49 protein-coding genes, 1 other RNA gene and 1 pseudogene (1 of these 51 running past the window's edge) are annotated in these 56,597 nt (G+C 69.5%); 23 read left to right on the top strand and 28 right to left on the bottom strand.

Features of this window, described 5'->3' with window-relative positions; translation table 11 throughout:
- Positions 1 to 44 precede the first annotated feature (44 nt).
- Positions 45 to 560, bottom strand: a pseudogene (locus AB0C30_RS26975) (protein kinase); the annotation flags it as partial.
- Positions 561 to 650: 90 nt separating this feature from the next.
- Here AB0C30_RS26975 and AB0C30_RS26970 point away from each other — a divergent pair.
- Together AB0C30_RS26970 and fusA are read left to right on the top strand one after the other, a co-directional pair.
- Positions 651 to 776, top strand: coding sequence for a hypothetical protein (locus AB0C30_RS26970; RefSeq protein WP_357949273.1), 126 nt, complete (start codon positions 651 to 653; stop codon positions 774 to 776).
- Between the two features lie 95 nt (positions 777 to 871).
- On the top strand, positions 872 to 2,929 hold the full coding sequence (fusA, locus tag AB0C30_RS26965) for an elongation factor G (RefSeq protein ID WP_357949270.1): 2,058 nt from the start codon (positions 872 to 874) through the stop codon (positions 2,927 to 2,929).
- Between the two features lie 429 nt (positions 2,930 to 3,358).
- Here fusA and AB0C30_RS26960 read toward each other — a convergent pair whose 3' ends face one another.
- Positions 3,359 to 5,782 carry an FtsX-like permease family protein gene (locus AB0C30_RS26960; protein ID WP_357949267.1) on the bottom strand — a complete coding sequence of 808 codons (2,424 nt, stop codon included), beginning with the start codon at positions 5,780 to 5,782 and terminating at the stop codon, positions 3,359 to 3,361.
- 5 nt (positions 5,783 to 5,787) lie between these two features.
- Complete coding sequence (locus AB0C30_RS26955) at positions 5,788 to 6,522, bottom strand: ABC transporter ATP-binding protein (protein WP_357949265.1); 735 nt, start codon at positions 6,520 to 6,522, stop codon at positions 5,788 to 5,790.
- 98 nt (positions 6,523 to 6,620) lie between these two features.
- Here AB0C30_RS26955 and AB0C30_RS26950 point away from each other — a divergent pair, with 98 nt between their 5' ends.
- Positions 6,621 to 7,229 carry a response regulator transcription factor gene (locus AB0C30_RS26950; RefSeq protein WP_357949262.1) on the top strand — a complete coding sequence of 203 codons (609 nt, stop codon included), beginning with the start codon at positions 6,621 to 6,623 and terminating at the stop codon, positions 7,227 to 7,229.
- On the opposite strand, the gene AB0C30_RS26945 is transcribed toward AB0C30_RS26950, so the two are convergent.
- A complete protein-coding gene (locus AB0C30_RS26945) occupies positions 7,226 to 9,367 on the bottom strand; it encodes a histidine kinase (protein WP_357949259.1) in 2,142 nt (713 codons plus the stop codon). The two genes, AB0C30_RS26950 and AB0C30_RS26945, sit on opposite strands and share 4 nt — an antisense overlap.
- Positions 9,368 to 9,519: 152 nt before the next feature.
- Between AB0C30_RS26945 and AB0C30_RS26940 the strand changes: the two genes are divergently transcribed.
- The gene (locus tag AB0C30_RS26940) at positions 9,520 to 10,983 is read left to right on the top strand and encodes an alpha/beta hydrolase (RefSeq protein WP_357949257.1); all 1,464 of its coding nucleotides are present in this window, start codon (positions 9,520 to 9,522) and stop codon (positions 10,981 to 10,983) included.
- 46 nt (positions 10,984 to 11,029) lie between these two features.
- On the opposite strand, the gene AB0C30_RS26935 is transcribed toward AB0C30_RS26940, so the two are convergent.
- Positions 11,030 to 11,293 carry a cell division protein CrgA gene (locus AB0C30_RS26935; RefSeq protein ID WP_357949254.1) on the bottom strand — a complete coding sequence of 88 codons (264 nt, stop codon included), beginning with the start codon at positions 11,291 to 11,293 and terminating at the stop codon, positions 11,030 to 11,032.
- 224 nt (positions 11,294 to 11,517) lie between these two features.
- On the opposite strand from AB0C30_RS26935, the gene AB0C30_RS26930 reads away from it, so the two are divergent.
- Together AB0C30_RS26930 and AB0C30_RS26925 are read left to right on the top strand one after the other, a co-directional pair.
- A complete protein-coding gene (locus tag AB0C30_RS26930) occupies positions 11,518 to 12,171 on the top strand; it encodes a DUF6069 family protein (protein WP_357949252.1) in 654 nt (217 codons plus the stop codon).
- A 64-nt stretch (positions 12,172 to 12,235) separates the two neighbouring features.
- The gene (locus AB0C30_RS26925; RefSeq protein ID WP_357949250.1) at positions 12,236 to 14,932 is read left to right on the top strand and encodes a LuxR family transcriptional regulator; all 2,697 of its coding nucleotides are present in this window, start codon (positions 12,236 to 12,238) and stop codon (positions 14,930 to 14,932) included.
- Here AB0C30_RS26925 and AB0C30_RS26920 read toward each other — a convergent pair.
- Complete coding sequence (locus AB0C30_RS26920; protein WP_357949247.1) at positions 14,918 to 17,311, bottom strand: ABC transporter permease; 2,394 nt, start codon at positions 17,309 to 17,311, stop codon at positions 14,918 to 14,920. The genes AB0C30_RS26925 and AB0C30_RS26920 overlap by 15 nt on opposite strands.
- Positions 17,305 to 18,036, bottom strand: a complete 732-nt coding sequence (locus AB0C30_RS26915; RefSeq protein ID WP_357949499.1) for an ABC transporter ATP-binding protein — start codon at positions 18,034 to 18,036, stop codon at positions 17,305 to 17,307. The genes AB0C30_RS26920 and AB0C30_RS26915 overlap by 7 nt, the downstream gene beginning before the upstream one ends.
- Before the next feature lie 218 nt (positions 18,037 to 18,254).
- On the opposite strand from AB0C30_RS26915, the gene AB0C30_RS26910 reads away from it, so the two are divergent.
- A complete protein-coding gene (locus tag AB0C30_RS26910; RefSeq protein ID WP_357949245.1) occupies positions 18,255 to 18,773 on the top strand; it encodes a DUF4142 domain-containing protein in 519 nt (172 codons plus the stop codon).
- Between the two features lie 26 nt (positions 18,774 to 18,799).
- On the opposite strand, the gene AB0C30_RS26905 is transcribed toward AB0C30_RS26910, so the two are convergent.
- Positions 18,800 to 20,674: an MOSC and FAD-binding oxidoreductase domain-containing protein gene (locus tag AB0C30_RS26905; protein WP_357949243.1), complete on the bottom strand. Its 1,875-nt coding sequence runs from the start codon at positions 20,672 to 20,674 to the stop codon at positions 18,800 to 18,802.
- 144 nt (positions 20,675 to 20,818) lie between these two features.
- Here AB0C30_RS26905 and AB0C30_RS26900 point away from each other — a divergent pair, with 144 nt between their 5' ends.
- The gene (locus AB0C30_RS26900) at positions 20,819 to 21,070 is read left to right on the top strand and encodes a hypothetical protein (RefSeq protein ID WP_357949241.1); all 252 of its coding nucleotides are present in this window, start codon (positions 20,819 to 20,821) and stop codon (positions 21,068 to 21,070) included.
- A 10-nt stretch (positions 21,071 to 21,080) separates the two neighbouring features.
- Here AB0C30_RS26900 and AB0C30_RS26895 read toward each other — a convergent pair whose 3' ends face one another.
- A complete protein-coding gene (locus tag AB0C30_RS26895) occupies positions 21,081 to 21,659 on the bottom strand; it encodes a TetR/AcrR family transcriptional regulator (protein ID WP_357949238.1) in 579 nt (192 codons plus the stop codon).
- A gap of 67 nt (positions 21,660 to 21,726) precedes the next feature.
- Between AB0C30_RS26895 and AB0C30_RS26890 the strand changes: the two genes are divergently transcribed.
- Together AB0C30_RS26890 and AB0C30_RS26885 are read left to right on the top strand one after the other, a co-directional pair.
- Positions 21,727 to 22,707, top strand: coding sequence for an alpha/beta hydrolase (locus AB0C30_RS26890; RefSeq protein ID WP_357949235.1), 981 nt, complete (start codon positions 21,727 to 21,729; stop codon positions 22,705 to 22,707).
- Between the two features lie 495 nt (positions 22,708 to 23,202).
- Positions 23,203 to 23,337, top strand: coding sequence for a hypothetical protein (locus AB0C30_RS26885; protein ID WP_357949232.1), 135 nt, complete (start codon positions 23,203 to 23,205; stop codon positions 23,335 to 23,337).
- A 189-nt stretch (positions 23,338 to 23,526) separates the two neighbouring features.
- Here AB0C30_RS26885 and AB0C30_RS26880 read toward each other — a convergent pair whose 3' ends face one another.
- Positions 23,527 to 23,955, bottom strand: a complete 429-nt coding sequence (locus tag AB0C30_RS26880; RefSeq protein WP_357949229.1) for a type II toxin-antitoxin system VapC family toxin — start codon at positions 23,953 to 23,955, stop codon at positions 23,527 to 23,529.
- Positions 23,952 to 24,227 (bottom strand): hypothetical protein, encoded by a 276-nt coding sequence (locus AB0C30_RS26875; RefSeq protein ID WP_357949226.1) that lies wholly within the window; start codon positions 24,225 to 24,227, stop codon positions 23,952 to 23,954. The genes AB0C30_RS26880 and AB0C30_RS26875 overlap by 4 nt, the downstream gene beginning before the upstream one ends.
- 84 nt (positions 24,228 to 24,311) lie before the next feature.
- On the opposite strand from AB0C30_RS26875, the gene AB0C30_RS26870 reads away from it, so the two are divergent.
- Complete coding sequence (locus tag AB0C30_RS26870; protein WP_357949224.1) at positions 24,312 to 24,980, top strand: M55 family metallopeptidase; 669 nt, start codon at positions 24,312 to 24,314, stop codon at positions 24,978 to 24,980.
- A 23-nt stretch (positions 24,981 to 25,003) separates the two neighbouring features.
- On the opposite strand, the gene AB0C30_RS26865 is transcribed toward AB0C30_RS26870, so the two are convergent.
- Entirely contained in the window at positions 25,004 to 25,579 is a 576-nt protein-coding gene (locus AB0C30_RS26865) for a TetR family transcriptional regulator (RefSeq protein ID WP_357949221.1), read from the bottom strand.
- On the opposite strand from AB0C30_RS26865, the gene AB0C30_RS26860 reads away from it, so the two are divergent.
- Positions 25,578 to 26,666 (top strand): FAD-dependent monooxygenase, encoded by a 1,089-nt coding sequence (locus AB0C30_RS26860; protein WP_357949218.1) that lies wholly within the window; start codon positions 25,578 to 25,580, stop codon positions 26,664 to 26,666. The two genes, AB0C30_RS26865 and AB0C30_RS26860, sit on opposite strands and share 2 nt — an antisense overlap.
- Before the next feature lie 364 nt (positions 26,667 to 27,030).
- On the opposite strand, the gene ssrA is transcribed toward AB0C30_RS26860, so the two are convergent.
- The 5 genes from ssrA to ftsE all read right to left on the bottom strand — a co-directional run bounded on the left by ssrA (position 27,031) and on the right by ftsE (position 31,673).
- Positions 27,031 to 27,414, bottom strand: a transfer-messenger RNA (tmRNA) gene (gene ssrA, locus AB0C30_RS26855).
- A 281-nt stretch (positions 27,415 to 27,695) separates the two neighbouring features.
- On the bottom strand, positions 27,696 to 29,570 hold the full coding sequence (locus AB0C30_RS26850; protein WP_357949215.1) for a penicillin-binding transpeptidase domain-containing protein: 1,875 nt from the start codon (positions 29,568 to 29,570) through the stop codon (positions 27,696 to 27,698).
- Positions 29,567 to 30,034: an SsrA-binding protein SmpB gene (smpB, locus tag AB0C30_RS26845; protein WP_357949212.1), complete on the bottom strand. Its 468-nt coding sequence runs from the start codon at positions 30,032 to 30,034 to the stop codon at positions 29,567 to 29,569. The genes AB0C30_RS26850 and smpB overlap by 4 nt, the downstream gene beginning before the upstream one ends.
- Positions 30,035 to 30,057: 23 nt before the next feature.
- Positions 30,058 to 30,963 carry a permease-like cell division protein FtsX gene (gene ftsX, locus AB0C30_RS26840; protein ID WP_357949209.1) on the bottom strand — a complete coding sequence of 302 codons (906 nt, stop codon included), beginning with the start codon at positions 30,961 to 30,963 and terminating at the stop codon, positions 30,058 to 30,060.
- 20 nt (positions 30,964 to 30,983) lie between these two features.
- Positions 30,984 to 31,673, bottom strand: coding sequence for a cell division ATP-binding protein FtsE (gene ftsE / locus AB0C30_RS26835; RefSeq protein WP_049564761.1), 690 nt, complete (start codon positions 31,671 to 31,673; stop codon positions 30,984 to 30,986).
- 203 nt (positions 31,674 to 31,876) lie between these two features.
- Between ftsE and AB0C30_RS26830 the strand changes: the two genes are divergently transcribed.
- The gene (locus tag AB0C30_RS26830) at positions 31,877 to 32,068 is read left to right on the top strand and encodes a hypothetical protein (RefSeq protein WP_225295827.1); all 192 of its coding nucleotides are present in this window, start codon (positions 31,877 to 31,879) and stop codon (positions 32,066 to 32,068) included.
- Here AB0C30_RS26830 and prfB read toward each other — a convergent pair.
- Complete coding sequence (prfB, locus tag AB0C30_RS26825; protein ID WP_357949206.1) at positions 32,054 to 33,169, bottom strand: peptide chain release factor 2; 1,116 nt, start codon at positions 33,167 to 33,169, stop codon at positions 32,054 to 32,056. The genes AB0C30_RS26830 and prfB overlap by 15 nt on opposite strands.
- A 47-nt stretch (positions 33,170 to 33,216) precedes the next feature.
- Between prfB and AB0C30_RS26820 the strand changes: the two genes are divergently transcribed.
- Positions 33,217 to 34,245 carry a hypothetical protein gene (locus AB0C30_RS26820; protein ID WP_357949203.1) on the top strand — a complete coding sequence of 343 codons (1,029 nt, stop codon included), beginning with the start codon at positions 33,217 to 33,219 and terminating at the stop codon, positions 34,243 to 34,245.
- A gap of 238 nt (positions 34,246 to 34,483) precedes the next feature.
- On the opposite strand, the gene AB0C30_RS26815 is transcribed toward AB0C30_RS26820, so the two are convergent.
- Positions 34,484 to 35,287: a helix-turn-helix transcriptional regulator gene (locus AB0C30_RS26815; protein ID WP_357949201.1), complete on the bottom strand. Its 804-nt coding sequence runs from the start codon at positions 35,285 to 35,287 to the stop codon at positions 34,484 to 34,486.
- Between the two features lie 98 nt (positions 35,288 to 35,385).
- Here AB0C30_RS26815 and AB0C30_RS26810 point away from each other — a divergent pair, with 98 nt between their 5' ends.
- Positions 35,386 to 36,210, top strand: coding sequence for an NAD(P)H-binding protein (locus AB0C30_RS26810; protein ID WP_357949198.1), 825 nt, complete (start codon positions 35,386 to 35,388; stop codon positions 36,208 to 36,210).
- A gap of 287 nt (positions 36,211 to 36,497) precedes the next feature.
- Here AB0C30_RS26810 and AB0C30_RS26805 read toward each other — a convergent pair whose 3' ends face one another.
- The 4 genes from AB0C30_RS26805 to AB0C30_RS26790 form a co-directional block, all read right to left on the bottom strand.
- Positions 36,498 to 41,369, bottom strand: a complete 4,872-nt coding sequence (locus tag AB0C30_RS26805; protein WP_357949196.1) for an NAD-glutamate dehydrogenase — start codon at positions 41,367 to 41,369, stop codon at positions 36,498 to 36,500.
- 38 nt (positions 41,370 to 41,407) lie between these two features.
- Positions 41,408 to 42,211: a tryptophan 2,3-dioxygenase family protein gene (locus AB0C30_RS26800; RefSeq protein WP_357949193.1), complete on the bottom strand. Its 804-nt coding sequence runs from the start codon at positions 42,209 to 42,211 to the stop codon at positions 41,408 to 41,410.
- A gap of 84 nt (positions 42,212 to 42,295) precedes the next feature.
- The gene (locus AB0C30_RS26795) at positions 42,296 to 42,481 is read right to left on the bottom strand and encodes a zf-HC2 domain-containing protein (protein WP_357949191.1); all 186 of its coding nucleotides are present in this window, start codon (positions 42,479 to 42,481) and stop codon (positions 42,296 to 42,298) included.
- An 11-nt stretch (positions 42,482 to 42,492) separates the two neighbouring features.
- Complete coding sequence (locus AB0C30_RS26790; RefSeq protein ID WP_357949189.1) at positions 42,493 to 43,047, bottom strand: sigma-70 family RNA polymerase sigma factor; 555 nt, start codon at positions 43,045 to 43,047, stop codon at positions 42,493 to 42,495.
- Positions 43,048 to 43,156: 109 nt separating this feature from the next.
- Between AB0C30_RS26790 and AB0C30_RS26785 the strand changes: the two genes are divergently transcribed.
- Positions 43,157 to 43,798, top strand: a complete 642-nt coding sequence (locus AB0C30_RS26785; RefSeq protein WP_357949186.1) for a DUF4142 domain-containing protein — start codon at positions 43,157 to 43,159, stop codon at positions 43,796 to 43,798.
- Positions 43,799 to 43,938: 140 nt separating this feature from the next.
- On the opposite strand, the gene AB0C30_RS26780 is transcribed toward AB0C30_RS26785, so the two are convergent.
- Entirely contained in the window at positions 43,939 to 44,136 is a 198-nt protein-coding gene (locus AB0C30_RS26780; protein WP_357949183.1) for a hypothetical protein, read from the bottom strand.
- A gap of 15 nt (positions 44,137 to 44,151) precedes the next feature.
- On the opposite strand from AB0C30_RS26780, the gene AB0C30_RS26775 reads away from it, so the two are divergent.
- The 5 genes from AB0C30_RS26775 to AB0C30_RS26755 all read left to right on the top strand — a co-directional run bounded on the left by AB0C30_RS26775 (position 44,152) and on the right by AB0C30_RS26755 (position 49,932).
- Positions 44,152 to 45,282, top strand: coding sequence for a DUF1996 domain-containing protein (locus AB0C30_RS26775; protein ID WP_357949180.1), 1,131 nt, complete (start codon positions 44,152 to 44,154; stop codon positions 45,280 to 45,282).
- Positions 45,283 to 45,336: 54 nt separating this feature from the next.
- On the top strand, positions 45,337 to 46,116 hold the full coding sequence (locus AB0C30_RS26770; protein WP_357949178.1) for a hypothetical protein: 780 nt from the start codon (positions 45,337 to 45,339) through the stop codon (positions 46,114 to 46,116).
- Between the two features lie 55 nt (positions 46,117 to 46,171).
- Positions 46,172 to 47,650, top strand: a complete 1,479-nt coding sequence (locus AB0C30_RS26765) for a ferredoxin (RefSeq protein WP_357949175.1) — start codon at positions 46,172 to 46,174, stop codon at positions 47,648 to 47,650.
- Positions 47,651 to 47,823: 173 nt separating this feature from the next.
- The gene (locus AB0C30_RS26760; protein ID WP_357949173.1) at positions 47,824 to 49,260 is read left to right on the top strand and encodes an FAD-binding oxidoreductase; all 1,437 of its coding nucleotides are present in this window, start codon (positions 47,824 to 47,826) and stop codon (positions 49,258 to 49,260) included.
- Positions 49,261 to 49,302: 42 nt separating this feature from the next.
- Complete coding sequence (locus AB0C30_RS26755; protein ID WP_357949170.1) at positions 49,303 to 49,932, top strand: GNAT family protein; 630 nt, start codon at positions 49,303 to 49,305, stop codon at positions 49,930 to 49,932.
- Here the strand turns inward: AB0C30_RS26755 and AB0C30_RS26750 are convergent.
- From AB0C30_RS26750 to AB0C30_RS26740, 3 genes are all read right to left on the bottom strand, one after another.
- The gene (locus AB0C30_RS26750) at positions 49,929 to 51,563 is read right to left on the bottom strand and encodes a hydantoinase B/oxoprolinase family protein (RefSeq protein ID WP_357949167.1); all 1,635 of its coding nucleotides are present in this window, start codon (positions 51,561 to 51,563) and stop codon (positions 49,929 to 49,931) included. The genes AB0C30_RS26755 and AB0C30_RS26750 overlap by 4 nt on opposite strands.
- Positions 51,560 to 53,581 carry a hydantoinase/oxoprolinase family protein gene (locus tag AB0C30_RS26745; protein WP_357949164.1) on the bottom strand — a complete coding sequence of 674 codons (2,022 nt, stop codon included), beginning with the start codon at positions 53,579 to 53,581 and terminating at the stop codon, positions 51,560 to 51,562. Before AB0C30_RS26745 ends, AB0C30_RS26750 begins: the two co-directional genes overlap by 4 nt.
- 90 nt (positions 53,582 to 53,671) lie before the next feature.
- Entirely contained in the window at positions 53,672 to 54,625 is a 954-nt protein-coding gene (locus tag AB0C30_RS26740) for an AraC family transcriptional regulator (protein ID WP_357949161.1), read from the bottom strand.
- Positions 54,626 to 54,715: 90 nt separating this feature from the next.
- On the opposite strand from AB0C30_RS26740, the gene AB0C30_RS26735 reads away from it, so the two are divergent.
- Complete coding sequence (locus AB0C30_RS26735) at positions 54,716 to 55,633, top strand: NADP-dependent oxidoreductase (RefSeq protein ID WP_357949159.1); 918 nt, start codon at positions 54,716 to 54,718, stop codon at positions 55,631 to 55,633.
- Positions 55,633 to 56,193 carry an NAD(P)H-dependent oxidoreductase gene (locus AB0C30_RS26730; protein ID WP_357949156.1) on the top strand — a complete coding sequence of 187 codons (561 nt, stop codon included), beginning with the start codon at positions 55,633 to 55,635 and terminating at the stop codon, positions 56,191 to 56,193. The genes AB0C30_RS26735 and AB0C30_RS26730 overlap by 1 nt, the downstream gene beginning before the upstream one ends.
- A 25-nt stretch (positions 56,194 to 56,218) precedes the next feature.
- Here AB0C30_RS26730 and AB0C30_RS26725 read toward each other — a convergent pair whose 3' ends face one another.
- Positions 56,219 to 56,597: the final stretch of an acetoacetate--CoA ligase gene (locus AB0C30_RS26725; RefSeq protein ID WP_357949154.1), read on the bottom strand. 1,583 nt of this gene lie beyond the right edge of the window; only the last 379 of its 1,962 coding nucleotides appear in the window; its start codon lies off the right edge, out of view; its stop codon occupies positions 56,219 to 56,221.

Genomic DNA, 56,597 nt, shown 5'->3' with positions numbered 1-56,597 from the left:
AAGTCGATCACCACCGGCTCCTCCGGCGCGAGGATCACGTTGCCCGGTTTGAAGTCACGGTGCACGATTCCGGCCCGGTGGATCGAGGCCAGCGCGGTCAGCGTACTGACCGCCAGCCGCTCCAGCCCGCTGCCGGTACGCGGCCCGTCGTTCTTGACCAGCGCGTCGAGCGAGGGCCCTGGTACGTACTCGCTGATGATGTACGGCCGTTCGTCCACCATCCCCGTGCCGATGACCCGGGCCGTACAGAAGGCGGCGACGCTCGCCGCCACCTCCGCCTCGCGCAGGAACCGGCGCCGGATCTCGGGATCGGCCGCCAGCCGGGAGTGCAGCACCTTGATGGCCACCGGCGCCTGCCCCGGTGACTGCCCGAGATAGACCGTGCCCTGGCCACCCTCCCCCAGCACCGCCGAGATCCGATGGTCACCGATGCGTTCCGGCTCCTTGAAACCCAGCGCACGAGGAACCGTCACCGTCCACCCCGCTAAGATCGGATGATCCCCCAAAGCCGCGCCCAGGGTAACGTCCGCCCTCACACCGGCGTCGGAGAACACCGACATTTCCCGCTTTAAATCGGTTTTCCGCTTACCACCATTTCAGTACACTCGCCCGGAAACGTGGCGCGCATTGACGAGTGAGGGGAGCCGACCGTGCACAGCACCAGCAACAGCACCGCCTCGGTCATCCCCACGTCTCGCTACGAGGTGATCCTGGTGTCTTCGTCCGCCCGGCGTCGGCTGCGCGGCCGGCACTGGACGTCTCTGACGAACACCTGATCAGCCCTTTCCTTTCGGAATCGAACAAACATCGGGCGGTGTTCGTCCGGGAATCGCGCTGTCCTGTCTGAAGCGTCCCGAAGGGCCATGAGGCCGTGCGTACCGAACTGCACCGTCATCACACCGACTCGCTGAACGCCGTCCGCAACCTGGGCATCCTCGCCCACGTCGACGCCGGCAAGACCACCATCACCGAGCGGATCCTGTACCTCACCGGCGCCACCTACAAACGCGGCGAGGTACACGACGGCACGACCATCACCGACTTCGACTCCCAGGAGCGCGACCGTGGCATCACCATCTTCGCCGCGGCCGTGAGCTGCTCCTGGGACGGCCATCGGATCAATCTGATCGACACCCCGGGACACGTCGACTTCTCCGACGAGGTCGAGCGCTCGCTGCGGGTGCTCGACGGCGCGATCGCGGTGTTCGACGGCGTAGCGGGCGTCGAACCGCAGAGCGAGTCGGTGTGGCGGCAGGCCGACCGGTACGGGGTGCCGCGCATCGCCTTCGTCAACAAGCTGGACCGTGCCGGTGCCGACCTCGACACGGCGGTCGAGTCGATCCGCGAGCGGTTGCGCGTGGTCCCGCTGGTGCTCCACCTGCCGATCGGGCGGGAGGACGGCTTCACCGGAGTGGTCGATCTGCTGAGCATGCGGGCACTGGCCTGGCCCGGCAGTGGCGACCCGGTCGAGGAGGGCCCGATTCCGGACGGCCTGCGGGAAGAGGCGCACCGGCGCCGTCGGCTGCTCGAGGAGGCGGTGGCCGAGCTGCATCCATTCGCGTTGGAGGAGTTCTGCGCGGAGTCGGCGATCTCCGAACGGACTCTCGCCGCCGCGCTGCGCGACCTGACCCGTACCGGTGAGGGGGTGGTGGTGTTGTGCGGATCGGCGTACCGCAACCGCGGCATCGAACCGCTCCTCGACGCCGCCGTGGCCTACCTGCCCTCGCCGCTGGACGTGCCGGCGGTACGCGGCACGCATGACGGCACCGAGCAGGAGCGTGCCGCCGACCCGGCGGCGCCGTTCGCCGCGCTGGTGTTCAAGGTGCAGTCGACCGCCACCGGCCGGCTGACGTACCTGCGGGTGTACTCGGGAACGATGCGGAGAGGAGACGCCGTGCTGGACACCGGCGCGGGGCGCACCGAGCGGATCGGCCGGATCCTGCGGGTGCAGGCCGACCGGCACACCGAGGTGGACCGGGCGGCGGCTGGGGACATCGTCGCGGTGGTCGGGCTGAAGGCGGCCCGCACCGGCGCCACGCTGTGCGCGCCTGCGGCGCCGCTGCTCCTCGAACCGCCGACCGTGGCCGATCCGGTGGTCTCGGTGGCGGTCGAGGCCCGCAGGAGCACCGAGACCGACCGGTTGACGTCGGCGCTGGCCCGGCTGGTGGAGGAGGACCCTTCGCTGGTGGTACGCAGCGACGCCGAGACCGGTCAGACGGTGCTGTCGGGGCTGGGCGAGCTGCATCTGGAGGTCGCGGCGGAGAAGATCCGGCGCGCCCACGGGCTGGAGGTCGCCATCGGCCGGCCTCAGGTGGCTCACCGGGAGACGGTCGAGCGCGGAGTTTCCGGGTTCCTGTACCGGCACGTCAAGCAGGACGGCGGGGCGGGGCAGTTCGCGCACATCGTCCTCGATGTGGATCCGCTGGACGTCGCCGACGGCGTGGTGTTCCGCTCGACCGTCGTCGGCGGGCGGGTGCCGCGCGAGTACGTCCGGGCGGTGGAGGCCGGCTGCCGGGACGCCCTGGCAGACGGACCGCTCGGCGGCCACCCGGTGACCGGCCTGCGGATCACCCTGACCGACGGGGCCACCCATCCCAAGGACTCCTCGGAGATGGCGTTCCGTACGGCCGGCCGGCTCGGGCTGCGCGAGGCACTGCGCGCCAGCCTCCTGGTGCTGCTGGAGCCGGTGGTCGAGGTCACGGCCACGGTGCCGGACGACGCGGCCGGCGGGGTGCTCGGCGACCTGGCGGCCCGGCGCGGCCGGATCTCGGGCTCGACCGCGCGGGCGGGCACCGTGGTGATCACCGCGACCGTGCCGCTGGCCGAGGTGTTCGGGTACGCGACCCGGCTGCGTAGCCGGACGCAGGGCCGGGGCACCTTCACCACCCGAGCCGCCGGTTACGCCCCGGCCCCGAGGCCGTCCCGGTAGACGATGGCCCCGTCCGCATTCGGACGGGGCCATCAGGACCTACGTTCCCGGGCGGAAGCGGCGCGGCGGGGTGTGGATGTCGAAGCTCAGCCGTGCCTGGGCCAGGACCGAGTGCGGCACGGTGTCCGGCGTGATCAGTCCGAGGCGTTCGAAGACCGGAAATCTCGCGGATCCGGCGATGAGATGCCCGGGGGCGCATCGGCGGATGCCAGATGCTTTGACGTGCTCCTCGCCCTGGAGAGGCGGGGATTCCCGTGCTGCTTACGCAGCAGTCCATGCCGCATAAGCAGCACGAGCTGTGGAACAGGATGCTTGACGCTTCACTGACCCGCCTACCGGCAAGTCTCCACGTCCTGTCACCGCCCGTCCGGCGGCCTCGTTGTACCGATGAATCCAGGAAGTGATCTCACCGCCAGCTTGGTTGGAAGGCTAGTCGCGCGCGCCGATCAGCTCGACCGGCCGCCTCCCGAGGACGAGACGGCCGGGCAGCGCCGTGGCCAGAAGGGCGAGGCCGGCCGCGGCGGCGATCACCGCGAGGTAGGTGAGCAGCGGGACGTGTGGCAGCAAAGAACCGGTCATACCCATGCTGAACGCCGACAGGGTGACCAGCGCGATCGCCGTCCCGATGGTCACCGCGACGACGACCGCCGCCAGCGTCTCCAGCCGCAGCATCCGCAGCACCTGCCGCCGTGTGGTGCCGACCAGGCGTAGCAGGGCGAGTTCCCGTGACCTCGACGACGTGGACATGGCGATGGTGTTGACCACGGCGATCGCCGTGAACGCGATGATCAGCCCCATCGCCATGTAATTCACCTCACTGTTGGCCCCGCCCGCCTCGGCCGCCTGGGCCCGGTCCAGTACGCCGACCCCCGGCACGGCCCGTTCCAGGTCCGCCCGCGTCACCGATGGGGCCGCGACCAGCACGGTCCCGAGCGGGTCGTCCACGTGCCCGGCCACCAGCGCGTGGGAGAGCGTGAGTTCGCCGAATCCCAGCCCGCGCGAGTAGATCGCGACGACGCGCAGCTCGACGGGGGTGCCGTCACCCAGGGTCAGGTTGATCTTCGCGCCCGCCGAGACGCCGAGCCGCTCGGCCGCCGTCCGGCTGACCGCGACGGAGTCGTCGTCGAGGTCGTCGAGCGAACCGGAGACCACTCCCAGGTCCATGGTCCTGCCGAGCCCATCGGCGGTCACGGCTTGAGCGCCGTACTTGTCCAGGCCCACCCGTACGGAGGTACGCAGCACTTCGGTGACCGCCTCGACGCCCGGAAGCCGCCGGACGACCGCCGCCGTGCCGGAGGGTACGTGCGGGCCGAGGACGTGCTCCGCTCTGGTGCCCGCCGTCGCCTGCTCCTGGGCCGCGTACCCCATGGTCGTCTGTACGAACAGGATCGTGCAGGTCATCGCCACCATCAGGCTGAGCGGCGTGACGACCGAGCTCAGCCGCTTGGACGTGGCCCGCAGACCGGCGGCGGCCAGGTACCCGCTCGTCCTGGCCGCGCGCAGCGGCACCCCGAGCAGGGCGGTCGCCACCTGCGCGAGCACCGGGCCGAGCAGGGCCACGGTGACCGTCCACACCAGCGCGGTGAGCAGGGTGACCGGGCCGGAGGCCGCCTCGCTCGACAGGGCCGACAGCACCAGCGTCAGCGCGACGCCGCCTGCTCCGCACAACAAACCGGCGATCATTCTGCCCAAGGGGATGCGCGCCGTCGGCAACTCCGCCTCGCCGAGTGCCTCCACCGGGCGGATCCGTACGGCACGCCGAGCCGAGAGGTAAGCCGCCGCCCAGGCCGCCACCACGGCCGCGCCCAGCGCGGCGAGCAGCGGAAACGGACTGACCATTAGCCGCAGGTTGTCCGGCATCGCGCCCAGCGCGACGAACCTGGACCGCAACCAGAATCCCAGCCCGACCCCGGCCGCCGAGCCGAGTGTCCCGGCCACCACGCCGACCAGCAGCGCCTCGCCACCGAGCATCCCGCGCACCTGGCGGGGAGTGGCGGCGACGGCCCTGAGCAGGGCGATCTCCCGCTGGCGCTGCTGGATGGACAGCGCGAACGTGCCGACCACGACGAGGATCGCCACCAGCAGCGAGGTCCCGCCGAGCGCGCCGCCCAGGCTGATCAGCTTCACCCGCGACTGCTCGGCGTCCAGGAACTCCACGGCACCGCGCTCGTCCCCGGTGTAGGCGAGCGCGCCCTTGACCACCCCGGACACGTCCACCTGGGGAAAGACGCCGATCGCGGCCACCTGCCCCGGCCGTCCCGCCAGGCGCCGCGCCTCGACGGGTGCGAAGAACAGCGTGTCCTGGCTCGGCAGGTCCTGGGCGGTGACACCGGTGACCAGGTACGTCCTGTCCCCTGCCGCTGTCCGCACGGGCACGCGCGCGCCCACGGAGAGCCCTGACGCGGCCTCCACGACCACCTCTCCCGCCGCCCTGGGCTCACGTCCCGTGCGCAACGTGTACGGAGTGAGCGCCGCCGACTCCCAGCCGTGCCCCTGGAACCGGCGGCCCGCGACGTAGGCGGGGAAGGTCACCTCGGCGACCACCCGCGACACTCCGGGGATCCGGCGCAACCGGTCGGCCAGGGACGCGGGCACCCAGGCCCGCTCGGACAGCTGCTTGGCCTTGGTCTTGGTCTTCGTCTCGGAGGCGCGGACCGTCTGGCGGGCGAACCGGTCCCCGCTGACGATCACCGGGGCGCCCGCGTAACGTTCGGGCGCCACGCTGCCGCGCAGTCCCGTGTCCAGCAGCATGCCGCAGGCGCAGACCAGCGCGGCGGCGCAGAACAGTGCGACGAACGCCCCGGCGAAGGCGGCCTTGCGGTGCCGGAGCGTCTTCAGAGCCACAAAGATCATGGAGCTCAACGCACCCACGCTCCCAGCCTGGTCATCCGCTCGGCGACCTGCTCCGAGGTGGGCGCCGCGACGGAGCCCACGATCCTGCCGTCGGCCAGGAACAGCACCGCGTCGGCGTACGAGGCGGCCACCGGGTCGTGGGTGACCATCACCACCGTCTGTCCCGTCCCGTCCACGATCTCCCGCAGCAGCGTCAGCACGTCACGGGCGGTCATCGTGTCCAGCGCGCCGGTCGGCTCGTCACCGAACACGACCTCCGGCCGGGTGACCAGCGCCCTGGCGATGGCCACCCGCTGCTGCTGGCCGCCGGACAGCTGCGCGGGCCGGTGGCCCGTCCGTCCCGTCAGGCCCACCTTGGACACGACCTCGTCGAGCCATGCCCGGTCCACCCGTACGCCCGCCAGGCGCAGCGGCAGGGTGATGTTCTCGATCACAGTGAGCGCCGAGACCAGGTTGAACGCCTGGAACACGAAGCCGATCCGCTGCCTGCGCAGCTCGGTCAGCGCGGTCTCGTCCATCCCGGCCAGTTCGGTGCCGCCGAGCCGTACCGAGCCCGAGGACGGCACGTCCAACCCCGCCGCGCAGTGCAGGAACGTGCTCTTGCCCGAGCCCGAAGGGCCCATGACCGCGGTGAAACTCCCCCGGGGAATGCCTATCGACACCTCGCGCAGGGCCGCGACCGCGCCCTGCCCCTTGCCGTACACCTTGCTCACCGCGTCCAAGCGCAGCACGTCTGTCATGACTCTCAGCCTGCTGACCAGGTACGGCGTGGACCAGAGACGCGATCACGCCTGCACCATGACCTCATCATGATCCGGACACTGGTAGACATATCCCTGTGATTCGCGTGCTTCTGGCCGAGGACCAGCACGTCATCAGGGGCGCCCTGGTGGCCCTGCTCGGCCTCGAACCGGACCTGGAGATCGTGGCGGCGGTCGAGTCGGGCGACGCCGCCGTTCCGTCTGCCCTGGTCCACCGGCCGGACGTCGCGGTGCTCGACATCGACATGCCCGGCACGCTCGACGGCCTGGCCGCCGCGGCCGAGATACGCGCGAAGCTGCCGTCGTGCCGCACGCTCATGCTGACCGGGCACGGCAAGCCGGGGCACCTGCGCCGGGCGCTCGGGGCGCAGGTGGACGGGTTCCTGCTGAAGACCGCGCCGCCGGAGGACCTGGTGGCGGCGATCCGCGACGTCGCGGCGGGCAAGCGGGTCCTCGACCCCTCACTGGCGGTCACCGCCTGGGACCTGGCCGACAACCCGCTGACTCCGCGAGAGGCCGACGTGCTGCGGCTGGCGGCGGGCGGCGCCGACGCGGCCGAGATAGCGACCAAACTCTTTCTCGGCGCGGGCACGGTACGCAACTACCTGACCGCCATCGTCGCCAAGCTCAACGCCCGCAACCGTACGGACGCCGTCCGCATCGCCACCGAGGCGGGCTGGATCTAAACGACCATGTGCATGGAGGCCGGCGCCTGGGCCGTCAGCTCGAACCAGTCGTCGTCGCGCTCCGTGCCGAGCCGCCCGTCCAGGGCCGCCAGACGGGTGGCCAGGTTACCGATCCCGGCCGAACCGGGCCGCCCCTCCGACGAGCGCACGCCGTCGTTGCGTACACGGAGCCGTACCACCCCGTCCTCCACCACCGTCGTGATCGCACAATGCCGGGCGGAGCTGTGCCTGAGCACGTTGGTCACCGCTTCCCGGAGCACGGTGCCCAGGACGTTCTCCACCTCGGCGGACAGCTCCGCGTGCGCGAGGCCGAGCTCCACCTGGATGCCCGCGGCGGCCAGCACGGACCGTGCCGACTCGGCCTCGGCGGCCAGCGACAGCGCCGGCCGCGCACCGGAGATGACCCGCAGATCCCCCTCCGCCTTCTCGGTCATCGCCAGTACGTCCACCAACTCGGCCCGAGCCCGCGCGGGGTCCAGGCGTCTGGCCAGCTCGCACTTGAGCAGGATCGCGGCCAGGCTGTGGCCGAGCAGGTCGTGCAGGTCGCGCGCGGCGCGCAGGCGCTCCTCGACCACGGCGGCGCGGGCCAGCGCCTGCCTGGCCTCCTGCAGCTCCCGTACCAGCTGAGCGAGCTTGAGCAGCCCGTACACGACCAGGCCGGTCACGAGCGTGCTCGCGGTGAAGTTGACCGTCAGCGGGACCGGCAGGCCGAGCAGCACCGCGCTTACCGCGACGCTCGCCATCACGCACCCGACCAGCGGCCAGGCCACGCTCCATGGGAACGCGAGCAGGATCGGACCGGCGAGGAACCCGGCCGCGCCCAGCCAGGCCCGCCCGAACACCGGAATCGGCAGATAGACCAGCAGCGCCAGCAACGCGAGCGCGAGCATGTGACGCCCGTTGATCGAACGGAGCTGCATGACGACGATCACGGCGAGACAGGCCGCGGCGGGCACCATCAGGCTCGCGGGAACGAACAGCAGCGCCTTGATCGAGAACCCGACCAGCACCGCGGCCAGCAGCGCGACCGACAGCCGGTAGGCGCCCGGGTCCTCGGCCGCCTCGGCCGCCTCCGCCGGTCCCTCGGGCAGGACGGCGTCCACGGTCAACCGACCCTCGGCGGACAGGCCCGTGGTCAGGCTGCCGCCCGCCGCGCCCAGCTGCCGGGTCAGGTCGGCCAGGCCCTCGTCCTCGGCCGTGCGGGCGCCGTCGTGAGTGACGCGCAGGCGTACCGTCCCGTCGGCGGTGGTGGTCTCGATGACGCACGTCGTGGCCGTGTTCTGGCGTACGGCCTCGGTCACCACCTCGCGCAGCACCGCCGCGAGCAGCGCGCCCGCGGGGCCGAGCGGCTCGGAGTGCCCGACCCGCGTCTCGGTCTCGATCGCCGCGGCCGTCAGCATCGCGCGGGCGGTCGTCATCTCGGGCGCGAGTGACGTGGCGCGGTAGCCCGCGGCGGCGTTCCTGGCGTCGGCCAGGGAGCGGCGGGCGGTGGCAACGACCTCGCCGAGCGTCTCCGCGACGCGTTCGGGTCGATCCACGGCTTGATCCACAACAGAGGTGCGTTCCGGTCGATCCACGGCTTGATCCACAACGGAGGCGCGTTCCGGTCGATCCACAACAGACCGGACGCCGTCGGCGATCGCCGCGAGCCCTCTGCCGAGGCCGTCGCTCAGCCCGGTGGCGATGCGCAGCCGCTCCTCGGCCGCCGCCGCCAGCGCCAGCGCGAGCCGGGCGGCGTACATCTCGTCCACCCGATCGATGAGCCGGGTGAGGCCGTAGATCACCAGGGCGATCAGCACCATGCTGATCGCGGGGTCCGCCGGACCGACGACGGCGGCGCTGACCGCCACCAGCGGGGCCAGCGGCCAGGCCGGGGTCAGCAGCAGCGACCCGCCCAGGAAGCCGAGGATCCCGACGGAGGTGCCGAAGCCGAGCGTGGCCGCGTAACCGACCAGCGCCTGTACGACCAGCAGCCACGGCCCCCTGAACCGCCGCAGGGAGCGCAGTACGTAAACCAGCTGCAGCCCGAACGCCACGATCGCGAGTGGTGACCCCGCCAGCACATAGACGGACGCGAACCCGGCGAGCACCACGACCACGATCCCCCGCGCCAGGCGCGGCACCGGAACCTGCGACAACTCACTCCCCCGTGTCAGACCGGGGGCAAGCCTACGGGTTGTCCGTTTTATGAGGAGGTCATGGGTCTTCGGTGACACGGTCTCTGGTTCGGAGATCCGCGACTCGGCAGAGTCGTTGACGCAAGCCGAACGATCACTGAAGAGGACCCCTGATGCGAAACCTCGCGATACTGTCCGCCGCCGGAGCGGCCACCGCCATCCTTGCCACCGCCCTCGTGACCCCCGCGCAGGCGGCGGCCGTCTCGTGGAGCGCCTGCCCCGCCGGGCCCGGTGTCGACGCGCGACAGGAATGCGCCACGCTGAAGGTGCCCCTGGACTATCAGGCGCCCGGTGGGCCGACGATCTCGCTGGCGGTGTCGCGGATCAGGACCGCCAAACCCGCGTCGCGTCGTGGCGTACTGCTGATCATCCCCGGCGGGCCGGGCAGCCCGGGCCTGAACCGGCCCAGCGTCCAGGTCAAGCGGCTGCCGCAGGACGTGCTCGACCGCTACGACATCATCGGGTTCGACCCGCGTGGCGTGGGCCAGAGCTCCCCCGTCTCCTGCGGGCTGGCGACCGGTGATCTCTCGCTCACCAAGCTCAAGCCGTACCCCGACGCCGACGGCGGCATCGCGGAGAACGCCGCCTGGTCGCGCAGGATCGCCGAGGCCTGCGCCCGCAACGGCGGGCCGCTCATCCGGCACATCAGCACCCGCAACGAGGCCAGGGACATCGACGCCATCCGCCGGGCGCTGGGCGAGAAGAAGCTCTCCTACTGGGGCGTCTCCTACGGCACCTACGCGGGCGCGGTCTACGCCACCATGTTCCCCGAGCGCACCGACCGGGTCGTCCTGGACAGCAACGACGATCCCGATCCGAGCCGGGTGGCGCGGCAGTGGCTGGCCAACTACTCCGTCGGCGTGGAGGACCGCTTCCCCGACTTCGCCGCCTGGGCCGCGGCCCGTGACGCCGACTACGGCCTCGGTACTTCCGCGGCGGCGGTCCGCCGTACGTTCCTGGAGCTCGCGGCCGAGCTGGACCGCAAACCCTTGCCATGGCCGGGCGCCAACCCCGAGGAGCTGAACGGCAACCTCCTCCGGGAGACCATGCTCAACGCGCTCTACTCCGACGCGAACTTCCCCATGCTGGCCGGGCTCATGCACGCCGCCCTGACCACCGCCGAACTGCCTCCGCCGAACACGCCACCGGCGGCCGTCCTGCAGAACACCGCCGCCCACGCCGGCGCCACCATGTGCAACGACGTCGAGTGGACGGACTCGGTCGCCACGTTCCAGCGGCAGGTGGCGCGTGACCGGATCGCCCACCCGCTCACCGGGGGCATGCCGGTCAACATGGGGCCGTGCGCGTACTGGCCCGTCAAGCCCGCCGAGCCGCCCGTACGGGTCGGCTCGCGCGGCCCGGCCAACGTGCTGCTCATCCAGAACCTGCGTGACCCGGCCACGCCGTACAGCGGCGCGCTGAAGATGCGGCAGGCGTTCGGGCAGCGGGCCCGCATGGTCAGCGTCGACTCCGGTGGCCACGGCGCCTACCTCGCGAACGGCAACGCCTGCGGCGACCAGACCGTCACCGGCTTCCTGACCACCGGCCGGCTGCCGAACCGCGACAAGGCCTGCTGACCGGCCTCGCCGTGAAGGCTCCTCCGTACGGTCACATAGGCCCTTCTCAGGGGCGGCGGCGCGCCGACATGACCAAGGCCACCAGCAGGAACACGCCGAACACCGCGCCCAGCAAGACCAGCCCGAACCCGAGCAACAGATTCCAATTCCCGAACTCACCGAGAACCGGGAAGGCGGGATCCACGTAGTACATGACGATCCACAGGATGCCGACAACCCATGCGGCGGGCATCGCCACGGCCCAGCGTCGCACCCAGCGTGTGGACCGCGGCGGGGCGGGCGCTCCTTCACGGGGATAGGGCTCAGACACCGATTTCGCTCCTGCCGTCGGCCGGGAATCGCGCCGATGACGCTATCGGAGAAGGGGCGGCCATTAAACCCCTTGGCCATTCGGGGACCGATTCCTATGAGCTGGGGACCGAGAAGCGAGGCGATCTACGGGACCCACCACGCGCACGGCGCGTCATCCGCTCTTGACAGCGCGTGTATGGTTCCGTAAGTGCTTGATCAGCATTCGCGACAAAGGTGATTCGCATGTCATATCCCTCCCATGACCGCCATGATCGCCATCCGGGGTCGGCCCGTCCGAGAGTCAATCCGGCGCGAGTGTGGGGAGGCGGCGTGGCCGCCGCCGTGGTGGCCGCACTGATCGTGGTCGTCGGAGCCATGATCAGCAACCGGCTCCTGGGCATCCGCGCGCTGACTCCGTACGGGAACTCCGCTTACGGCAGCACGGCGATCACGGGATACGCGATCTCGGCCGCCACGGCCGCGCTCGTCGCGACGCTGCTGCTCTATGTCCTCATGCTGTCGACGCCGGAGCCGACCAAGTTCTTCGGCTGGATCGCCGGGCTCTTCACCGTGATCATCACGATCCTGCCGTTCATGTACTCCGTCGACCTCATCAGGCAGGTCGCCACGGCCGCCATCAACCTCGTCGTCGGCATCGCCATCTTCTCGCTCCTGGCCTCGATCGGGCGCACGGCCATGGACTTCGAGCACGTATCGGACCCCGACCCGTACCCGTACGAGCAGCCCCGGGGGTATGAGCCGCAAGGTTACGAGCCCCGCGGATACGACCAGCGGGGATACGAGCCCCGAGGCCACGAGCAGCGCAGGTACGAGCGCACCCGCGAATATGAACAGCGCGAATACGAGCAGCGCCGAAGCCGCGACCCGTACAACTGATCGGCTTTTGCCAGCCCGTACTCTTTTCCGGTGATGTGGCATCACCTCTCGGGGCTGACCGAGCATGCTTAAGGGCAGACGCGAGGACCAGGCGGTCGTCGACGGGCTGCTGGAGAGCGCGCGAGCGGGGCGCAGCGGCGCTCTCGTGATCTACGGTGATCCGGGCATCGGCAAGAGCGCTCTGCTGAGAAGCGCCTCCGAACGGGCCACCGATCTGCGCGTGCTCCGCAGCGTCGGGGTGGAGACCGAGGCCGAGCTCCCGTTCGCGGCGCTGCACCAGTTGCTGCGGCCGGAGCTGGCTCGCGCGGAGGCGCTGCCCGAGCGCCAGGCGCTCGCGCTGAAAGGCGCGCTCGGCCTCGGTGCGGCCGCGGGCGAGGACCGTTTCCTCATCGGACTCGGGACGCTGTCCCTGTTGTCGGAGATCGCCGAGGACGGCCCGCTGCTCTGCCTGGTGGACGACGCGCACTGGCTGGACCGGGCCTCCGCGGACGCGCTGGTCTTCGCGGCCAGGCGGCTCGACGCCGAGGGAGTCGTCCTGCTCTTCGCCGCACGTGACGGGTTCAACGCGCAGGGCCTGCCGGAGCGCCGGCTCGGCCCGCTCGACGCGGAGTCGGCGGCCGAGCTGCTGACCGAACGCGACCCGCACCTGGCGGAGAGCCTCAGAAACCGGGTCCTGGCCGAGAGCTGCGGCAACCCGCTCGCGTTGATCGAGCTGCCGCGCACCGCCGACCCGTTCACTCCGATGCCGCTGCCGCGCCGGATCCAGGAGGCGTACGCGACCCGCATCGCGCGACTGCCGGACGGAGCCCAGCTGATGATCCTGCTCGCCGCCGTCGAGGACACCGGCGACCTGGGCACCGTACTCCGGGCGGCCGAACGGCTCGGGATCGGCGCCGAGTCTCTCGGTACGGCCGAGCGGGCCGGCTTCCTCACGGCCGGCGGCGGCCGCACCTTCGCCGACGCTGGCGGCGTCACTTTCGCGCACCCGCTCATGCGGGCCGCCGCCGTCCATTCGGCCGCCTTCGACCGGCGGCTGGTCGCGCACCGGGCGCTGGCCGACGTACTGGACGACCAGGACGACAGGCGGGCCTGGCACCTGGCCGCGGTCGCCCTGGGGCCCGACGAGCAGGTGGCCATCGCGCTGGAACGCGCCGCGGAACGGGCCAGGACACGGCACGGCCACGCGGCGGCGGCGGCCGCGCTCGAACGCGCCGCCGAACTCACCACCGACCCGGGATCGCTGGCCAGACGGCTGACGGAGGCGGCTGTGGCCGCCGCGGACGCGGGGTTGCCCGACCGGACCCAGGCACTGGCGGAAAGGGCCGCCCGCCTCGTCGACGACCCGCGCTCCATCGCCAGGCTCGCCGGGCTCCGCGCCAGGGTCGCCTTCGAACGCGGCTCCGTCCACACCGCCCACGACATTCTGCTCGCCGGCGCGAGCCGGGTCGCGGAGCTGGACCCGGTCGCCGCCGGTCTCATGCTCATCGACGCGGGACGCAACGCCTGGCAGCTCAGCGACCCGCGGCGGGTCGAGGAGGCCGCCGTACGGCTCCGCCGCCTGCCGCTGCGCGAGGAGGACGGTCTGGACTCCGCCGTGGACGCGGTCGAGGCGGCCGCCGAGTCGCTCGGCCACGGTCCGGCCAGAGCGCTGCCCGGCATGCGCCCGCTGGTGCTCGACGCGCGCGGTATCGAGCGCGGCTCCTACGGTCTGCGGGTCAACGGCGCGTTCGTGGCCGGGCTGGTGGGCGAGTTCGAGGCGCAGCGGGAGATCTCGGCGGCGCTGGTCGAGGAGTGCGGTGCGCTCGGCATGACCGGCTGGCTGCCGCTCGCGCACGTGACGCTGGCCGCGTCCGCGGTCTATCTCGGCCGGTTCACCGACGCCAAGGCCGATGCCGCGGAGGGGCTGCGGATCGCCAGGGACTTCGGCCAGCCGCACCGGACCGGCTACCTGGAGGGCATGCTGGCCTGGATCGCCGCCGTCGAGGGCGACGACGCCAGGTGCGCGGAGCTGGCCGCGCGCTGTGCCGAGCATTTCGCCGTGACCGGCATCGCCAACGGCGTGGCCTGGTCGGAGTGGGCCCAGGCGATGCTCGATCTGAGCCGTGGCCGCCACACGCAGGCGCTGGACCGGCTGGAGTCCGCCCTCGCCGGGCCGGTACGCCACCAGATCCAGGCCGTCTACTTCGCTGCCGACCAGGTCGAGGCGGCCGTCCGCGCGGGACTGCCGGACCGGGCGAAGGAGCCGCTCGAACGGCTGGCGGAATGGGCCGGCGCGGCCCGGCTCGACTGGGCCGACGCGGTGCTGGCCCGCTGCCACGCGCTCGTCGAGCCGGGCGACGAGCTTTTCTCCGCCGCGCTGAAGCCACACGGCCGGCCCTTGGAACACGCCAGGACCGAACTGGTGTACGGCGAATGGCTCCGCCGCGAGCGGCGCAAGCGCGACGCGCGTACCAAACTGCGTGCCGCGCTGGAGACGTTCCAGCGGCTCGGCGCCGCCCCGTGGGCCGAGCGGGCCGCGGCCGAACTCCGCGCCGCCGGGGAGGTCATCGCCGCTCCCGCCGCCTTCGACAAGCTGGCCGACCTGTCGCCGCAGGAGCTGCAGATCGTCCGGCTGGCCATGACGGGCCTGACGAACCGGGAGATCGGCGCCCGGCTCTTCGTCAGCCCCAAGACCGTCAGCTACCACCTTTACCGGGCCTTCCCCAAGCTCGGCGTCTCCTCCCGGGTGGAGCTGGCCAGGCTGGACCTAGGAGCGGCGTAGCGCGGGCGCCACGGCGGCGGCGACCGCGAGCGCCACGCATCCGGCGATCACCGCGCCGACCGCCGGCCAGGGCACACTGATCGCGATCGGCCCGGCGATCTGCACCAGCGAGCTCCAGAGCCCGCCCAGGCTGATCGCCGCGACGGCGGCGGCCAGCAGCACGCCGATGGCCACGACCAGGAGCGCCTCGCCGGCGACGTACCTCACCACCTGACCACGAGTCGCGCCGAGCAGTCGCAGCGACGCCCGCTCCGAAGTCCGATCGGAAGCCGCCATCAGCAGGATGTTGACCAGCGAGATCGCGGTGTAGGCGAGGATGATGCCGAGCACCACCAGGAGCCCGAGGCGGCTGGCGGAGCCGCGCCGGTCGCCCGTCTCGCTCACCCAGGCGTCCTTGGTGAGCGCCCGCGCGTTGTGCCCCTGCGTGGACCGCCGCAGAGCGGACTCCACATCCCGCGCCGAGGCTCCTGGCCGCAGCTTCACATAGGCCGTGGTCACCGGCGCGGAGAAGGCGTGTGCCGTGGTGACGTAGGAGTCGGACGGCGCGTTCGGGGCGAGCAGCGCGACCACCTTGAGCGAGATCTCGCTGCCGTCGGCCCGCCACAGCTTCGCGCTCTCGCCGAGTTCGAGTTCCCACGTCTCCGAGACCGCGATGGTCCGGTCGTTCAGCTGAGCCAGGGAGCCCTTGGTCACCGGGATGTCGAGCATGCTCCCGAACCGGGCCGGGTCCACGGCCTCGGTAGGCCGCTGGATCAGCGCGGTCTTGCCCTCAAGGGTGTACATACTGGTCGGGGCCGTGGTCGCGATCTCCACCTCGCGGATGGCCCGCAGCCGCTCGACGAGTTGCCGATCCAGTCCTACGGATCCTTCGGGGAGCACCAGGTAGTCGGCCCGTACGGGTGCCGCCTGCATCGCGGTCTTGGCCGCGTCGGTCATCGCGGCCGCGCCGAGCAGCGCGGCGGCCAGTCCCACCGCCACCAGGACCGGTGCCGCCGTCGCCGCGGTCTGCCTGACGGAGGTGGCCGCGGCGGCGGGCACCAAGGTGGCGCCCGCGCCACGAAGGCGGCTCAGCGGTACGGCGAGCAGCCTGGCGACCGGTCGCACGACGACCGGGGCGAGCAGGCCGACGCCCGCCACGAGCAGCATAAGGATCGGCATGAACGACTTGTTGTTGGTGGCGCCCTGCGGATCGCTCACGGCGTTCACCGCCATGCTGATCAGCGCGGCGGTGAACAGCCCCACGCCGACGAGCAGGCGCCCCCAGGTCATCACCCGAGGCTCGATCGCGGCCTCGCGCATGGCCTCCGCCGGGTGCACCCGACCGGCCCGCCTGGCCGCGACGCTCACGCCTGCCAGCGCGACCACCACGCTCACGGCGAAGGCCGTGACCGCTGGCCAGGTCTGCCTGCTCGGCACCAGCCAGGCAGGCGCCATCCCGAGGCCGACCAGCCAATCCAGAATCGGCCCCGCGGCGTACGGCCCGGCCAGCGCCCCCAGCGCGGAGGCGGCCACGGCGACGAATCCGGCCTCTGCGTACACCATGCGCCGCACCTGGCGGCGGGTCGCGCCGACGGTCCGCAACAGCGCGAACTCGCGCCGCCGCTGCGCCACCGCGAACGCGAACGTCGACGACACCACGAAGACGGCGATGAACACGGCGAATCCGGCGGCGATGCCGACGATCGTATTGGCGTTGTTACGGGCCCGCTCGTCACCCTCGCGGTTGGGGTCCATCAGCGCCCGCTCCTGCCCGGTGAGCACGGGTACGCCGCTCGGCCTCGTCCACAGGGCGAGCGCGTCGATGCGCGGAGACAGCCTGGCGGCCTGGTCGTCGGTGAAGAACACGGTGGGCGGGCCGTCCGTCACACCCACCACGGTGTACGGCTTCGTCCCCGACCGCGTGATCACACTCACCTTGTCGCCCGCCCGGGCTCCCGCGCTCACCACGATTTCCCGCGCGGTCCGCGGCGCCCGGCCTTCGACCAGCCGCTGCGGCGCCGTACGGGACGCCGACCAGGGCCGGCCCACCGCGTCCTGTCCCCCCTCACCCTGCCCCTGGCCGCTCGCGACCTGCGCGGGGAAGATCCGGTCGACGACCGCGTCAGGAAAGCGGGCGGCCAGCTCGGCGGTCAGGCCGTGTCTCTCCGCCAGCGGCCGGCTCTGCTCTCCCTGCCACGTGTCCACCCGCAACCGCTCGTCGGGCACGACCACGTACGGCGCGGCGGCGTAACGCTGCGGGGCGCGGTCAGGAGAGTCCACAGTGGTGGCCAGCACCTGACCCATCGCGGCGATCAGGGCGGTGCCGAGCGCGAGTGCGAGGAATGTGCCGACGAAGGAGACCAGGCGAGTACGCAGGGTGTGCCACGCGATGTTCAGCACGACTCCTCCAGCATCAGCATGCGGGCCGAGACGGCCTCAGCCGTGGGGTCGAGCAGCTGGCCGCAGATCCGGCCGTCCGCGAGGAACAGGACCCGGTCCGCGTACGCCGCCGCGGCCGGGTCGTGGGTGACCATCACGACCGTCTGCGCATGCCGGTCCACCAGCGAGCGCAGCAGCCTCAGCACGTCCCGGCTGGTGTTGGTGTCCAGCGCGCCGGTCGGCTCGTCGCCGAAGAGCACGGCGGGCCTGGCGACCAGCGCCCTGGCGATGGCCACGCGCTGCTGCTGGCCGCCGGACAGCTCGGCGGGCCGGTGCCCGGCCCGCTCCGCCAGACCGACCGCGTCCAGGCTCTGCCGTACCAGCTCACGGTCCACCCTGCGGCCCGCCAGCTTCAACGGCAGCGCCACGTTCTGCTCCGCGGTCAGGGAGGGCAGCAGATTGAACGACTGGAACACGAATCCGATGCGGTCGCGGCGCAGCAAGGTCAGCTTCCGCTCCGTCAGCCGGGTCAGGTCCCTGCCGTCCACCATGATCCGCCCCGACGTGGGCTTGTCCAGGCCGGCCGCACACTGCAACAACGTGGACTTGCCCGAGCCGGACGGCCCCATCACGGCGGTGAAGGTGCCCCGGCCGAACCCGACGCTCACGTTGTCGAGCGCGGTGACACCGTGCGCGTAGTGCTTCGTGACCGCCGTCAACTCAACCGCGGAGTCCAAGGCTTCCATGAGTTTCACGATCAGAACGCTAGGGACGCCGGCCCGCCCGCGGTATCGGACAAGTGACTAGGACCAGACCTCCGCCGCGTTGTTCCCTTCGCCAGGAGCAGGTGCTTGGCGGCCGATTGGGTGCGACCCATGCGTTCATTTTGATCACACATGAGTTCATCTGGAGCCAACGGAGGGCACCAAGTCGGAACGAACAAACCGACCAAAGGGGACATTCAATGCCCAAAGCGATCATCCCCATCGTGTTCGCCCTTGCGATTACCGTGATGCCTCCCGCGGCGGCCGGCGCACGCACGCACCTGGACGTGAACGAACAGGACCGGACCTTCCTCCGGCAGGCACACCAAGGCAACCTGGCCGAGATCCAGGCCGGACAGGCCGCCCAGGACATGGGCGCCGGCAAGGCGGTCCGGGAGCTGGGCGCCAAACTGGTCAGCGATCACACCAAGATGGACGACGACGTGAGCCGGGTCGCCAAGCAGGTAGGGGTGGACCTGCCCGACAAGCCGAGCGAGGTCCAGCGCCGCCAGCTCGGGGAGCTGGCCGCCAAGAGCGGCGAAGCATTCGACCGAGCATGGCTGGCCGCGCAGATCGCCGGACACCGCCAGAGTCTCGCCAACGGCGCCAAGGAACTGCGGAAGGGATCCTCGCCGGAGGTGAAGCAGCTCGCCACCGATGCCAAGCCCATCGTCCAGACACACCTGGACCTGCTGATGGAAGCCAAGGGCGGCACCTGAGGCGATCAGCTGTAGGTCCGAGCGCGTCAAAGGTCCAGGATGACGTCCTCACGTGGCCGGGAGCAGCAGATGAGCGCGTCGCCTTCGGCGGGTGCGTCGAGTGGCTCGGGCGAGTAGTCGACGCTTCCGGCCAGCAGGCCGCTCTCACAGTTGTGGCAGACGCCGGTGCGGCATGACCAGCGGGTGGGCACGTCACAGGCTTCGGCGAGCTCCAGCAGGCTCGTGTACGCGGTACTCCAGCTCACCGTCAGCCCGCTGCGCGCGAAGGAGACCGCGGGCCCGTCGCCTGGCGGACCCGCGGGCGGGTGCACGGGAGTCACCGAGGCGCCCGTGACACCGGGCGTCAGAGACGGGCCGGCGCCGAAGATCTCCGTACGGACATGGGAGGGAGCGAGCGCGGAGGCGGCGAGCGCGACCGGGAGGTCCCGCATGAGCGCGGGAGGGCCGCACACGTACGTGTCGGCGCCGCGTGGCAGGCCGAGACCGCAGAGCAGGTCGAGGGAGAGCCGGCCCCTGGAGTGGTAGTCGACGCCCTGCCGGTCGCCGGGGGCCGGGCGGCTGTAGCAGACGTGCCGGTGCGCGTTCGCCAGCCGGCCGAGCAGGTCGCGGCTCTCGTCGGCGAAAGGGTGCTCGGTGCCGTCTCGAGCGCCGTACAGCCACCAGACCTCACGAGGGGATCGCTCGGCGGCGAGCGTGTGCAGCATGGCCATCACGGGGGTGGCGCCGATGCCCGCCGAGATGAGGACAACGGGACCGTCACCGGCCACGAGGGTGAAGGCGCCTCGCGGGGCCGCGCACTCGAGAACATCTCCGGTACGCAGATGGGCACGCAGGTATCCGCTGGCCGCCCCGTGCGGCTCCTGCTTGATGCTGAGGCGATACTCCCCGCCGCCCGGCGGGCCGGACAGCGAGTAACTGCGGATGAGCGACGGCCCGCCGCCCTCGGATGGCACCCGAACGGTGAGAAACTGGCCCGGCAACGCGGCAGGAAGCAGGCCGCCGCCGGGCGCGCCAGAACTCGGGTCGCCGTCGGAGGCGGCAGGGAGCGGCGCTCCGTCGGAGGCGGCAGGACGCAGGTCACCGCCGAGCGCGGCAGAACGCGGGTCACCGCCGAGTGCGGCCAGCGTCACGGAGAACACGCTGGCGCTCTCCGCCTCGATCCGCCTCACCCGGAGCGGCCGGAACCCCGGCCAGGCCGGCGGCGGAGAGACGGCGGGGGCCAGCCCCGCGTTGCCGCCCGCCGCGCCGGAAGCGCCGTCGGCCTGGTCGAGCAGCGCCTGCAACGACGTTCTCCAGCCGGGGCTGAGAGCGGGAATGCGCAGCGCCCGCGCGAGCTGCCGACGGGAGTGGCCCGGCAGGTACAGCAGCGCGTCGATGTCGGCGACCGTCACCCCCTCGGGACCGGAGGCGACCTTGACGAACTCCTGCCCCGCCTCCACCCGGCCCTCGACGAGGACTTTCAGGTAGAACCCCGGCCGCCGGTGGGACACCAGCAACGCGGCCATCTGGGGCTCGCCCATCCGCAACCCCACCCGGTAGCAGGTGACCCGCGGCTGGGTGACCTCGAACAGCGCCTCGCCCACCTGGAACCGGTCTCCGATACACACCTCGTCGTCCGGCAGCCCGTCGACGGTGAAGTTCTCCCCGAACTGCCCGTAGGCGAAGTCGTCGCGGCCGAGGTGCTCCTGCCAGTGGCGGTAGGAGTCGAGCTGGTAGACCAGGACGGCACGGTACTCACCGCCATGCCCGGCCAGATCCCCCTGGCCGTCCCCGTCGACGTTGAGCCGCCGCACCATCCGCGGGCCGGCGACGGCGTACTTCCACACGCCGGTATGCACCGTCTTGCCCTGCCAGGCGACGTCCTGCGGAAGACCCACGTTGACCGATACCAGCCGCGCCATGCGTCCCTCCTCGCGTCAGGGTCCGTGCAGGGGGCGTGGACTACCGAACATACAGAACGAATAGCAACAAAACGGTCAGGTACTGTTCGCCGGAACGGAGGGCGGTGCATTGCCTACCATTAAATTATTAGTTAACTTTCCTTTATGAAGTCGCGCCCCCTAGCCGCGCTCACATTGGCCGCGGCCACCCTCATCACCGCATTCAGTTTCGCCTCGCCCGCACAGGCCGAAATACCCGGCTATGTCAAGCAGGGCACCTACGGCTGGCCCGACCAATGCGCCGGGATCGGCTACAACGGTCAGACCAACCACACCTGGCGCCAGTACTACTGCGAAACCGTCATCCCGACCAACTGGAACGCCCCGGGCCTTTACTACCTGTGGGTGCAGTACTAAAACAGCAGCTCTAGGCCGGATCGGCACCGTCAGCGAAGTGCGCCAGAACCATCTCGACCAGTGCGGCCACGTCGGCGTCGACCATCGGCTCGCCGGTCATGCCCATCCGGTGGAGCAAGGTCCCGACGACGACGTCAATGAAGAACAGGACCCGATTCTCCGGCTCGCCCAGCGCTTTCTGGAGCGCGAGCCGGTACGGGTCCTGCAACCGCGCGGACAGCGTCTCGCGTACGGCCGGATCACTGACGGCGTCACTGAACACGCCCGCGAACGCGTCGCCCACCCCGGGCTCGCCGATCTTCGCCGCGATCCAGTGGATGGCCGAGGACATGAGCTCGGCCCGACCGGCCCCCACCAGCGGCACCGGGCCGAACGCGTCCAGGAGGCAGTCCACGATCAGCGCGCCCTTCGACGGCCAGCGACGGTAGATCGTCGTCTTCGCGACGCCGGCCGCGGCGGCGATGCGGTCGACGGTGGCACTCGCGTACCCGAGCTCATGCACCGTGCTCAGCGTCGCGGCGAAGACCACGTCGTTGAGGCCGGCTCGCGGGCGACCGGGTGGCCTGGCGGAGGTGGTCGTTCGGGTCATGCTCACACGATAGCCCCTTGCGCTACTATCGGTATCGATACTTGCCGTAGCGAAATCAGGGGGACAGATGAGCGAGCTCACCGGTACGGAGCGGCCGCCGCTGGGCATCCGGTTGATGCATGCCCTGCAGAAGGAGCCGGACTGGTCAGCGATGACGGCCGAGGAGTTGGTCACCCTCCGCGACACGGTGAACCGCAAGCGGGCCTCCCGCCTGGCGCGGCTGATCACCGGGTTTCCTGACCGCGGCGCCACGATCCAGTGGCAAGAGGTGGCGCTGCCCGACCGCCGGCTCCGGGTCCGGGTGTACCGGCCCTCGCCCGGGCACGGCGGCGAAGGCCTGCCACTTGTACTCCACGTGCACGGAGGCGGGTTCGTGGGTACGGCCGTGCAGAGCGACTGGGTGAACAGTCACCTCGCCGCCCAGTTGCCCGCGGTCGTCGTCTCGGTCGAGCACCGCCTCCTCGACCTGGATACTCCGCTGTCGGCGGCCGTCGACGACGGCTGGGACGTACTCCGGCACGTGGTGCGGCATGCCGCGCAGTGGGGAATCGACCCGGCACGGACCGCCGTCTTCGGTGAGAGCACCGGGTCGATGGTCACCGCGCTGGCCGCGATCCGGGCCAGGGAGTCCGGCCTGCCCTTGCGGGCGCAAGTGCTGGCCAACTCCCCTGTCGACCTGACCTCGGCGGGATTCGACCACGCCTCGATGCGCCAGTACGCCAACAGCCCGGCCCTCACCCTGACGCAGATGCGGTTCTTCCAGCAGCTCGCCGTTCCGCCGGGAACGGATCCTCGCGCGTTGTCGCCGCTGTACGCCGACGACCTGAGCGGGCTGGCCCCAGCGCTCGTGGTGGTGCCGACCATCGATCCGGTGGCCGATCACGGCCGCTGCTACGCCGAGCGACTGCGGGCGGCCGGGACGCCCGCGCGGCTCACCGAATATCCGGGAGCGACGCACGCGTTCCTCAGCATGCCGGGCGTGGTGCCGCAGGCCAAGGCCGCGCGGGCGGAGATCGTCGAGTTCCTCCGCGATGCCTTCGCCGGGTGACGGGCTCGGCTGAGACCGGCAGCAGCCGCTCGTACGCCTCCTCGGCCCGCGCCCGGTCGTCGCCGCCGCCGCCGCAAAGAACGCAAGCGCGCCGCCTCTCCGGCAAAACGTATATAGGTGCCTTTCAGCTAATTGCCAGAGGTTCGTCTTCGGGACCACCTCGCCCACGGGTAAAGTTATAGTCAAATTTTTGGAGCGAGTTGCAACGCCCTGACCTGCGGATATATCGCTCGTAGACTCGATGGGGCGCCTGCTCTTGGTCAATTCTTTGCCAATACGTGTGGGCGCGCTGAGGGAGCTACTACCGTTATGCGTGGGCATTAAAAAAGGGCCCAGCCCCCTCTCGCGAAGGGGACCGGGCCCTCGATGCCCAGCCGGGCCTGAGCCCATCACCAGGTACCTGTTTTCTCTGGTTCCAGAGTACCGACTGATGGGGCTGGAGACTTCCCTCCCTCAGGTCCGGCGTCATCCATTCGATCGGCTTTGGAGGCGCTGGTGAGCAATTTCTCCTTGTTTGTGCAGGTCCCTAGTGAATGGGGCAAGCATGTGGGGGTTCTCGTGATCATGATCGTGATCATCATTGCGGTGACGCTCGGTGTAGACATGGCCGACCTGCCATTCCGGGTCTGACCCACAGCTGGGAAGCTCAACTCCCCCGCGCCCGCCAAATGGGTGTGGGGGCGTCTGCATGCCACGGAAGCTGCGGGTGTCCCAGTGAGCTACAGATGTTCCTTCGCGGCGCTGGAGGCGGTGGGATATGTGTCATCTTCCCCGGTCGGCCTGACGAGGCTGTCGATCATGTTCATTCCGCTCCTGAGGCTAACCCGTCGCGCCATCAGGTCGCGTCACGGCGACCACACTCACGAGCCGTTCCAGGCCGTCAAAGTCCTTGGGGTTCGCGGTGAACAAGGGCAGCTCGTTACTGGCGGCTGTCGCGGCGATCATCAAGTCGGCGGTCCGGCTTCGTGGCTGTCGGCCCTGCGCGTACACGACAGCACAGATCTGCCCGAACATGCGGGCGGCGTCGGCGTCGTACGGCAGTGGGTCACCAAATGCCGCTTCGGCATACTGGAGCACCGCGACCCTTCCCGCGCGCCTGACCGGATCATCCGTGGCGTATGGGCCACGCGACAGCTCGCCAAGCGTGACGGCGGTGATCGCTGACTCCGCGGGCAGTTCGGCGGGATCAAAGAGCTTGAAGGCGGCCACGATGCTGGTGTCGAGAACGCCCCGCTCATGCCGGGTCACAGGCCGGTCCCGCCGAACGGATCGCGTAGCTCGTCATCGATCATCGTGTCCAGATCAGCCCGTACCTCGTCCCAGTCAATAGCCGGGGCGGTGGCGAAAACGGCCTGCGCCTCAGCTGTGGGAACGAACCGGCGGCGCTTGATCGGCTTCACTTCGGCCAGCGGCTCGCCGTTGATCGTCAGTATGTATCGCTTTCCCTCGCGAAGGCCGCGCGTGACGCTTCCAGAGTCGTTGACGAACTGGCGCACGCTCACCTCGGTCGGTCGAGGCATCGGAGCATCCATGGCTCAATTGTACCCCTACGTACCACGGCGTACTACGGAGTACATGGACAGGTAACCGGGATCCCGCCGGGCATGATCCACATACTGGCCGACCACACCCCGAGGGGGCGCAAAGCGGCCGATACCATGGCGCTTCAGCCGCCGGCGTACGTGCGAACGACCTGGAAAGGCGTGATCGAGATGCGGGTGCTTGTCTCGGTGGACATGGAGGGAATCGCCGGGGTGGTCGATGGCGATGATGTCATTCCCGGCCACAGCGAATACGAGCGCAACCGCAAACTGCTCACGGCGGAGGCCAGCGCAGCCGTCCGCGGCGTCCACGCCTACGAGGCAGGCGCCCAGGTGCTGGTCACCGAGGCCCACGCGCGTTTCCGCAATCTTCTCCCCGAACTGCTGGACCGGCGTGCCGAATTACTGCGTGGCGCGCCCAAACCCGGCGGAATGATGGCTGGACTGGCGGACAGTGTCGACGCGGTCGCGCTGCTGCACCCCGACGAGGCATGCGACAGGATCGAACAGGCGATACCCGAGGCATTGGCCGGCCGCGGCACCGTCCGTCCGCTGCGTTTCGACGGCCCGGTGCGGTTGGAAGTACAGGTGCACCGGCCGCGGATGACCGAGCACGCGCTGCTGGTGCCGGGAATGGAGCTCGAAGACGGCTGCACGCTGCGCTACGCGGCACCGGACTTCCCGACCGCGTACCAGGTCATTGAACTCATCGCCACGCTCGGCGCCGTCTGATATCGATCCGAGCCGATGAATATTCAGAGGTTACGGAGTGATCGGAGCTCGCTGATCACATCTGCTCCGGTGGGCGCGTGATCCGGGTCCACCAGCCACTGCAGCATCAGACCGGTCAGCAACGCGAGCGGCACGGAACCGCCGAGCCCTTCGCGTCCCTGGCGTTGCCCTTTGGCGAGGTGTTCACGTACCTCTGGTGATCGCTCGGCCTGCACTACGGCCTCGAGTTGGGCCACCCACAACGCCCGATGAGTGGTGAAGCTGTCGATCAGCGTCTGCCAGCGCTCTTCCGGCTCGTCGGACGGGGTGCGACGGGCGAGTTCGGCGCCGAGTTCGTCAACCGCCTCCACCAGGGCCTGGGTGAGCAGGGCATCTTTGGAGCCGAAGTGGTAGCCGATGGCGGCGTGACTCACTCCAGCGGCCGAGGCGATGTCCCGGACGGTCGTGCGAGCCCAGCCGCGTTCGATCAGGCATCGCTTGGCGCCGGCCAGCAGATCCTCTCGGTTTCCCATACGGCTCAGCATACCGAAGAACTTGACCAAACGGTCTATCCATTTGGTTTGACCAAATGGGCAAGACGCGTTTACGGTCATCTCCATGACCAAGACGACGGTTCTGATCTCGGGCGCCAGCGTGGCCGGGCCCGCCCTCGCCTACTTCCTGCACCGCGACGGGTACGAGGTGACCGTGATCGAGCGCGCCCCGCACCTGCGCGACAGCGGCTACGCGGTGGACTTCCGCGGCCAGGCACTCGGCGTACTGGAGGAGATGGGCATCCTCGCCGAGGTCCGGGCGCACGACACGAAGATGCGCGGCACCACGCTGGTGGGCGAGACCGGCGCCGAGGTCGGGCAACTGCCCGCGGAGGCGTTCGCCGGCGAGCTGGAGGTGCCCAAGCAGGAGCTGACCCGGATCCTGCACCGCATCACCGCGGACAACGTGACGTACGTGTTCGACGACTCCATCAGCGCGCTGACTCAGCACGAGTCCGGCGTCACGGTCGAGTTCGAGCGCGACACCACCCGCGACTTCGACCTTGTGATCGGCGCCGACGGCGTCTACTCCAAGGTCCGACGGCTGACCTTCGGCCCGCACGCCGACGCGCTGCGGCACCTGGGCCTTTCCGGAGCCGGGTTCAGCACACCCAACTACCTCGGGCTCGACCGCACCGGACTGCTCCAGCAGACCCCGAACACGGCGATTTACCTGTTCGGCCTCGACGCGGCGGCCCCTCTCACGGTCAGTCTTTCCTTCGCCACCACCTCCCCCGCGCTGGACCGCCGCGACCGCCAGGAACAGGAACAGGCCGTGCGGGCCGCCTTCGCCGAGCACGGCTGGGAGGCGCCCCGGCTGCTGAAGGCGATGAGCGAAGCCGACGACTTCTACTTCGGTTCCTCCTGTCAGGTCCACCTGGACCACTGGTCCCACGGCCGGGTCACGCTGGTCGGCGACGCGGGCTACTGCGCCGCGCCCACCAGCGGCATGGGCACCTCACAGGCACTGATCGGAGCATGGACGCTGGCCCGCAGCCTGGCCGAGGCGGACGGCGACCACACGACCGCCTTCGCCGCGTACGAGGCGGAACTGCGGCCTTATGTCACGGAGAACCAGGTGAAAGGCGGGCAAGCCGCGGCAATGTTCGGAGGGCACGCCACCTCGGCGGGCTCCGAACCGCACACAACTTAAACCGCCCCCGTCTGCCGACGACTCAAGCTCTGACCGGCGGCGTCGTCCACATTCGGCCAGGGAAAACGTGATCTTGACTGTCCATTCGTCGGCATGATCAGCTGGTCCTGCATTTCCAGTGGCCCAGTCCACCAGGTCGCGTCTGCGGGTGGACAAAATTGCTGCCCTGGCTGGTTAAGAATCATGTGCGGGCGGAGCCCGCGCCAAAGACAAACGCCCGGAGCGAAGCGGAGGCCCTTCAGGGGTCGCGGCTCCGGCGCGACCGGAGACAGCGCCTGAAGCCCTCAAGCGCGAAGCGCCCCGATGAAGCCCTTTGACGCGAAAACGGCGGCACCCACATCGGGTGCCGCCGCATCATGATCAACAGTGGAGGTGGCGGGAATCGAACCCGCGTCCTTCAACCCCAAGACAGGGCTTCTCCGGGCGCAGCCTGCTGTGCTTTTCTCAGCCCCGGCAATCACGCAGGCGTGTCGCCGACGGGCTCAGCCACTGTTTGATTTCCCGCTCTCCCCCGTGGCCGGGTTGAGCGGTTGAGCCTTCTAACGATGCCAGATCCCGGGCCGAAGGCACTCCCGGGCTGACAGTGGCTACGCTACTTAGGCAGCGAGGGCCAGGGAACCCTGGCCGACCACAGTGCGCTTAGAATTGGCACTTGTTGTTTGCGGTCACAGTGTTAACGAGGTTATGTCCGCAGTCCTCGGCCCGCTTCACCTGACTTGCAAAGTCGAAGTCGAAGCCAGTCACCCCCATGTGCAGTTGTCAACACGGCCCCGAAGAGCCGAGCAACATGACCTTACATGCTCCAACACCTGCGGCGTCAACTTGATTCCCTAGACGCCGAAACCCCCGGAAACGCGTAGGCGTTCCCGGGGGCCGACCGGCAGGGTCGAGCCGGTCCGGACGGCAGGACTTCCCCCGAGATGAAGTCCTGAACTCATCACGGCGACTGCACCCGCAACCCCCCGAGCGGGGCAGTCACTGAGTAAGACGCAGCCGGCCGCCCGAACGGTTGCCTAGAGTGACAAGGAATCACTTAGCGTCGCGCAGGCCGGAGAAGAAGTCGCCCGCGACGGCCGCGGGGTCGTAGTTCTTGGCCATGACGGCTATCGCCACGTCACCCTGCCAGCCCACGAACCAGCCCATCCGCTTCTCCTGGTCGCCCGCGGCCGTCACGCCGTAGACCTGGCCGCGGCCGGCCTGGGCGGGCGAGCCGGTGGCGCCGGCGAGCATCATGCCGGTCAGTGCCGTGCGCACCTTGGGGTCGACGGCCACAGGTTGCGGCGGCTTGACCGCGACCGTCTCCGTCGAGGGGTCGGGCGTCTTGGGGTCGGTCACCAGCACCGGCGGGTGCCAGGTGCCCGAGGCGATCGCCCCCGCGACGAGGGCCATGCTGAGCGGGCTGACCTCGACGTTCTGGCCCGCGATGGCCCTGGCCTTGTCGGCGTCGCTGGTCAACTCGGGCAGCGAGCCGCTGAACGACTTGAGCGGCAGCCGCCAGTCCTTCCCGATGCCGAGTGCCTCGGCACTCTTTTTCAGGGCCGTGGCGTCGACGCGCCGGGCGAGCGAGGCCAGGGCGGTGACGCAGCCCTTGGCGAAGTTGTCCTTGAACGTCGGGGAGGCGCCGATGACCTGGCTCGCCGTCACGAAGTGCGCGCCGCCCACCGTGCGCTCGGCCGGGCAGGCGAGCTTCTGCTTGGTCTTCATCCCGGCTGTGAGCAGCGCGTCGGCGGCCACGATCGAGAAGGCGGTGCCGGCCGGGAACTTGCCGGCGAGGGCGTCCTTCTCCTGGTTGAGGCCCTTCGTGCCCACCGCTAGGATCTCGCCGGTCGACCGGTCGACCGCTACCAGCGCGCTGGTCTCCGCCTGCGCCACGGCGGCTTCGGCGGCGCGCTGCTTGGCGCTGTCGATCGTGGTGCGTACGGGTACGTTCTTGCGGCCGGGCCACTCCTTGAGCTGCGCGACCTCGTTGTCGGTCTTGATGTCGAGGATGATCACCCTGGTCTGCGTGGATCCGGTGAGGTAGTCCTGATAGGCCCGCTGAAGCCCGCTCTGTCCGTAGGAGTCGCCCGCCCGCTGCGGGCCGCCGAGTTTCTGCTCGGTCTCCGGGGTCAGCGCGCTGACCTTTCCGACGATGTCCTTGGGGTCGTCGGGCGCGACAGGCTGCTTCTGCTGCTGGATGGAGAGCTGCGGGATCTTGTCGAGCTTGTCCTTCAGCTCCCGGTAGCGTACGGCGCCGAAGTTGGCGAGCTGGACGAACTGCTTCGGCGGCGACGACCTGATCCGGCTCAGCAGCCGGTCCTGGGCGAACCCGGTGATCGCCGAGAGCTGCTCAACAACCTCCTCCGCCTGGTCACCGAGCTGCGACGGGGTGACGCGGACCACGTAGAGGAACTGGGGGCGCTGCAGCGGCGTGCCGTTGCGGTCGACGACCGATTGGCGGGGGTTCGGGTCGGTGGACACGGCGAACCGCTGGCCGTCCTTCAACTGCGGGTGCAGCACGGAAGGCGACCAGCGCACCTTCCACCGGCCGTTCACCAGGTGCAGCGGGAGTACGCCGTCGTAGCCCCAGAGGGGGTTGTTCTCCCCCAGGTCGACCTCGGCGCGGAAGTCGGCCCGCGTCTGGTCGCCGGCCAGGCTGATGCTTTTGATCTTGAATCGGAACGAGGCCGCGTCGAGCTCCGCTTTCGCGTCCGACAGCGCCTTGCGTACGGTCGCCCGGTCACCGTCGGTACGGCCGGCGGCCAGGTCGTAGTCCTCCGACTGCCAGCCCACCAGGAAGTCCCGCACGGCATCGTGCGGGGAGGACTCCTCGAAGCAGGCGGTCAGCGACATGCTCGCGACGGCCAGCGTGACGGTCGCGGCCAGGCCGCGGCGTACGCGGCCCAGGCGTACGGGACGGCTCATCGGTTGCGGTGCCGCACTGCCCGGGCCATCTCGCGCTTGGCCTGCTGCTCCGCCAGCGTCTGCCGCTTGTCCCAGTCCTTCTTACCGCGGGCGATGCCGATCTCGATCTTGGCCCGGCCGTCCTTGAAGTAGAGCGACAGCGGCACGATCGTCAGCCCGCCCTCCTTGGTCTTGGCGGCGAGCTTGTCGATCTCCTTGCGGTGGAGCAGGAGCTTGCGCTTGCGACGGGCGGCGTGGTTCGTCCACGTCCCCTGGGTGTATTCGGGGATGTGGACGTTCAGCAACCACGCTTCGCCATCATCGATGGAGGCGTAGCCGTCGGTGAGGGACGCCCGTCCCTCGCGCAACGATTTCACCTCGGTGCCCTGCAGCACGAGTCCCGCCTCGAAGGTGTCCTCGACGTGGTAGTCGTGCCGGGCACGTTTGTTCTGGGCGACGACCTTCCGCCCGGTCTCACGTGGCATGCTCCGACCTTACCGGCGATTCGTCAGACCCTGAGGTAGCGGCGGAGCGTGACGAACGATGCCAGCACACAGATGAACACACCGATCACCATGGTCAGCGTGATCACCGAGGCCACCGAGTCCCAGCCGAGCTGACTGCCGAACGCGAAATAACGCGCGATCTCCTCGAACAGGAAGACCTTCGCGACGATCAGCATCACGGCGGCGATCACCCCGCCCATCAGCCCGGAGATCACGCCCTCCATGACGAAGGGCAGCTGGATATAGAGGTTCGACGCCCCCACCAGCCGCATGATCCCGGTTTCTCGACGGCGGTTGAAGGCCGACAGCCGGACGGTGTTGCCGATCAGCAACGCCGCCGCCAGCACAAGGACGATGGCCACCGCCAGCGCACCGGATCTGAGCTTGTCGAGCAGCCCGAAGAACTGGTTGACCAGGTCCTTCTGGTTCGTCACCTGCGACACGCCGGGCTTGCCCTGCAGCGCCTGCACTATCGGTTGATAGTTGTTGGGGTCCTTCAGCTTGACGCGGAAGGACGTGGGCATGTCGTCGACCTTGGTCGCTTCGACGAGCAGCTTGTTGGCGGCATAGGACTTCTGGAAGTTGGCGTAGGCGTCGGCCTGGTTCTCGTAGATGACCTGTTCGACGCCGGCCATGCCCTGGATCTCGCCCTGGAGTTCCTTGGTCTGCTGGGCGCTGATCGGCTTGCCCTTGCAGCTGGGCATGGTGGGGTTCTTGCCGCACAAGAAGACCGATACCTCGACCTTGTCGTACCAGAAGCCCTGCATCATCGTGACCTGGGCGTTGATCATCAGGCCGATGCCCAGCATCGCCATGCCGACGGCCACGGTGATGACCACCGCGATCGTCATGGTGAGGTTGCGACGGAGGCCGATCCAGACCTCGGAGAAGATGAAGTTCGCCCGCATGTTCTGTCTACTGCTCCCTGTCAGTACGCCTGGCCGTACACGCCACGCGACTGGTCGCGGACGATCTTGCCGTCCTCCAGCTCCACGACACGCTTGCGCATGGAGTCGACGATGGCCGCGTCGTGCGTGGCCATGACGACCGTAGTGCCAGTCCTGTTGATCCGGTCGAGCACCTTCATGATGCCGATGCTCGTCGCGGGGTCGATGTTGCCCGTCGGCTCGTCGGCCAGCAGGATCATGGGCCGGTTGACGAAGGCGCGGGCCATGGCGACGCGCTGCTGCTCGCCGCCTGACAGCTCGTCGGGCATCCGGTGGGCCTTGCCTTCCAGGCCGACCAGCTCGATGACCTCGGGCACCACCTTGCGGATGAACCGCCGTGGTTTACCGATGACCTCGAGCGCGAACGCCACATTCTCGTAGACGTTCTTGTTCGGGAGCAGCCTGAAGTCCTGGAACACGCAGCCGATGCGGCGGCGCAGGTGCGGCACCTTGAAGTTGGACAGGCGGGCCAGATCCTTGCCGGCGACGTGAATCGCCCCGGAGTTGGGCCGCTCCTCCTTCAGAACCAGACGCAGGAAGGTGGACTTGCCTGATCCCGAAGGACCGACGAGGAACACGAACTCGCCCTTGTCCACGTCAACGGAGACATGGTCGAGAGCGGGCCGGTTCTGGTTCGTGTAGACCTTGGTGACATTATCGAAATGGATCACGAGAGCATCACGGCATGCCAGTCTAGGGGTCAGGACGGAAGCGAGGGTGGCACATGCCCACTTCCCGCCACACGCCTATCGGGGGCGGCTTTCTTTACTGATGATCGACGTTCCGATTGGCCAGAGCACAGTCTAGGGGGAAGACTGGCATGGAACGTCCATAACGGAAACAAAACGATTGTGCGGCTAGACTTGGGGCTGACATGAGTTGCCAACACCTCGTATGCGCGCAGTGCGCCCACCCCGTGATCGAGGGCCGCTGCCCCCTGTGCCGTGCCAACCGCGAGCGGATGCACAACCACGGCTTCGCCGGGCTGTCACCCGCCCTTATCCTGCTACTGCTGGTCGTGCTGCTCTTCCTGGCCCTGGTGCTCAAGCACCTAAGCGGGCTCTGATTCCTGCCGGCGCATCCAGCGGATCTCCGACTCGATGAACTCATCGATGTCGCCGTCGAGAACGGCGGTCGGGTTGCCCGCCTCCGTGCCCGTGCGCAGATCCTTCACGATCTGGTAGGGGTGCAGCACATAGTTGCGGATCTGCGTGCCCCATGACGTGGTCGAGGCGCCCCGCAGCTCGGACATGCGCTCAGCCTCCTCCTGCCGCTTGCGTTCCAGCAGCTTGGCCTGCAGCACGTTCATCGCCGAGGCGCGGTTCTGGAGCTGCGAGCGCTCGTTCTGGCAGGAGACCACGATGCCGGTCGGCAGGTGGGTGATGCGAACCGCCGAGTCGGTCGTGTTGACGCCCTGGCCGCCGGGTCCCGACGAGCGGTAGACGTCGATGCGGAGCTCGTCCTCGTTGATGTCGATGTGGTCGGTCTGCTCGACCACCGGCACGATGTCGACCCCGGCGAACGAGGTCTGGCGGCGGCCCTGGTTGTCGAACGGGCTGATGCGGACCAGACGGTGGGTGCCGTGCTCGCCACGAAGCGTGCCGTAGGCGTAGGGGGACTTGATCGTGAAGGTGGCCGACTTGATGCCGGCCTCTTCCGCGTAGGAGGTGTCGTAGACCTCGGTCGGGAAGCCCTTGCGCTCGGCCCACCGCAAGTACATCCGCAGCAGCATCTCCGCCCAGTCGGCGGCGTCGACGCCACCGGCCTGCGAGTTGATGGTGAGCAGCGCCTCGCGCGCGTCGTAGGGGCCGGACAGCAGGGTGCGGACCTCCAGCGCGCCGATGTCGGACCGGAGCGAGGCCAGCTCCTTGTCGGCCTCGGTCCTGGTGTCCTCGTCGCCCTCCTCGGCGGCCAGCTCGTAGAGGACGCTGAGGTCGTCGAGGCGGCGCACCAGCCCTTCGACGCGGTTGAGCTCACCCTGCATGTGCGAGAGCTTGCTGGTGACCTTCTGGGCCTGCTCAGGGTCATCCCACAGGTCGGGCGCGGCTACCTGCCCCTCCAGCTCCTCGATCTGCTTGCGCATGGCGCCGAGGTCGAGCACGTCCTGGATGCTCCGCAGGGTGCCCGCGAGCTCGTTGATCTCTTCTGCTGGATCGATACCTGCCACGTTTCCTTAGGGTACGCGACCCTCGCGGGCCCGAATAACATGGCCACGTGCGTAGTTACGGTCGGCGGAAGGTGCTGGCGCTCGCCGCCGGCCTGCTGGCCGCGGCGGTCGGCTGCTCGGCCGCGCCACAACCCGAGCCCAGTCAGGTGGCGGCGACCACGGCGAAGTCCGTGACCCCGACGCCCTCGGCGGAGACCCCGCTGATCACGCCGGCCGACGCGGCCAAGGCGTTCGCCACGTTCACCGCCACGGACGACCTGCTGCGCGCCGGGGGCGACCTGCGGCTGGCAATGGAGCTGACCCGCGACGCGGAGGCGCAGCTCACCTCGTCCGCGTTCCTGTCGACGGGCAACCGGCCGCCGCGCTACACGTGGGGCGCGCCGACGCTGTTCGTCCCGCGGTTCAAGCAGAGTGAGACGGCGGTCTGGTTCACGGTGCTGGCCACGCGCAACGGCCATCCGACGCTGCTGACGTTCGCCAATGCCGACGCCAAGAGCGACGACTGGCGGCTCAGCTCGGCGACGCAGCTGCTGCCGGGGCAGGACCCGCCCCGCATCCAGCTCGACGCGGAGGGCTACGCGACGGTGCTGGCGCCCGACGACAAGAGCATCACCATCAGTCCGCAGTTCATGGGCCCGCTGCACGCCACGGTGGCGGAGGCGGGCGAGACGGGCGTGGCGGCCGGCCTGCTCGAACGGGGCCCCTACACCACGGACGTGGCGGAGCAGATCACCACCGACCGGGAACGCGCCAAGATCGGCGGGTTCAGCTACGACTCGATCTTCAGCGCCGGCGACTACCCGGTCTACGCGCTGCGCATGGTGGGCGGCGGGGCGCTGATCCAATACGCGATGACGCGCACGACGACGACCACGGTGGAGACGGACAAGGCGGATTTCGTCCCGGTGCCTGAGTCGGCCCGCTGGCTCTATCACAACGACAGGGCGCGCCGCTTCCTGAAGACGACGGAGATCAACCAGTACGCGACGGTCGTCCCACCGTCCGGCACCCCGACCCCGGCCGCCATCATCGCCCACACCGGCGCCCTCACCAAGGCCGTGGGCGGCGACCCCTAAACCCATTTCTTTCTTTTACGGCAGGCACGGTGGGCACCACCCGCCGTACGGGGCTGGGCCCTGTCCAGGGGCACGCTCCTCCGGTGGAGGCGGTTGAGCGCCGTTACGTGCGCATTCTTGGCCCCGGCCGTGGTCGTCCCTGACCCACCGCACGGAGCCGGGACACGCTGCTCCGGTGGAGATGGCCGAGCGCCGTGACGTGCGTTTTCTTGGCAATGGCCGGCCACAGTGGTGATGGCTACGCGTCGGTCTCTCGTAGGCGTTGGAGGGCCTTGTGGGAGGGGGTTCCGGGGGCGGCGGTGTAGAGGACCAGGCGTTGGTCCGCGCCGGCTATGGGGAGGAAGTCGCAGTCGAGTTCGATCGGGCCTGCGATGGGGTGGGTCATGTGCTTCGTCAGGGTGCGCTGGACCTCGATGTCACGGGTCGCCCACAGCTCGGCGAAAAGAGGGCTGCGCTCTTTCAGGTCGTCGACCAGGGATCTGATGTCGGCGTCCCCTGGGTAGCGGCCGGTGGCTCGGAGGTCGGCCACGCATTTGCGGGCGAGTTGGAGCTTGTCGGCCGGCGTGGCCTGATTGCCGAAGAGCCAGCGCAGCGTGTTGCGTTCTCGGGATGGCGTCTCTGACAGGTCGCCGATCAGGGCGACCAGCATGCGGTTCCAGGCGAGTACGTCATAGCCGGCGTTGATCACCATGGCCGGGACGTCAGTGAGGCGGTCCAGCAGGCGCCGGACGTTGGCGGGCACCTCGCGCGCGGGCTCGGGGCGGGCCGGGGAGTGGTCGGCCAACCGAAGCAGGTAGTCGTGCTCGTCGCCCGTCAGCCGCAACACCCGGCCGAGCGCGGTGAGAACCTGGTCCGACGGGTGCGGGCCGCGGCCCTGTTCCAGCCTGATGTAGTAGTCGACGGAGATGCCCGCCAGCAGCGCGACCTCCTCGCGGCGCAGCCCAGGGGTCTGCCGGCGCGGGCCGGGCGCCAGCCCCACCTCCGCGGGCTGGATCCGGCTCCTCCGGCTACGCAGAAAGCCGCCGAGTTCCTCCCTGTTCATCCCAACCATGATGACCCAGCCCGCCCAGGGCTGGTACCGCGAGTCCCAGCCCTGGCGGTGCCTACCCGCCCGATACGGCCCCGGATCAGCATGTCCGCATGACGATCCTGGTAACCGGGGCCCGCGGACACGTGGCCCGGAGTCTCATACGGCAGCTCCTGGCGGCCGGCCGGCAGGTCCGCGCCGCCAGCAAAGATCCCGCCGCCACCCACCTGCCCGCCGGCGTGGACGTGGTCGACGCGGGCAGTGCGGCACTCGCGCTGGCCGGCGTCGACCGGATGTTCCTCTACGCCGACCGGCAGGGGCTGGACGCCTTCCTGGCGAAGGCCCGCGAGGCCGGAGTGCGCCACGTCGTCCTCCTGTCGGCCGCTCTGGCGGACCCTGCGGCCACGGACGCGATCGCCCGCATGCACGGCGTGGCGGAAGAGTCGGTGACCGCCTCAGGGCTCTCCTGGACCGCCCTGCGGCCCGGCGCCTTCGCCACCAACACCCTCGGATGGGCGCCGGAGATCATCGCGGAAGGCAAGGTCACCAGTCCATTCCCTGATACCCACTCGGCCCCCATCCACGAAGCCGACATAGCCGAAATCGCACTGAAAGCCCTGACAGAAGATGGCCACGAGAACGCCGTCTACAAGTTGACCGGCCCCGATTCCCTCACCCAACGCGACCAGATGAACACGATCGCGCGAGTGATCGGCAAGCCGATCGAGTGGCGCCTACAGGACTTGGAAGCCCACCGCCAGACTCTGTCCCGCTGGGGCTCACCGGAAGTAGTGGATTCACTCGTCCAAAACTCCATAGCGGCCATAAACACCCCAGAAACGCCATCAACCACATTCACCGACCTAACCGGCAAACCCCCAAGAACCTTTGCCCAGTGGACAGAAGACCACAAGCACGCCTTCACGACCACGAACTAACCAGGGGCCGAGAAGGCCCCCGACGGGGCGCAAGACGCGATCATGGCCGGGGTCAAGAACACGCACGTCACGGCGCTCAGCCACCTCCACCGGAGAGGCGCGCCCCTGGACGGGGGCCGGCTTTGCGCGGCGGGTGGGCGCTGCCCGCGGCCGGGGCCAAGAAGACGCACGTCACGGCGCCCAGCCACCTCCACCGGAGGAGCGTGCCCCTGGACAGGCCCCAGCGCCGTACGGCGACTGGGGCCCACCGGGCCTGCCGTAAAGGATCAAAAAGGTTGTAAAAGCGATCAGCCTTCGGTGTGGGGGAGGCTGCTTGAGGCGACTAGCGTGCGGATCGCGCGGAGGGCCACGGAAAGCGTCGCCAGGTCGAAGTTGTCGCTTTCCCAGATCTCCGAGAGCGTCTGACGGGCCCTGTGGACCGCCGCCGAGTTCGCCTCCGTCCAGCGGGCCAGGCGCTCCTCCGGGGACAGTCCAGGCGTGCTGTGGGCCAGCACATCCCGGGTCAGCGAGGCGTGGGCCGCGTACAGGTCGTCCCTGAGTGCCGCCCGCGCCATCGAGTTCCAGCGGTTGTCACGCGGCAGCGCGATCACCCGCTCCCTGAGGAGGGCCAGCTGGAGGCGGTCGGCGAGGTCGAAGTACACCTCCGCCGCCTCGTTGACCGGACGCCCCGTGAGCGACGAGATCTCCACCAGGTCGAACGTCGAATAGGCGGGCACCATGGCCGCCACCCGCTCCGCCAGCTCCATCGGCACGCCGCGGGCCGCGAAGGAGTCGCGGCGCTCCTCGAAGGCCGCCAGGTCGGGCCCGGCGAGCAGCTTCGGGATGTGGGCGAGCAGGCCGTTCACACCCTTGACGAAGAAGCTCACCGAGCCGGCCAGGTCGAGCGGCGGGCGGCGGTTGCCGAGCAGCCAGCGCGTGCCACGCTCGGCCAGTTTCCTGGCCTCCAGCAGCATCGCGATCTGGATCGAGGTGTCGGCCTTGTTGTCCAGCGCTTCCACCGCGCGGTGGAAGCTGGCCAGGTCGAACACCTCGCGGGCGACGAGGTAGGCGCGGACGATGTCGGGCGTCGAGGCGCCGGTCTCCTCGCTGAAGCGGAACATGAACGTGGTGCCCATCGAGTTGACCAGCTCGTTCACCACCGTGGTGGTGATGATCTCGCGGCGCAGCGGGTGGGCGTCCATGTACGGCCGGAACCGTTCGCGCAGCGCCGACGGGAAGTACGACACCAGCCACGAGGCCAGGTAGGGGTCGTCGGGCAGGTCGGAGGCGAGCAGTTCGGCGTCGGCCACCAGCTTGGTGTAGGCCAGCAGCACCGAGAACTCGGGCGCCGTCAGACCCAGCCGGGCCTGGCGGCGTTCGGCCAGGATCTTGTCCGAGGGCAGGAACTCCAGCTCCCGGTTGACCAGCCCGTCACGCTCCAGGCGCCGCAGGTAGCGGGAGTGGATGTGGAGCATCTCGGGGGCCTGGGCGCGGGTCGCGGCCAGCACTACGTTCTGGGCGTAGTTGTCGCGCAGCACCAGGTCGGCGACCTCGTCGGTCATCGAGGTGAAGACCTGGTTGCGCTGCTTGTCGGTCAGCTCGCCGTCGCGGACGACCTGGTCGAGCAGGATCTTGATGTTCACCTCGTGGTCGGAGGTGTCGACCCCGGCCGAGTTGTCGATGAAGTCGGTGTTGACCAGCCCGCCGCCGCGCGCGAACTCGATGCGGGCCAGCTGGGTGAACCCCAGGTTGCCGCCCTCGCCGATGACCTTGCAGCGCAGGTCTCCGGCGTCGACCCGCAGCGGGTCGTTGGCCTTGTCGCCCACGTCGGCGTTGGACTCGGTGCCCGCCTTGACGTAGGTGCCGATGCCGCCGTTCCACAGCAGGTCCACGGGGGCCCGGAGGATGGCGCTGATCAGGTCGTTCGGCGCCATCGAGGTGACCGCCGCGGGGATGGAGAGCGCCTCGCGGATCTGCGGCGTGATCTTGATGGACTTGGCCGTACGCGGGTAGACGCCGCCGCCCGCCGAGATCAGCTCGGTGTCGTAGTCCGCCCAGGAGCTGCGTGGCAGGTCGAAGAGCCGTTGCCGCTCGGCGAAGCTGCGGGCGGTGTCGGGGTCGGGGTCGATGAAGATGTGCCGGTGGTCGAAGGCGGCCACCAGCCGAATGTGCCGCGACAGCAGCATGCCGTTGCCGAACACGTCGCCCGACATGTCGCCGATGCCGGCCACGGTGAAGTCGGTGGTCTGGATGTCGGTCCCGATCGTGCGGAAGTGGTACTTGACCGACTCCCAGGCGCCACGCGCGGTGATGCCCATCGCCTTGTGGTCGTAGCCGATCGAGCCGCCGGAGGCGAAGGCGTCGCCGAGCCAGAAGCCGTACTCCTTGGCCACGCCGTTGGCGATGTCGGAGAAGGTCGCGGTGCCCTTGTCGGCGGCGACCACCAGGTAGGGGTCGTCGCCGTCGTGCCTGACCACGTCCGGCGGGGGCACGACCTTGCCGTCGACCAGGTTGTCGGTGACGTCGAGCAGTCCGGAGATGAACATCCGGTAGCAGGCCACGCCCTCGGCGAGCATCTCTTCGCGCCCTCCGCCCGCAGGCGGACGCTTCACGACAAATCCGCCCTTGGACCCAGTGGGCACGATAACGGTATTTTTCACCATCTGGGCTTTGACCAGCCCGAGGATCTCGGTCCGGAAGTCCTCCATCCGGTCCGACCACCGCAACCCGCCTCTGGCCACCTTGCCGAAGCGCAGGTGCACGCCCTCGACCCGGGCCGAGTAGACGAAGATCTCGTACTTCGGCCGCGGCAGCGGCAGCACGCTGATCGCCTGCGGGTCGAACTTCAGCGAGATGTACGGCTTGCGGCGCCCGCCGACGGTCTGGAAGTAGTTGGTACGCAGCGTCGCCTGGATCATCTCCAGGTACGCCCGCAGGATCCGGTCCTCGTCGAGCGAGGCGACCTCGTCGAGCGCGCCCAGGATCTCCTCGTTGAGCGCGTCGGCCAGGTCGGTCCGCACGTCGTCGCCGCGCCGGGGGTCGAGCCGCGCCTCGAACAGCCGCACCAGCAGCCGGGCCAGCCGTACATTGCCCGTCAGCACCCGCTCCATGTAGCGCTGGGAGAAGGCGGAGCCCGCCTGGCGCAGGTATTGGGCGTAGACGCGCAGGATCTCGACCTGCTCCCAGGTCAGCCCGGCCCGCAGGACGAGGGCGTTGAAGTTGTCGGCCTGGACCTCGCCCTTCCACAGCGCGATGAGGCCGTCCTGGAAGAGCCGCTTGAAGTCCTTCCTGTCGACCTCGTCGTTCGGCGTGTAGCGCAGGCCGAAGTCGTAGATCCAGGCGTTCTTGGTGGCGGGGTCGTTGTCCCTGTCGATCTCGTACGGCCGCTCGTCCACGACCTCGACGCCGAGCCGCTGGATCAGCGGGAGCGCCCGCGACAGTGAGATGGGCGAGCCCAGCTTGTAGATCTTCAGCCGCCGCTCGCCCTCGGCCGCGTCGTACGGCTCGTAGAGGTTGAGGCCGATCTCGTTCTCGTCGGCGCCGACCAGCTCCTCCAGGCGGCGCAGGTCCACCACGGCCATCTCCGGAGGGAAGTCGGCCTTGTAGCCCTCGGGGAAGGCCGACTGGTAGCGCCTGGTCAGCTTGGGGGCCTCCGCCTCGGAGGTCTGCTCCGCCAGCGCCGTGGCCAGGTCGTCCTCCCACGACCGGGTGATCGCGGCCAGCCGCGACTCCAACTCCTGCACGTCGACGCCCGGCGGCGGCAGCTGCCTGCCGCGCTCGCCGCGGATGACCACATGCAGCCGGGCCAGGGCGGACTCGCCGATCATCGCGCTGTAGTCGAGCGTCTTGCCGCCCAGCGCCTTGAGCAGGAGCTCCTGCATCTTGTAGCGCACCTGGGTGGTGTAGCGGTCGCGCGGCAGGTAGATCAGGCAGGAGATGTAGCGGCCGTAGTCGTCGCGGCGCAGGAACAGCTTGACCTGCTTGCGCTCGCGCAGCCGCAGCACGCCGAGCGCGATCGGCAGCAGCTGGTCGAGCGAGGTCTGGAAGAGCTCGTCGCGCGGGAAGGTCTCCAGGATCTCGATCAGGTCCTTGCCGTCGTGGCTGTCGGGAGCCAGCCCGGCCTGCTCCAGCACGTCGGCGAGCTTGCGCCTGAGCACCGGGATCCTGGAGATCGACTCGCTGTAGGCCACGTGCGTGAACAGGCCGAGGAACCGGCGCTCGCCGATCACCTCGCCCTCCGGCGAGAACAGCTTCACCCCGATGTAGTCGAGGTAGGCCGCGCGGTGCACGGTCGCCCGGGAGTTGGCCTTGGTGATGATCAGCAGTTGCTTCTCGCGCGCCTTGGCGCGTACCTCGGGGGGCAGTACGGAGAAGCTCTCCGAGCCGATCTTGTCGTCCCGCAGGATGCCCAGCGCCGCGCCGGGCAGCGCGCGCAGCGCGTCGCCCTCGTCGGTCTGCTCCAGGCGGTATTCGCGGTAGCCGAGGAAGGTGAAGTGCCCGTCGGCGAGCCAGCGCAGCAGGTCGAGACTGTCCTCGACCTCCGCGGGCTCCAGCGGCGGCGGGTTCAGCGTGAGGTCCTCGGCGGTCTGTACGGCCACCCCCCGCATCTTCCTGAAGTCCTCGACCGCCTGCCGTACGTCGGACAGGACCCGCTGAAGGTCGGCCTCCAGCTGCCCGAGCACCTCGGGGTCGGTCTGCCGGTCGATCTCGAAGTGCATCCAGGACTCGACCAGCATCTGGCCGGTGACGTCCTCCTGGCCCCGGCCGAGCATCTTGCCGGTCATGTCACGGCGTACCCGCATCTGCGGGTGGACCACCAGGTAGGTGTTGATGTCATGCCTGGCGAGCTCCATCGTCACCGAGTCGACCAGGAAGGACATGTCGTCGGTGACCACCTCCACCACGGAGTGACCCGGGTCCCAGCCGTTCTCCTCGAGGGTCGGCGTGTAGACGCGGACCATGGCCCGGCCCTGGGGGCGTACCTCGGCCAGCTGCTTCTGCGACATCGCCGGGCCGTACACGTCAACGGGGCTGCGGTCGAGCAGGTCCTCCGGCGCGATGTGCCGGTAGTAGACGCGCAGGAAGGCCAGCGCGTCCTCGGGGCTCACATGGTCGCTGCCCGCCGCGCATCGTTGCGCGGCTCGCTGGAGCAACTCATCCTTGGCCTCGTCGAGCGGCATTTCGCTCTCACTCCTTTGTGAGGGTTCGCCATGGCTTGTCATAGCCAGGCCCTTAGTTCCCACAACAGTGGGAAGTAGTGCAGGCGGGTCCTGCCTCGCAGGTAGGGGGCTCCCGTCGAGCCGCCGGTGCCCGATTTGGTGCCGATCTGCCGTTCGACCATCTGCACGTGGCGGGTCCGCCACTGGGCGGCGGTCTCGTCGTGGGTCAGCAGATCTTCGGCCAGTTGCCACAGGTCGTCGTGCGACCCGCGGTCCCTCGCCACGGCCAGCAGCGTGCCCATGATCTCGTCGTCGGAGACCGGCAGCCCACGCTGGGAAAGGGCGGTGAGATAAGCATCCCACAGTGTCGGCTCGTCGAGCCGGCGGCGCAGCCTGGTGAGCTCGGCGTCGTCGGCGTCCCTGAGCCGGCCGAGGTAGCTCGGATCCTTCAGCCCCGACAGGAACTCCAGCTCGCGAAACTGCACCGACTGGAAACCGCTCGCCGGGGCGAGCCTGGCCCGGAACTCCAGAAAGTCCTGGGGCGTCATCGTCTCCAGCACCTCGACCTGCTCGATCAGCACCCGCTCCACCGCGTGCACCCGCTTGAACACGTGCCTGGCCTGCCAGAGCTCGCCCTGGAACATGGCCTCGCGGCCGGCCTCCAGCTCGTGCAGCAGCAGCTTGAACCAGAGCTCGTAGACCTGGTGGATGGTGATGAACAGCAGCTCGTCAGGCGCCTCGGACTGAGGCCGTTGCTGGTCGAGCAATTCGGGCAGGCGAAGGTAGCCGCCATAGGAGAGCCGGCCGCCCTCCTCGCCGAATCGCCTGTCGGGAGGAACGGCCGCATCACCGTCGATGCCCACCGAACACCTCCCCAAGCCGCCCGGTCTGCTCGACCGGGCGTATGCGCCTCGCCGTACCGATATCACCCGAAAAGGGGAAAAAGGTCAACGTGACATCGACATCGGCGGGTCGTCCTCAGCAGCTGAGGGCAGGTGTTTGAGCTCGTCGAGTCGGCTCGGAATCTCGGCCATGTCCTGGAGCTCCGCCTGGCACCTTGCGCATGTGTCGAGGTGGCGCTCGAACTCCTCTAGTTCCTCTTCGTCGAGGACACCGAGGACGTAGGCGGCCACCCCTTCATGCATTACCCGGCTACCCCCTTGTCCTGCAGAAGCACACGGAGAGCCCGGATCCCGTAGTAGAGCCTGGACTTCACCGTGCCCGGCGGAATCCCCAGAATCTCCGCCGCTTCACTTATCGTACGGTCCCGAAGGTAGGTCTGCTCAATGACTTCCCGGTGTTCGTCCGACAGGCTCCGCAGCGCGTCAGCGACCACCATGGCCGAGAGCGCCCGCTCCGAGCCGTCAGGCACCGCCAGCATGTCGACTTCCGGCGGCTCGACCTCGTGAGGCCGAACACTCTTACGCCGGCGACCGTCGATGACGATACGGCGGGCCACTGTCAGTAGCCATGCCCAGATGAGGCTGGGCTCCCATTGCAGTCTTGCCGAGTGACGCCAGGCTCTAACGATCGTCTCTTGAACGACGTCTTCGGCCCATTGAAGATCGTTCCCGGTCGACTTGCGTACGTGGCGCAGCAGAGGGCCGCCGAACTCCTGGTAGAGCACCGCAATGCGGTGTTCCGCCTCGGCATCCGCACTCTCTAACCTGCCGGCGAGATGACCTAGCACGGGGCACATCTTTACACCTTCGTTATCACTCCGGTAGTCACTCCGATAACTCCAGTCATTTCTGACTATTTGGACCCCTTGAGTGAACCGGTCCCCGAAGGCCCGCGTACCTCCGATCATGCACAGGCTTTTGCGCGGCGAACTGCTCATGTTCGGCGGCTTCGCAGTGGCTGCCACGGTCACGATCCTGCTGGTCCTGCCACCAGGAAGCTCCGCAGGATCCACTCAGTACACGCAGTCGGCCGCCGGTCCTCTCGGGCCGGCAGACCGCGACCTGCTAGTCAGAGTACGCCAGGCAGGCCTCTGGGAGATTCCTGTTGGCCAATGGGCCCAGACACGGGCCGAGTCAGCGAGCGTGAAGGAGACCGGGAGGCACCTGGTCGAAGATCACACGAAGCTGGACGAGGCGACTCGCGCGCTCGCCGCGAAACTCGGCGTGCCCATCCCAGACGTGGCCAATGCCGATCAGCAGAGCTGGATGGCCCAGCTGTCCGCGGAGAAGGGTCCCGCCTTCGACAAGGACTTCGCCAACCTGTTGCGAGCCGCGCACGGCAAGGTCTTCGCCGTCGTGGCAGATGTGCGGGCGGGGACTCGCAACACCGAGATCAGGAAGTTCGCCAACACCGCCAACACGGTGGTGCTGAAGCACATGACGCTGCTGGAAGGCACTGGCCTGGTCGACTTCGGCGACCTTCCCGAGCCCCCCACGCCCTCACCGGTTCCACCCGTCGCAACGGCGGTCGATACGAGGAGACAGTAATGAGGAGATCCAGACGCACGGCCGCGGCCGTGTCCGCCCTGGCCGTGATGGCCAGCGGCCTGGTGTCCGCGGCCGTGATCGGCGTCGGTCCGGCGCTTGCGGACCATTGCGATCCGGCACAGCAGGGCAAGCCGTCTCAATCACCGACGCAACAAAGGCGACAGCAGCAGGCCCCGGACAACCAGGACCAGCAACAGCAGCAGGACCAGGGCCAGCAGCAGGACAACAACCAGGATCAGCAGCAACAGGACCAGCAGGGTCAGCAGGACCAGGGTCAGCAACAGCAACAGGACCAGCAGGGCCAGCAGCAGGACCAGGGTCAGCAACAGCAGCAGCAAGGCGGCGGAGCCCTCTTGGCCGCGCCGACCCCGGAGCCGCAGGACACCGGCAACGGCCAGGACCAGCAGAACAACAACCAGGACCAGAACAACAACAACCAGGATCAGCAGCAGCAGGACCAGCAGGGTCAGCAGGACCAGGGCCAGCAGCAGCAACAGGACCAGGGTCAGCAGCAGCAGTTCCGCCGCCGGGGCAACAACAACAACCAGAACCCGACGAAGAGCCCGTCCGCGTCCCCCTCCCCCACCGAGAGCGACCACGACGAGGGCGAGTGCGCCGACCTCGGCCCGTTCGTCGAGGACTTCGTCGACATCCGCCAGGTCGGCCGCGGCCAGCTCGCCAACCCCCAGTTCGGTAGGAACGGCTCCAGGGGCACCTTCGTCTCCGCCTGTGGGACGAACGGCAACAAGCACAACAACCCTGACAACTTCATCGTCGCTCCGGGCGTGAGCAACGGCGCTCACCACCTGCACGACTACGTGGGCAACCTGACGACGGACGGGTTCTCGACGGACCAGAGTCTCGCCGCAGGAGGCACCACCTGCCGGTTCGGCGACAAGTCGGCCTACTTCTGGCCAGTGCTCCGCGACCGCAAGGTGGACGTCAACACCAACGACCAGGACGGCAACGTCGGCCAGGTCCTGCGGGCCCGCCAGGTGACCCTCCAGTTCCGCGGCAACGCCACGTCCAGGGTGGTCGCGATGCCGAGGTTCCTGAGGATCATCACCGGTGACGCGAAGGCGGCCACGAACGGCGGAGCGAACGCGAAGGCCGCGTGGACGTGTACCGGCTTCCAGAACCGCATCACTAATAACAAATATCCACTCTGCCCACGCGGCAGCCAAGTCGTCCGTATTCTAGATTTCCCAAGCTGCTGGGATGGACAGAACACCGACAGCGCCAACCACCGCACGCACATAGTGTTCCCGGGCCAGGGTGGCGCCTGCCCGCAGGGAACGAAGGCCGTCCCACAGCTGCGTATGTCCCTCACGTACTCGGTTCCACAGGGACCGTCCTTCGCCGTGGACGCGTTCCCTGAGCAGAAGCACAATCCGGTGACCGATCACGCAGACTTCGCCAACGTGATGTCTGACCAGCTCATGAACTTCGTGGTCAGCTGCATCAACCGCGGACGTCGTTGCTGACGTAGATCGGCCCTCCCGAGTCGCACCCTCAATCGACGACCATGGAGGGAATCGATGCTCCACAGAAGACTGCCCCGGCATGCTCCGAGCAAGCTGGACTCCAGGTGGGTCCGGTTCGGGGTAAGCGCCGTGCTGGCCGCGCTGGTTCTGGCGGGGTTCGCCCTGACCAGGACCGACAGCGGGATCTCAGTGCTCGGCCAAGGGGTGGCTTTCCTCGAGTTCTACGCGGGCGTGTTCGCCCTGGTGCTGCTGAGTGCGACGGTCGGGCTCGGCCTGCTCACCACCGAACGCGTCTTCCTGTCCCCGTCCAACAGGGTCAGGGCACAGCTGGCACACCGGGCCACAGCGATGATCGGGATGGCCTACCTGGTCACGCACATCACCCTCATGGTCAGTCTGGGGCATGCCCCACTGGCCGCGACAGTGGTCCCAATTGCCGGTATCTATGTGGGATTCGGCGCTGTAGCCTTCGACATGATGGTGATCATCGTTGTGTCGGGAATGGTCCGAGGACGGTTCGCGGTGACGGCCAAGCCATGGATATGGCGGACGCTCCACGCCACCGCGTACCTGTCCTGGCCCGTGGCCATCATGCATGGCCTGACCGCGGGCCGTCCTCCGGCGCCTTGGGTGGCGTGGTCCTACATCGCCTGCCTCGCGGCGGTCGGTGGGGCGTTGCTCGTCCGAGTGCTCGCCACCACGCTCAGGCCGGCTCTCCAGCCGGAATGGGTGAAGACGATGGAGGTCGACACCTCACCGGTCGAGCGGCCGGTGGACGTCAACGCGCCGGTTAGCCTCGACGCGGCGCGCAGGAAGTACCGGGAGGCGGGATGAGACCGCACAGGAATGCCCAGGAGGCGCCAGAGTGATCCCGCATAGAGTCCCACGCGTGTTACGCGTGGGCCCGGCCCGGCTGACCGCCGGGCTGGAGCACACCAGGCGGATCGATCTGCCGGCGCACCGGACGCTTCATGGCGAGCCGGTGTTGCGCGATATCGAGACGCTGATCGCCCAGGTGAACGAGGTCGACATGCGCGGCCGAGGCGGAGCGGCGTTCCCCGTCGGCCGCAAGCTGCGCGCCGTCGCCGACGCCGCCGGGGCACGCGAGAGTGTCGTGCTGGTCAACGGCTCGGAGGGCGAGCCGGCCAGCTTCAAGGACACCATGATGCTCATCCGCAACCCGCACCTCGTGCTCGACGGAGCGGTCCTCGCCGCCGAGGCCCTGCACGCGCGCGAGGTCGTCGTGGCGATCGGATCCGGCGGCGAGGTGGCCGAGTCATCGGTCTCCGCGGCCGTGGCCGAGCGCCGCGCCGCCAATGTGGCGGGCGGCCAGGAGAGCCACGTGAAGATCCGGGTGGTCGGCCTGGAGGAGCGGTTCATCTCGGGCGAGGGCGGCGCGCTGGTACGCGGCGTGAACGGCGACGTGGCCATCCCCAACGGCCGCAAGAAGCGCGCCGCCGAGAGCGGCGTGGACGGCCTGCCCACGCTGCTGTCGAACACGGAGACCTTCGCCCAGCTCGCCCTGCTCGCCGAGTTCGGCCCCGAAGGGTACGCCGAGTACGGCACCGCCAAGGAACCCGGCACCGTCCTGCTCAGCGTGAGCGGCGGCGCCACCAACCCCGCCGTCGTGGAGGCGCCCACGGGCACCCCGCTGATCGACGTCCTCGACCTGTGCGAGGCGGAGATCGGCGACGGCGTCCTCATGGGCGGCTACCACGGCGCCTGGATGAGCTACGAGAACGCCCTCTCCGCGGTGATCTCGCGCGAAGGCATGAAGAAGATGGGCAGCGAGCTGGGTGCCGGGATCATCGTCCCGCTCGGCGACTCGACCTGCCCACTCGGCGAGACCACCCGGGTGGCGGCCTACCTCGCCGCCCAGTCCTCGGGCCAGTGCGGCCCCTGCCGCCTCGGGCTGCCCGACGTGGCCCGGGCCCTGCTCGCGCTGGTCGAGGGCACCGGGTCCACGGACGCGGTGCGCCGCACCGTACGCGCCGTCGAGCGAAGAGGCGCCTGCTTCCACCCCGACGGCACCGCCAGGTTCGTCCTCTCCTCCCTGGACGCCTTCGAGAGCGACATCGCCCTTCACCTGGAGTACGGCTCCTGCGGCCGGCCGGTCCGCGGCGTGCTGCCTCTCCCGGAGCACGAGGACGAGCCCGAGTACCGCCTGGACGTGGACTGGACCCGTTGCGAGGGCCACGGCCTGTGCGCGCACCTGCTGCCGGAATTCGTGGAACTGGACGAATACGGCTTCCCGTCCTTCAAGACCGTGCCGGGCTGGATGGCGAAGGAGGCGCGTCGGGCCGTCGACATGTGCCCCGCGCTGGCCCTGCGCCTCAATGAGTCCATAGCGGTACGGGCGGCGGGTTAATCCCCCGGTCCGTCCGCCTGAGCGCGCTCAGGCGGACGGACCGGGCTCCTCTCGTACTGACCGGGCCCCTCCGGCACCGGCACCGGGCTTGCCTGGTTACGCATTTGTGACCAACCTGGCGGCTTCCGGGGTCGTCTCACCGATCGGTTCACCACGATCACCAGGAGACGACCATGGACCGCCGCGACTTCCTCCGCGCCGCCACGCTGGCACCGGTACTGGGGCTGGTCTCCGTACCGCCCGCGCTCGCCTCCTCCGCCCCCGACTGGCCGGGGTTACGCCGCCGCCTCACCGGCAGGCTCGTCCTGCCGGCCGACGCGGGGTACGGCGCGGCGCGGCGGCTGTTCAATCCCGCCTTCGACAGCATCAGGCCGGGCGGCGTCGCCTATTGCGCGACCCCCGCGGATGTCTCCGCGTGCCTGTCCTTCGTCCGCGCGAACCGCCTGCCCGTCACCGCCCGCTCGGGCGGCCACTCCTACGCGGGCTGGTCCACCGGCACCGGCCTGGTGATCGACGTCTCCCGGATGAACTCCGTCAGTCACGCCGCCGGCCGCGCCACCGTGGGCGCCGGGGCCAAGCTGGTCGACGTCTACGACAAGCTGGGCCGCGCCGGCGTGAGCATCCCCGCCGGTTCGTGCCCCACGGTCGGAGTGAGTGGCCTGGCGCTGGGCGGCGGGATCGGCGTGGTCTCCAGGAAGTACGGCCTGACCTGCGACACGCTCGAGTCCGTACGGATCGTCACGGCCGACGGCCGCCTCCTGACCTGCGACGCCGACCACCACCCCGACCTCTACTGGGCGTGCAGGGGCGGTGGCGGCGGGAACTTCGGCGTGGCGGTGTCCTTCACCTTCCGCACGCACAAGACCCGCGACACCACCGTGTTCTTCCTGCACTGGCCGTGGGCCAAGGCCGAGGCGGCGGTCAAGGCCTGGCAGTCCTGGGCGCCCACCGCGCCGGACGAGCTGTGGTCCACGCTGCACCTGACTCGGAACAACGGGCTGGACGTGCAGATCGGCGGTACGTACCTGGGCGGGAAGGCGGCGCTCGACCGCCTCCTGGCGCCACTCGTCGCCCAGATCGGCCGCCCCTCCTCCCGCTACGCCTCCACGACGTCCTACACGCACGCCATGATGGTCATGGCGGGCTGCTCCTCACTCTCGGTCGCGCAGTGCCACCTACCTGGCCAGACCGCCGCGGGCCGCCTCAGCAGGGACACCTTCGCCGCCAAGTCGCATCTGGCCTACCAGAAGCTGTCGGCGGCCGGGATCAGGGCGCTGGTCGCCGGGGTGGCCCGAGCGGGAGAGCACACCGTACAACTGGACGCGCTGGGCGGCGCGGTCGCCCGGGTCCGCCCGGACGCCACCGCCTTCCCGCACCGGGCGGCGCTGTTCGGCGTCCAGTACTACTCGAAAGGCACCGGCCGGGCCTGGCTGCGCGGCATCCACGGCGACATGCGGGCGTATCTGGGCGATCACGCGTACGTGAACTACATCGACCCGGACCTGACCGACTGGCGGACCGCCTACTACGGAGCCAACGCGCCACGCCTGGCCGCCGTGAAGGCCGCCTACGATCCCGGCCGGGTCTTCCACCTGCCCCAAGGTGTGTAAATCGGTCGCCGGACCGGGCCGTGAGCTGGGAAGATCGGTAACATGCGCAACTGGCCGCTCTTCGGGCTATCCGTGACCACCCCCCGTCTCGAACTCCGCATACCGTCGCTCGCGGACCTCGACGAGCTCGGAGACCGAGCGGCCGAAGGCGTACACGAGCCGGGCTACATGCCGTTCCTGTTCCCGTGGTCCGACGCCGAGCCGCAGGAGCGGGCCAAGGCCACCGTCCGCTACCACTTCCGCACCTGGGCCGAGTTCAGCCGGGAGAAGTGGACGCTGGAGTTCGCGGTGGTCTCGGAGGGCCAGGTGGTCGGCGTGCAGGCACTGATGGCCTCCGACTTCCTGGTCACGCGGGAGGCCGGCACGGGCTCGTGGCTCGGCAAACGCTTCCAGGGCAGGGGCATCGGCAGGGAGATGCGCGCGGCCGTACTCCACCTGGCCTTCGAGGGTTTGGGCGCCGAGTACGCGACGACGGAGGCATTCCACGACAACCACGCCTCACTCGCGGTGACACGCCGCCTCGGCTACCACGAGGACGGCATCATCCTGCACAACCGCAAGGGCACAGTGGCAACGGGCCGCCGCTTCCGCCTACCCCGGTCCGACTGGAAGCCGATGAACGGCATCGAAATCCACAACCTGGACCCCTGCCTACCCCTCTTCGGTCTCTAGCAAGGGCCGGTGACCATTCCCTGGGTGAGGTCGTCCGCGACGGCCTCGGGATCGCGCAGGTCCGCCTGCCCGTACCCACCGCCGCCTCCCGACTCGCAGCGCAGCACGTCCCCCGCACTGACCGGCAGCGCGTTGACCTTGAGCATCTCGCGCTGCCGCGGCGTGCCGGGGTTGAGCGTGACGCGCGGCGGCGCGCCGGCCGCGCCCCCGGCCAGGCCCCATGCGGGGGTGACCGAGCGCTCGAACCACAGCGACAATGAGGTGTCGCCGATGAACTCGTACTCCCGGACCACGCCGTTGCCCCCGCGCCACTGTCCCTGGCCGCCGGTGTCGGGGCGGACCTCGTAGCGGGTGACGCGGACCGGGAAGAGCGTTTCGAGCACCTCGATCGGCATGTCGCGCAGCGACCCGTTCACGTTGTTGATCAGGCAGGTCTCGCCGTCGCCACCCTCCCAGGCGCCCCAGCCGCCGACGGTGGCCTCCTGCGAGACGTACAGCTTGCCGGTACGCGGGTCGGTGCCGGTGAACTGGACGATGAGGGAGTCGCCGTAGGAGGCCGCGGCGGCTTTGCCGGGCACGACCGGGGCCAGCGCCTTGACGACGAGGTCGATGAGCAGGCCGAGGTGGGAGTAGTAGTACTGGCAGGCGGCGGGCGACTGGGCCGCCAGCATGGAGCCCGGCCTGGTGGCCACGTCGAGGGGACGGAACGAGCCGCCGTTGAGCGGCACGTCGGCGCTGATGAGCAGCTTGTACGCGACGCGGACGGCGGCGACCGCCTGGGCCGCTCCGCAGTTGACCGGCCCGGTCGCCTGGTCGGCGCAGTCGGTGAGGTCGACGTGGACGCGCTCTCCCTCGACGGTCACGGTGACGTTGACCGGCAGCGGGGTGGCCAGGTCGATGCCGTCGTTGTCGAGGAACCCGCCGGCGGTGTAGGTGCCGTCGGGGATGGCGGCGACGGCCTGGAGTTCGAGGCGCTCGGTCTGGGCGAAGATCTCGTCACGGGCGGCCATCACGGTCGCCACGCCCCAGCGCCCGACGATCTCGGCCAGGCGGCGCTGTCCGGTCATCGCGCAGGCGACCTGGGCACGCATGTCGCCGAGCGTGGCGTGGGGGAAGCGGACGTTCCGGGCGATGACCTCGTGCAGGTCGCGGCAGGGCGCGCCGTTCTCGTAGACCTTCATCGGGCCCATGCGCAGGCCCTCCTGGAAGATCGAGGTGGAGTCCATGGAGCCGCCGGGGTCCTTGGAGCCCATGTCGAGCCAGTGGGCGCGCGAGGCGGCGAACCCCACGAGCTCGCCGCCGACGAAGATCGGGCCGTAGACCGTGACGTCGTTGAGGTGCGTGCCGCCGATGTAGGAGTCGTTGAGCACCCAGACGTCGCCCTCCTGCCAGACGTCACGGCCGAACATCCGCTCGGTCTCGCGAGTGCAGACCTCCAGGTTGCCGAGGAAGATCGGCAGGCCGCTCGACTGGCCGAGAACGTTGTGGTCGCGGTCCATGAGCGCGACGGCGCAGTCCTTGGCCTCGTAGATGACCGGCGTGTAGGAGGAGCGGATGAGGGTGGTGTTCATGTCTTCCGCCGCCTGGAGGAGCGCGCAGCGGATGATCTCTGTGGTCACGGGGTCGATCATGAGGTCACCTTGATGATCAGGAAGCCGTTGGCGTCGACGGTGGCCAGGCAGCCGGGCGGGATGACGGTGGTGGCCGTCTCCTCCACCACGATGGCGGGCCCCTCGATCTCGCCGTCCAGGGCGCTTCTGCGCAGGACGGCGGTGCGGTGCACCTGCCCGTCGAAGATCACATCGCGTACGGCGGGCGGGTGCGTCTCGCGTACCGGAGCCGCGGTGGCGGCCTTGGGGAAGGTGCCGAAGCCGGTGCTGCGCAGCATGACGAACTCGACCGGCGCCTCGGGCGTGGCATGGCCATATCTGCTGGTGTGGGCCTCGGCGTAGCGCCGCGCGATGGCCTGGAGGAAGCCGGGCGCAGCGGGCTCTGTGGCGTCCAGGAGCGGGATCGTGAGCGTGTAGTCCTGTCCCTCGTAACGCATGTCCAGTGCGTGCTCGACCCGCCGCCGGTCGAGGGGGACGCCCTGGCTGTCGAGCGCGGCCATGGCGTCGCGTTCGAGCTCGGCCAGCCGCGCCGCCAGGTGCTCGCCGTCGAGGTCGTCCTGCGCGCGGAAGTACGGATGGGTGAGGTCGCGCCGTACGTCGGCCTCCAGCATCCCCCACGCGGAGAAGGCGCCGGGGAAGCGCGGCACGACCACCTCGCCGATGCCGAGCTCGCGGGCGATGAAGACGGCGTGCATGGCGCCCGCGCCGCCGAAGGCGACCAGGGCGAACTCGCGCGGCTCCACGCCGTGCTCGACCGTGAGCGTACGGATGGCCTGGGCCATCTTGGCGTTGGCGACGTCGCAGATGCCCTCGGCCAGCTGGAGCGGATCCATGTCGAGGGTCTCGGCGAGCGTGGCGACGGCCGTCCCCGCCGCCTCGACGTCCAGCTCCATCAGACCGCCGGCGAACCAGGCGGGGTCGACGCGGCCCAGCACGACGTTGGCGTCGGTCACGGTCGGCCGGTCGCCGCCCCTGCCGTAACAGGCGGGCCCCGGCACGGCCCCCGCCGACTCGGGGCCGACGCGCAGCGCGCCCGCCTCGGCGTAGGCGATGGAGCCGCCGCCCGCGCCGATGGTGTGCAGGTTCACGATCGGCATCAGGACGGGGAAGCCCTCGATGTGCGCCTCGGCGCTGATGTCCGGGCGGCCGTTGACGACGAGGGAGACGTCGAAGGAGGTGCCGCCCATGTCCACGCAGATGGCGTTCTCGCGGCCGAGCAGGCGGGCCGCGGCGACCCCGCCCATCGTGCCGCCGACGGGGCCAGACAGCAGCGTCTGCAGGGGCCGCCGCATCGCGAAACCCGCGTTGACCAGGCCGCCGGAGGACTGCATCACGTGTACGGGCACGGCCAGGCCGCGCTCGGCGAAGCGCCGCTCGATCCGCGACAGGTAGCTGCGCACGACCGGTCCGGCGTAGGCCTCGAGAACGGCGGAGGAGGTGCGCTCGTACTCGCGCCACTCCCTGGCCACCTCGTGGCTGAGCACGATCAGGACGTCGTCGCCGAGCTCCTGCCTGAGGATCTCGCCCGCGCGGAGCTCGTGGGCCGGGTTGGCGAAGGAGAACAGCAGCGTGACCGCGACGGCGTCGAAGCCCTCGGCCTTCGCGCGGTGGGCGGCCCGTCGTACGGCCTGCTCGTCGAGCGGCTGGAGCTCCGCGCCGCGCCAGTCGAGCCGGCCCGCCGCCTCCATGACGTCGGCACGGGGCACCAACGGCGTCGGTTTGCGGTAGCGCAGGTCGAACATGCGGTCGCGGTTGCCGCGGGCGATCTGGTAGACGTCGCGCGCGCCGGCGCTGGTCAGCAGCAGGACCTTGGCGCCCTTGCGTTCGAGCAGGGCGTTGAGACCCTGGGTGGTGCCGTGCACGAAGAAGGAGATGAGGGTCGGGTCGTCGACCACGCGGCCGAGCGCGGCGAAGACGCCCTCGGCGAGATCTCCGGGGGTGGTCGGCGCCTTCGAGGCCAGCACGGCACCGGTCTGCTCGTCGTAGCAGACCACGTCGGTGAAGGTACCGCCGATGTCCATGGCGACGCGAAAAGTCATGGCCGCACCGTATGCGGTCCCGGCCGTCCGCAGGTGTGCCGGGTGCACGGCTTTCGCGCCTGCTTCATGCGTGACGCACCCCTTCGCGGGCTAAGGCGCCACCCCGACAGACGCGGGTGGCGGGCAGGCGTGGCGGCGGTATCTGCCGGGCGCGGTGCCGTACTCGCGCTTGAAGGCGTTGGCGAAGGCGAACTCGGAGGTGTAGCCGACGCGCGCGGAGATCTCGCTCAGTGAGTCCTCCGACTCGCGGAGCAGGCGGGCGGCCGTGGCCAGGCGCCACCACGTGACGTAGCTGAGCGGCGGCTGGCCGATCAAGCTGGTGAAGCGGCGGGAGAAGGCCGCGCGGGAGAGCCCGGCCTTGCCGCCGAGCGTCTCGACCGTCCAGGGATGCGCGGGATCGCGGTGGATCGCGTTGAGCGCCACGCTGATCGAGGGGTCGGCCAGGGCGGTGGCCCAGCCGCCGACCTCGCACTGTCCGGGCTCGGTGTCGAGCCAGGCGCGCAGGATGTACAGCAGCAGCATGTCGAGCAGTGAGGTGACGACGGTGTCGGCGCCCAGGCGCGGACTGCCGATCTCGCTGCCCAGCAGGTCGACGGCGGCGCGGAGCTCGGGATGGTGGCCGAGGCGGGCGGGCAGGTGGACCATGTCGGGCAGGTCGCGCAGGACCGGATGGGCCCGGCTGGGGTCGAGCCGGTAGCCACCGCAGAGCAGGACCGTGGCCGCGCCGGGCCCCTCCATGGAGGCCGAGGCGAACAGGTCCCGCTCCTCCAGCGGGTCGCAGTCAGGGTCGGCCAGCGGGGTGGCCGGGCTGTCGGCCATCGCGTAGCCGTGGCCGTGCGGGAAGAAGACCACGTCGCCGACGCTCAGCTGGACGGGGTCGCCGTCCGGCGGGATGAGCCACGGGGAGCCTTGGATGATCACCTGGAAGCCCGCCGAGCCGGGAGCCGAGGGGAACCACTGGCCCCAGGGGGCGTGCCATTCGACGAGCGCGGATCGGGGCTGTCCGGTGCGCATGATGGCGATCACATCGCTGAGCACGTCCATGGTCGAAGTCTAGCCTGCGAGACGCTCGCGTATAAAAGGCAGATACCCAAGCATTGGCCATCTCGCACCGGGCTCCTACCGTTGTTCCCCATGAGCCCAACCATGAGCGCCGCCCGAATCCACGAGTACGGCGACGCGTCCGTGATCCGCTACGACCGGATCCCGCGGCCCTCGCCGGGGCCCGGGGAGGTGCTGGTCCAGGTGGCCGCCACCTCGTTCAACCCGTCCGAGGTGGGGTTGCGGGCCGGGTTCCTGCGGGACCTGCTCCCGGTCACCCTGCCGTACACGCTGGGCCTGGATCTCGCCGGCACGGTCGTCGAGGTGGGCGCGGACGTACAAGGGCCCGCCGTCGGCGACCGGGTCATCGGCCTCGTGGAGGGGGCGGCGGCCGAGTACACGGTGGCGGCGGCGAGTTCGCTGGTCAGGGCGCCGGAGCGGCTCCCGCTGGCGGACGCCGCCGCCATCCCGGTCGCCGGGCTCACCGCCTGGCAGGCGGTCCACGAGCACGCCCGCGTCGAACCGGGGCAGCGGGTGCTGATCAACGGGGCGGGCGGCGGGGTGGGGTTGTTCGCCGTGCAACTGGCCAAGCTGGCGGGCGCGACCGTGATCGCGACGGCCGGTCCGCGCAGCGCGGCAGCGGTACGACGCTACGGCGCCGACGAGGTCGTCGACTACACCAATTTGTCAGCACTTACTTCGACCCCGTTGCCCGGCGGCATGGACGTGGTGCTCAACCTGGCGGCCATCGGGCCGGAGCAGGCGGCGACGCTGGCCACGCTGGGCGAGGTGATCGTCACCATCGCCACCCCGATCGACGCGCCCCGAGCCACCCACTTCGTGGCCCGCAACGACCCGGCGCACCTGGCCCGGCTGGTGGCGCTGATCGACAAGGGCGAGCTCGTGGTGGAGATCGCCGAGACATACCCACTGACCGGCCTCGACGAGGTTCATCGCCGGGCCGAGGCCGGGCAGACACGCGGAAAAATCATCATTCAAGGGGATAAATAATGATCAAGATTGGCATCATCATCGGCAGCACCCGGCCGGGCCGCAACGGGGACACCGTGGCCGAGTGGGTGCACGACCTGGCCGCCAAGCGCGGCGACGCCGAGTTCGAGGTGGTGGACCTGCGGGACTTCGACCTGCCGCACCTGGACGAGGCGTTCCCGGCGGCCTATGGCCAGTACGAACACCCCCACACCCGTGCCTGGTCGGAGCGCATCGCCTCGTTCGACGGCTTTGTGTTCGTGACCCCGGAATACAACAGCTCCACCTCGGGCGTGCTGAAGAACGCGATCGACTTCCTCTACGCCGAGTGGGCGGACAAGGCGGCCGGGTTCGTCAGCTACGGAGTCGACGGCGGCGCCCGCGCGGCCGAACACCTCAGGCAGGTGCTCGGCCGGGTCAAGGTCGCCGACGTGCCGGCTCAGGTCACGCTCTCGCTGCACACGGACTTCGAGGGGTTCACCGACTTCAAGCCCGCCGCGCACCGCGAGGAGATGGTCGCCACGATGCTGGACCAGATCGTCTCCTGGGGTACCGCGCTGCGCCCGCTCAGAGCGGCCTGAAGCGGGCTCAAGGCTTGAAGCGGGCTCAAGGCTTGAAGTGGCGCAGCACCTCCGGGTTGGCCATGGCGTCGGGATTGGCCGCCTGCTCGACCGGGGTGCCGAGGAGGATCTTGCGTACCGGCACCTCTAGCTTCTTGCCCGACAGCGTGCGCGGGATGCCGGGCACCGCGTGGATCTCGTTGGGCACGTGCCGGGGTGACAGCTCCTGCCGCAGGGCCGTACGCAGGGCCTCGACCAGCGAGTCCGACAGCGTGACGCCCTCGGCCAGCGTGAGGTAGAGCAGCAGCCGCCCCTCCTGCCCGAGCTGGCCGGTGTCGATCACGAGGCTGTCGACGATCTCGTCGAACCGCTCGACGACCCGGTAGAACTCGCTGGTGCCCATCCGGACGCCACCCCGGTTCAGC

Origin of the sequence: Nonomuraea sp. NPDC048901, from assembly GCF_040649695.1 — a bacterium.
In the GTDB taxonomy this organism is placed as follows: Bacteria; Actinomycetota; Actinomycetes; order Streptosporangiales; family Streptosporangiaceae; genus Nonomuraea.
This window is presented reverse-complemented; position numbering and strand designations above follow the sequence as displayed.

What these genes read in the sequence shown, in the direction of transcription:
- AB0C30_RS26735 (WP_357949159.1), top strand. Translation starts at nt 54,716, where the DNA reads ATGAGCCCAACCATGAGCGCCGCCCGAATCCACGAGTACGGCGACGCG.
- AB0C30_RS26875 (WP_357949226.1), bottom strand. Translation starts at nt 24,227, where the DNA reads ATGCCTCGACCGACCGAGGTGAGCGTGCGCCAGTTCGTCAACGACTCT.
- AB0C30_RS26805 (WP_357949196.1), bottom strand. Translation starts at nt 41,369, where the DNA reads ATGCCGCTCGACGAGGCCAAGGATGAGTTGCTCCAGCGAGCCGCGCAA.
- AB0C30_RS26890 (WP_357949235.1), top strand. Translation starts at nt 21,727, where the DNA reads ATGAGCGAGCTCACCGGTACGGAGCGGCCGCCGCTGGGCATCCGGTTG.
- AB0C30_RS26930 (WP_357949252.1), top strand. Translation starts at nt 11,518, where the DNA reads ATGTCATATCCCTCCCATGACCGCCATGATCGCCATCCGGGGTCGGCC.
- AB0C30_RS26770 (WP_357949178.1), top strand. Translation starts at nt 45,337, where the DNA reads ATGCTCCACAGAAGACTGCCCCGGCATGCTCCGAGCAAGCTGGACTCC.
- AB0C30_RS26760 (WP_357949173.1), top strand. Translation starts at nt 47,824, where the DNA reads ATGGACCGCCGCGACTTCCTCCGCGCCGCCACGCTGGCACCGGTACTG.
- ftsX (WP_357949209.1), bottom strand. Translation starts at nt 30,963, where the DNA reads ATGCGGGCGAACTTCATCTTCTCCGAGGTCTGGATCGGCCTCCGTCGC.
- AB0C30_RS26960 (WP_357949267.1), bottom strand. Translation starts at nt 5,782, where the DNA reads ATGATCTTTGTGGCTCTGAAGACGCTCCGGCACCGCAAGGCCGCCTTC.
- AB0C30_RS26750 (WP_357949167.1), bottom strand. Translation starts at nt 51,563, where the DNA reads ATGATCGACCCCGTGACCACAGAGATCATCCGCTGCGCGCTCCTCCAG.
- AB0C30_RS26865 (WP_357949221.1), bottom strand. Translation starts at nt 25,579, where the DNA reads ATGGAGATGACCGTAAACGCGTCTTGCCCATTTGGTCAAACCAAATGG.
- AB0C30_RS26895 (WP_357949238.1), bottom strand. Translation starts at nt 21,659, where the DNA reads ATGACCCGAACGACCACCTCCGCCAGGCCACCCGGTCGCCCGCGAGCC.
- AB0C30_RS26810 (WP_357949198.1), top strand. Translation starts at nt 35,386, where the DNA reads ATGACGATCCTGGTAACCGGGGCCCGCGGACACGTGGCCCGGAGTCTC.
- AB0C30_RS26925 (WP_357949250.1), top strand. Translation starts at nt 12,236, where the DNA reads ATGCTTAAGGGCAGACGCGAGGACCAGGCGGTCGTCGACGGGCTGCTG.
- AB0C30_RS26790 (WP_357949189.1), bottom strand. Translation starts at nt 43,047, where the DNA reads ATGTGCCCCGTGCTAGGTCATCTCGCCGGCAGGTTAGAGAGTGCGGAT.
- AB0C30_RS26940 (WP_357949257.1), top strand. Translation starts at nt 9,520, where the DNA reads ATGCGAAACCTCGCGATACTGTCCGCCGCCGGAGCGGCCACCGCCATC.
- AB0C30_RS26755 (WP_357949170.1), top strand. Translation starts at nt 49,303, where the DNA reads ATGCGCAACTGGCCGCTCTTCGGGCTATCCGTGACCACCCCCCGTCTC.
- AB0C30_RS26860 (WP_357949218.1), top strand. Translation starts at nt 25,578, where the DNA reads ATGACCAAGACGACGGTTCTGATCTCGGGCGCCAGCGTGGCCGGGCCC.
- AB0C30_RS26905 (WP_357949243.1), bottom strand. Translation starts at nt 20,674, where the DNA reads ATGGCGCGGCTGGTATCGGTCAACGTGGGTCTTCCGCAGGACGTCGCC.
- AB0C30_RS26850 (WP_357949215.1), bottom strand. Translation starts at nt 29,570, where the DNA reads ATGAGCCGTCCCGTACGCCTGGGCCGCGTACGCCGCGGCCTGGCCGCG.
- smpB (WP_357949212.1), bottom strand. Translation starts at nt 30,034, where the DNA reads ATGCCACGTGAGACCGGGCGGAAGGTCGTCGCCCAGAACAAACGTGCC.
- AB0C30_RS26910 (WP_357949245.1), top strand. Translation starts at nt 18,255, where the DNA reads ATGCCCAAAGCGATCATCCCCATCGTGTTCGCCCTTGCGATTACCGTG.
- AB0C30_RS26740 (WP_357949161.1), bottom strand. Translation starts at nt 54,625, where the DNA reads ATGGACGTGCTCAGCGATGTGATCGCCATCATGCGCACCGGACAGCCC.
- AB0C30_RS26955 (WP_357949265.1), bottom strand. Translation starts at nt 6,522, where the DNA reads ATGACAGACGTGCTGCGCTTGGACGCGGTGAGCAAGGTGTACGGCAAG.
- AB0C30_RS26900 (WP_357949241.1), top strand. Translation starts at nt 20,819, where the DNA reads ATGAAGTCGCGCCCCCTAGCCGCGCTCACATTGGCCGCGGCCACCCTC.
- AB0C30_RS26915 (WP_357949499.1), bottom strand. Translation starts at nt 18,036, where the DNA reads ATGGAAGCCTTGGACTCCGCGGTTGAGTTGACGGCGGTCACGAAGCAC.
- AB0C30_RS26815 (WP_357949201.1), bottom strand. Translation starts at nt 35,287, where the DNA reads ATGAACAGGGAGGAACTCGGCGGCTTTCTGCGTAGCCGGAGGAGCCGG.
- AB0C30_RS26870 (WP_357949224.1), top strand. Translation starts at nt 24,312, where the DNA reads ATGATCCACATACTGGCCGACCACACCCCGAGGGGGCGCAAAGCGGCC.
- AB0C30_RS26730 (WP_357949156.1), top strand. Translation starts at nt 55,633, where the DNA reads ATGATCAAGATTGGCATCATCATCGGCAGCACCCGGCCGGGCCGCAAC.
- AB0C30_RS26745 (WP_357949164.1), bottom strand. Translation starts at nt 53,581, where the DNA reads ATGACTTTTCGCGTCGCCATGGACATCGGCGGTACCTTCACCGACGTG.
- AB0C30_RS26785 (WP_357949186.1), top strand. Translation starts at nt 43,157, where the DNA reads ATGCACAGGCTTTTGCGCGGCGAACTGCTCATGTTCGGCGGCTTCGCA.
- AB0C30_RS26830 (WP_225295827.1), top strand. Translation starts at nt 31,877, where the DNA reads ATGAGTTGCCAACACCTCGTATGCGCGCAGTGCGCCCACCCCGTGATC.